The sequence below is a fragment of the Glutamicibacter protophormiae genome (genome assembly GCF_016894325.1).
In the GTDB taxonomy this organism is placed as follows: Bacteria; Actinomycetota; Actinomycetes; order Actinomycetales; family Micrococcaceae; genus Glutamicibacter; species Glutamicibacter protophormiae.
The window spans coordinates 1-44941 of sequence record NZ_CP069808.1 but is presented as its reverse complement, the minus strand read 5'-3'; the positions used below and the strand labels follow the sequence as shown (position 1 = coordinate 44941).

Genomic DNA, 44941 nt, shown 5'->3' with positions numbered 1-44941 from the left:
GGACCTGACCCCCGTTAGGTAGACACCTCTGATTCCAGCCAGTGTGGTTGGGAAGGAAGGTAATCTACCACCATGCCCCGCAAGGTTTACACGGAACAGTTCAAGCGCGACGCCGTCGCGATGTTCGAGTCGAACCCGGATACCTCAATGCGCAAGGTCGCAGAAGAACTCGGAATCAATCGCTCGACTTTGGGATGCTGGTACAAGCAATTCGGCACTAACGTCGCCAAGGATGAAGATGCAGCGTCACCCGTAGAAAAGCTTGCTGATGCGGAAAGAATCCGCCAGCTAGAACGCGAAAACAAAAGGCTTCGTGAAGAGCGCGATATTCTGCGTAAGGCCGCGAAGTATTTTGCGGAAGAGACGACCTGGTGATCCGCTTCCAGTTCGTTGACGACAATCTCGCCGACTACTCGGTCAAGCGGATGTGCACAGTCCTGGGGCTAAATCGGTCTTCGTATTACAAGTGGAAGAACTCGGCTCCACGGCGCCGTGCGCGCCTTGTAGATGACGCTGTGGTGGCCGCGGAGATCCAGGCAATTTTCGACGCTGAAAACGGCGTCTGGGGCGCTCGTCGCATCACTGCTGAACTCAACGACCGCAAGCGCGACAACGGCACTACACCTCCGGCTAAGCGCATCAATCGCAAGAGAGTGGCTCGTTTGATGCGGGCCCAGAACCTGTTCGGATTTCAAAAGAAGCGCAGGGTCAAGACCACTGCGCGTGACAAAGGCCGGCGCGTGTTCGCAGACTTGGTGAACCGTGATTTCACAGCCTGTGCTGCCAATCGTGTGTTGGTTGGCGATATTACGTATCTGCCGATCGCAGACGGGGCGAACATGTACTTAGCAACAGTGATTGATTGCTTTTCTCGCAAGCTTGTCGGCTTTGCTATCGCAAATCACATGCGTACCGAACTGGTAGAAGAGGCCCTCGAAAACGCTTCCCACCTGCGAGGAGGTCTTGATGGTGCGATTTTCCACTCGGATCATGGAAGCGTGTATACCTCGTCGCAGTTCCAGGCAACATGCAAGCGCTTGGGCGTTGCCCAGTCGATGGGCGCGGTGGGAACCAGCGCGGATAATTCGCTCGCCGAGTCGTTCAACGCAGCTTTAAAGCGGGAGGTCCTCAAAGATGCGAAGACCTTCGCCAATCAACTGATCTGCCGCAGAGACGTCTTCCGGTGGTGCGTGCGCTACAACACGTGCCGTCGGCACACTTGGTGCGGGTACCAAACTCCCGATGAGTTCGAGTCCCAAGCCGCTTAAGGTCTGATAGGCTTACACCTACTTTTGTTCACCCCACGGTGTCTACTTTCCGGGGGTCGGGCCCGATTGAGGGTGTGAATCCCACTGTCGTGGGTTTGATGGGGTAGTCGATGTTGCGGAAGCCTTGGCATCGGCGTGGGTTGTGCTCTGTGCGTTGTTTCAAAAACGGGTTTCATCAAACGGAACAAAACCTGGGGCACTTCAGACTTGTTCGGCGAGATACGCCAACCTGCCACAGATTATGTAGTTACTCCTCGCCACGTTAGTGAAACCCGCAAATACTGGACTGCTCAAACCAACTCTCCCTCAGTAATCCGCGGCGATGCCAACATGCTGGTATCTGACCCCAGACGGGCGACAATTCGGCTTCATTTCTTCATCGATGTTCATCATTTGGCAAAGAACTCTAGGCGGAAGAATCAAATCGGATTATCGTTTCTCCAGCATCCTGATGTGGAACACCTTCCCCGTCCCAGAACTCGATGAAGCTACTCAGAAGCGCATCATCAAGGCTGGGCAGAAAGTTCCTCGACGTTCGCGCGCTGCACCCGGAGCGATCTCTTGCCGAGCACTACAACCCGCTGGCCATGGCACCAGAACTGGTGAAGGCGCATGACGCGCTCGATCGGGAAGTGGATAAAGCAATGGGGGCGGCGCGCAAGCTCACTTCGGAGCGTCAGTGCCAGAAGCTGCTGTTTGCCGATTACGCGAAACTCACCAACAATTAACCCAACGCTTGTTCGAACATGCCGCGCCCATGTTTTGGGATGTGGTCCATGGTCGCGAACATGATTTTCCTCAACGAGTACAACGAACCCCGCGAGCTGTCCGTGATCGATACGTCTACGGCCAGACTTCGCTCACTTTTTAGTACTACTGGTGGATTTCGGTTTTGGTGGGGGATTAACGCCGCCGGATTCGGTTTTTCCGTTGAGGAGGTCGTTGACTACTTCCCGATGGTGAAATGGGTCGATGGTGCGGTGAAGAGGAACCAGTCACCTGGAAGAGATCGATCCAGTCGCTGGTGCACAATCTGGGAGGTAGGGTCGCGGGGTCGATTCCTCGCGAGCGCAACCATGATTGTGTTTCTGAACGTGATGAAAACATCCCTGCCCTTCGGAGAATTTCCCCTATCCCGCGGCCCCGGGCGGTGAAAACGGTGTGCACCATCGCTTGAAAGGCTTTGCGCTGCTTTATCGGAATCTTCGGGTCATCCACCCGGCGGATCACTAAGATCCCCCCGTCAACGTTTGGCTGTGGCCGCAAAGCAGACCTCGGTACCCGGGAACCAAGGTGAAATGTGAACCATGGGGACCACTGAGCCGTCATCATCGTGCTTGCGCCTACTCCGGCCCGGCGGCGAGCGACTTCCCACTGCATGAGGAGTACAGCGTCAGTCCATGCCGGCGCATGCAGCAACTTTCGAAGAATGGCAGTGGTGAGGTGAAAGGGAATGTTTCCCACAATGACGCAGGGAGTGGCGGGTAACCGGAAGTTAAGGAAATCATCATGGACCACTTCGACCGTCGCCGAGGAGGTTTCTTGTGTGAGTTTGGCAGCTAGTTTTGCGTCCACTTCAACTGCCGTTATCGCCCTCCCCAAGTGGGCCATCGGGTGAGTGAGGGCACCGCTTCCTGGTCCTATCTCAATGATGGGGCCGGAGGTTTGTTTTACAAGATCGATGATGGAGTTGATGAACTTGTGGTCGGTGAGAAAATTTTGGCCATGTTCGTGACGGCCGTGTCCGTATGCAGACATCAGGTGTGCTCCTTGGAGTTGAAAGGAGCCGGGCATGGCAAATGGCCGCCCGGCTAAAGGACCGGAGTGGTTTTTAACCTACGGGTAGGAAACCGCCTTAGCGGTTGGTGCGCAACCGCAGGAAAGCGGTACCTGAAATCAACATGGGGCTATTATATCCGAGCGGGTCAAGTTGTTTGTGTGGGGTTTGGTTTATAGGTATTTGTCGAAGCGGTCCGGGTAGGCGACGGCCATTTGGTTGATGGCTTGTTTCCATCCGGAAACGTTCCCGCCTTGGACCTGACCCCCGTTAGGTAGACACCTCTGATTCCAGCCAGTGTGGTTGGGAAGGAAGGTAATCTACCACCATGCCCCGCAAGGTTTACACGGAACAGTTCAAGCGCGACGCCGTCGCGATGTTCGAGTCGAACCCGGATACCTCAATGCGCAAGGTCGCAGAAGAACTCGGAATCAATCGCTCGACTTTGGGATGCTGGTACAAGCAATTCGGCACTAACGTCGCCAAGGATGAAGATGCAGCGTCACCCGTAGAAAAGCTTGCTGATGCGGAAAGAATCCGCCAGCTAGAACGCGAAAACAAAAGGCTTCGTGAAGAGCGCGATATTCTGCGTAAGGCCGCGAAGTATTTTGCGGAAGAGACGACCTGGTGATCCGCTTCCAGTTCGTTGACGACAATCTCGCCGACTACTCGGTCAAGCGGATGTGCACAGTCCTGGGGCTAAATCGGTCTTCGTATTACAAGTGGAAGAACTCGGCTCCACGGCGCCGTGCGCGCCTTGTAGATGACGCTGTGGTGGCCGCGGAGATCCAGGCAATTTTCGACGCTGAAAACGGCGTCTGGGGCGCTCGTCGCATCACTGCTGAACTCAACGACCGCAAGCGCGACAACGGCACTACACCTCCGGCTAAGCGCATCAATCGCAAGAGAGTGGCTCGTTTGATGCGGGCCCAGAACCTGTTCGGATTTCAAAAGAAGCGCAGGGTCAAGACCACTGCGCGTGACAAAGGCCGGCGCGTGTTCGCAGACTTGGTGAACCGTGATTTCACAGCCTGTGCTGCCAATCGTGTGTTGGTTGGCGATATTACGTATCTGCCGATCGCAGACGGGGCGAACATGTACTTAGCAACAGTGATTGATTGCTTTTCTCGCAAGCTTGTCGGCTTTGCTATCGCAAATCACATGCGTACCGAACTGGTAGAAGAGGCCCTCGAAAACGCTTCCCACCTGCGAGGAGGTCTTGATGGTGCGATTTTCCACTCGGATCATGGAAGCGTGTATACCTCGTCGCAGTTCCAGGCAACATGCAAGCGCTTGGGCGTTGCCCAGTCGATGGGCGCGGTGGGAACCAGCGCGGATAATTCGCTCGCCGAGTCGTTCAACGCAGCTTTAAAGCGGGAGGTCCTCAAAGATGCGAAGACCTTCGCCAATCAACTGATCTGCCGCAGAGACGTCTTCCGGTGGTGCGTGCGCTACAACACGTGCCGTCGGCACACTTGGTGCGGGTACCAAACTCCCGATGAGTTCGAGTCCCAAGCCGCTTAAGGTCTGATAGGCTTACACCTACTTTTGTTCACCCCACGGTGTCTACTTTCCGGGGGTCGGGCCCCTGGATATGCTCTCTGGTGGTCATTGCTGACCATCAGCCTCATGGCGCTATGGTGCTTGGGCCGCAATACCTTCAAGCACGTCATGCCTTCTGAAAACGTTCTGTCGGGCTCTGCCAAGGCCTTGGTGGCCAGCTTGCCCGCTGCCGTCGTGGCTCTGGCCATCATCAGCACTCCCTCCATCCTGATTTCTGCGATGTACCCACACGCACAGACGAGTGCCTGGCTGTGGCTCTGGGCTGTGCCTGCTGGCCTTGGAGCGCTGTTTATCGGCTTCCTGGTCTTGGGCTTGCTGGTGAAGCTCGTACGCCGGTTGGAACCGATGCCATCGCCTGCAACGTAGCAAGCAACGCAAAGGAGGGACCGCACCTGGTAGGTGCGGTCCCTCTCTGTGTTGTGGGTCGTGGGTTCGGTTCTCACCGATCCAGGCCCGCTCGTTGGACTTGGGTGCCGTGGCCGCGGGTCTTGCGGGCCTTGGGTGCTTTGGCCTTCCCGGCGCCCTTGACAGCCTCGGTGGCGGGCTTGCCCTGGCTGACGTCAGCCCGCATGCGCGTGGCCACCACCTCGCGGTCGATGCCCTGGGCTTCGAGACTCTGAGCGGTGCCTACGCGACGCTCGGCACTGTCGTAGACGGTGCGCCCGTCCTCTCGGGCACGGTCGGCCTGTGCCTCGCGCTGTTCAGCTTCGGCGGCAGCACGCACGCGTTCCTCGGGGTCCGGCTCATGCTCGGCAGCCGCCCGGGATTCCTCGGCCCGGCGCTCGTCCTGGTCTGCCATCGTCATCAGCCGTTGCGCTTCGGCTCGTTCCAGCTCGGAGCGTGACTGTTCGGCGGCCGCAGCCGCCCGCTCATGCTCCGACCTGGCCAGCTCGCGTTGGACAGCCTGGCGTACTGCCTCGGGGTCCGCTCCCGCATTCTCGACGTCTACCGAGTAGCGGGTGCGCAGCTCATCACGCATTCTCTGTTCAGCTCGAACCGCTTCGGGTTCCTCCTTGGACCAGGCTCGGGCCACCTGGTAGGTGTGGCCGATCTGCTCCGGGGTGGCCCGGTCCCACCACTCGGCGCGATGAACGTTGCTCATCTCCGCCCGGGCGGCGCGCTGTTCTGCGGCGAACCGGGATTGCAGCTCGCGGGCATCCTGCTCGCTGGCCGCTTGCGCTCGGCGCAAGGCGTCCTCGCGGGCTCTGGCCATCCGTTCGGCAATTTGCCCGGCAGCGGTGACCAGGACCCTCAATTGGCCTTCGAAGGCTTCCTCAATTCCATCTGTTTCCTCGGCCATGATCGGCCCCCTTTTCTATCGTTCCGGGCCGCGGTCCATACCCGGCTTGGTGGTCTGATGGGTCTTGGCTGGTTCGATCTTGTTGGGGATGGGTGAAGCCGCCGCGGTGGCGGGCTTACCCTGCCCGGCGTGCAGCCGGTCAAGCATGGCCTGCGCCTCGGGATCAAGCGTGCACGGGCGTTCAATGGTTGCCGTGGCGGTGCCATTGGCGCTGGCTGCGGTAGGCACCTGAGGCATGGCATCACGAACGCGGACCAGCCGCGCGCGGGTCTCCTCGGCCAGCAGCTTCGCTTGCCGTGCCTGCTGTCCTGCCACGGAAGCGTCATACACTGCCTGGGTCAGACGCAAGAGCTGGCGCACCATTGCCGCCTGGGCGACAGTGCCCTGTCCCCCATGGGCAGCGCTGGCCAAGAGCATGGCTGCACCGGACAGGGCCACCGTGCCGGCCTTTTCAGGGCTCACGGTACGCTCATACGTTTGCGCCGAACGGGACAGCGCTTCGGCCGCGGCAGCGAGGTCTCCGGGCGTGCTCTCGGTCGCGTTGGACCAGGCGGCCAAGGCCCCGGAGGTTTGACGCGCCACGGTCGCCCAGGTGTCACGGTCATCGACTGGGACAGCACGCAGCCGGTCCACCAGCTCACGCAGTTCAGCGTTGCGCTGATCCCACAATTCCGGATTGGGCTCGTGCGCTTCGCGGCCCGGCGCGACAATGCGGCGGCCGCGCTTAGCGGCATTCCATTCGGCGGCGGCCTCGGTCGCTCCGGTGGGAGTATCGGGCCAGCCATCACGTAGCCTCGGCAGCGTCAGATCACGGCCAAGGTGTCCCCCGCCGTACCAGATCGGCCGTTCTCCGGCTTCGGGACGTTCGGCCACGGAATAGCCGGTCACAACATCAGTTCGTCCGTCGGCAAACCGGGCGCGGACCAACAGCCCGTCACGGCGCATCCGGCGCACGAACTCCGCTTCGCTACTACTTGCCGTCGATGCAGCTCGCACCTTCAAGGAAAGCAGGAAACGGGGTTGGTCGGCGCGCAGCTCGGCAGCGATGTGTGCCTTGCGCTCCGACCCGGAAAGGCTCTCCCAGGATGGGGCCTTCTTGCCCTGCTTGGTCCGGGTACGTTCGTACTTTGCTCGGGCGCGGGAACGTGCCTGGGCTTCGCGTTCGGCAGGATCGTAACCGCGGGTAGCGCGTTGGGCCTGGGCAGATTCCAGGGGTTCCAAACCATGCTCTACTTCAAGAGCACGCGCGGCGGCCTGCGCGCGGCGGAAGTCGTTATGGACGGAGGCCTTGGTGCCATCCTCACGAACCAGGTTCACCGCCAGGTGTATGTGGTCGTTGCCGTTCTTCGAGACTCCGTGGTGCACGGCAACCCAACGGCACGGGGCCTTAGTCCCCTCGTTGTCGTCGAATCCCATGGCCTTCACGAAATCGTTGGCGATCGCGTTCCACTTTTCATCGGACAGCGCCCCTTCATCGGCACGCAGCGACAGGGAGCAGTGCCAGACATGGCCGCCGTTGACCTCCACTTCGTAGGCCTTGCGCGGACGGTCGAGGTGTCGGGCAATGGCCAGCGCAGCATCACGGCTCAGTTCGGCGTCATCGTGCCAGGCCATCATGGCCGCGTCACCGGCTACAAGGTGCGGTTCAGTGTGTTCATTGGAGCGGCCGGGGCCAGCCAGGTAAGTCATCAATCCGGCCATGCGATCACCGCGCACGATGTTCGGCATCATGACAAGCTCAACCCATCAATTGCCGCATCAATGCGTTCGGCAACTTCACGAACCTTGGCCAGTGTCGAGACGGTGGCAGGCTCCACCTCACCAGTGGCGTTCGCATGTCGGGCGATCTGGTTCACGTTGTTGGAAATGGCCGCCAGCAACCGATGCAACGCGAACAGTTCCGCCATCGCTTGCTTTCGCTGCGTGGGTGTTTCGGAGGACTCCGAAGCCAGAGCCGATTCCACCAGGAGGCGAGGAATTGTGACGTGCTGGGCCTCGGCCAGCCGAAGCAACATGCCTTCTTCTTCCGGCGTCACCTTCACCTTGTGATGGTGCTGCCGACCGCCTTCGACGTTGGCACGACGTCGGCGCGCGAACAAGCGACCTGTGGGAGTCTGCTCGTCACCCAACGGGATCACCTTCTTTCGGCCCAGCGCAGCGACCCCGCCTAATGCGGGGACCACACTTCTAGTGTGCCCCATCCTCGACACGAAGTCGAGGACAAAGCGACTTAGGGGACCTAAGTCTATAGCTTGCTCCGTCTGGGACACCGATCCGGTTTTCTCGCGTTGGCAGACGCGAGCGGTTGCGGCTCCGCCGCGACTTCTCTTTTAAGTCGATGAAACATCGACGCGCCCGTGCATCTTCCGTACGATGGACGTATGGCTAAGGAACCGAGTATTGAAGAAGCAGTGGAGCGCGCCCGGCGTGCACAGGAAGATCGAATTAGCGCCATCCGCTTGGTCGGAGAAGCGCGCCAGAATCTCGCAGATGTGCGCGAGGAGACGGCCCGAGAACTTGCCGAACTGCAAGCCCAGATTGCGAAACGAATTGCCGATGCTGAGCGTGAGGACGTCAAGGCGTTCAACGCTGCAATGACGGCCGGGTGGTCAGTCGAGGAGCTGCGCAAAATCGGCTACGCCGAGCCGGACAAGAAGGTGCGCGCCCGTCGGCGCTCCACGCGTAAAACCGGCCCGAAGTCTGCTGCGCAGTCCGATCCAGGTTCCGACAAAAAAGACGCCCCTCAGGGCGTCGAAGAATCGTCGTCGCGATCGTGATCCAGCCCCCTGACCACCTGTGGACGGCACAAGATATTTCCTTCGGTCTTGTCCCGCCCACAGGTGGACAGCGGGACCCTGGCTGACCGCCCGCACACCGGCCGCAAGTCACCTTTGCATCGATACGTTGCAGTAAGAATATCGCGGCCCGTGCACGGCCTCGGTGGTGGTGGTTCCCCTCCCCCCGATGCCCAAATGATTACACACCACAGACCCCCGTCAAGGGCGCTTCGCGTCACTGCGTGATGCGGCTACGCCGCACCCTGGACGGGGGTCTGTGGTGTGCAGGGCGGCATTTATCGGGGGGTGTCCCTATGTTTTTCGTCAAGGCTTTGGAGGGATTTTCTTCAAAGTTTTTTGGGCCACTGTTTTTGGGCAGAGGTAGGTGGCTGGCGGTGCGTGTCCGCCAGCTGACAGCTCGGAACGGTCAGGCGGTTTTCGGGGTTGGGGCTTCGTAGAATGTGCCGTCCCGGAGCATCGCGAAGAGAACGTCGCAACGCCTGCGCGCGAGGGCGATGAGGGCTTGGTTGTGTCGTTTGCCTTCGGCGCGTTTCCGGTCGTAGTAGGCCCGTGAGAGAGGGTCTTTCAGAGCCGCGAACGCGGAGAGAAAGAAAGCCCGCTTGAGGGACTTGTTCCCTTTCTTGGAGGGGTGATCGCCTCGGATCGAGGTTCCGGAGCGCCACGTCACCGGGGCCAGCCCAGCGTAGGAGGCGAGGTGGCCGGAGGTCTGGAATTCCTTACCCGCAACTTCGGTGATGATGCGGGCTTCCGTCCTGACCCCGACCGCCGGCATAGAGGTCAGGACGGCATGAAGAGGGTGATCCTCCACGAGGGTTTCAACCTGAACGAGGAGCTCGTCACGGGCCGTGCGTAGCTGCTTGAGCATGGCAGCGAGCTGCGGCAATACGATGCTCGCGGCACCAGTTCCAGCGACTACCACGGTCTGCTCATCTAGGGCGGTGAAGATCTCGGTAGCCCAGCGTTTCCCAGCCCGCGGCGCATACTTCAAAAGCAAGGCCGTGACTCGGTTCTGGCCGGCCTTGCGGAGCTTATCCGGAGACGGATATTTGATCAGCAATTCGGCCATGGCGGGGTGATCGAGGTGCTTTCCCACCACCCGCTCCAGTGCCGGGTGGATCTGGGTCAACAACCCCCGAATCCGGTTCGAGGTTGCCGTTGCCTGCTTCGCCAGATCGTCATCGAAACCGCAGAGCATCGATAGTTCGGCGGCTTGCTCATCGGCGACGACGATGGAACGCAGGGTGTGTGGCAGGCTTCGGGCGGCTTCAGCAATGATGGCAGCGTCTCGAGCATCTGTCTTGGCTTCTCCGGGATGTAAATCCGCGATGCGGCGCATCGCCAGCCCGGGAATGTAGCCGACCAGTATTCCCTCGGCCTGGGCCACAGCAACGGGCAGGGCGCCGATGGTCGAGGGCTGATCAACGACCAACAACACGGTGCCTTTGCCGGCCACGGCCTTGATGATGGCACGGAGTTTGGCCTCGTCTTGGGGCAGTGCACGGTCGAGGATTTTCTTGCCCGTACGGTCGATCGCGACCGCATGGTGATTGCTCTTACCGACATCGACGCCGATGAAGATATCGACGTCCTCGTGGTTCTTGATCAACGCAAACCTCCCAGAAATAGTGTCATTCATTTCGGTGTTGGCTTGTCCTACGGCGGCAAGGCTCGGCATCCACGTTACGGCTGACCTGCACGGCGGTTCATTGTGCTGGTCCGGTCCCCATTAGCGATCCCCTGGCGCCTATCGAATCCCGGTGACAACACCCCCCGGATCATTGATGACTGGGGGACTTAATCATGCCGGGACCGACAGGCCAACCACCCCAAATCCTACTTATTTATGGGGCTACTAAAAAGGTAACGGGGAGCCGAAGGCTGAGATGGGCATTGATCGGTTCCCTCAGAATGCGGGAAAGGCGTGCTCCAAACCTCCGTGAAGAGTCCGTGCGTCCAAGTGGCGTTTCACTGACTTCCTGAAGATGAGCGCGCCTGCGCCCAAGCCCAAAGAGACGAGGAGGCCGAAGAGAGTGGCGGGACTGCCAAGGGTGGTGAAGAAGCAGGCATGCGCAAAGATACCCACCATGACAATGGCTGTGAAAACCAGGCTGGCTGTTATGAATTCAATCCGTCCCATTGCTGAACTGGTGAGGCTTCCCTCTTGCTTCGCGATCGCGAGTATTTTCCACCCTGCCAACAGGGCTAGCTCAACGCCCACAACCGCAACAATGAATGCAACCATGTAGGGAATGGCCAAGGACGCAGCCTCGGGATAGACGGACGCGTAGCTCACGGCCGTTAAAGGGATGACGAAGAGTTGGGCCATCAGGGCACCAAGAGCGAGTATGCCGATCACGATACGCAAGCTTGGAATCTGCTGGATGTTCATGAGCTAACCCTCGTGGCACGTTCAGTAATAGTCAATGGTGTCCCAGACCAAAGGGGGCTCAACACCAGTGCCGAAGCCGCGGCTTCCCTCTCATGCGCGAGGTAGCCGCGGCGGTAGCCAGCGTCAGGTGGGGGAGTCGCCGTCGTACTCTGAATACTCGGGGCTGGGATCGCCCAGGCCACGGGCGGCCAGTGCCTCACCCGTGGCCCGGGCGTACCCCACGGTGGCGATGACCACGGGCAGCGAACGGGCCAGCAAGTTGCGTTCCAGACCCCGGGCGCGGGCTGCGTCCCGAACATCGGCAAACGCACCAATCACAAACGGGATGCTGCGCAGCATCAGGGCAACCGTGAGTGAGAACCGGTCCGGGTCCGCACCGAAGCGCTCTAGCGGCCGGACCAGTGCGGCCAACCCATCCAAGAGTTCGTCCACAGGAGTGGAAGCAGTCAGAACATTGGAAGCTAGTACCGTGGCCACGATGGCGGCAATGACCTGCCATGCCGTCCACGGACCGTGCTGCCACCACTGATAGGTGGCAATGAGCGCCAAGAAGATCAGCATCATCCGGACAGCTCGCCACATCCGCTGCCAAGACAAGCCAGTAACAAAATGGGCAGCTATCACCAGCACCATGGTTGCCGTGGTGGTAACAGCGCCCACGAGGACTGAAATTAGTGGAGATGCCAGGCACAGCACGGCAACGGCGAACAATAGGGCGGCCTTGAGCGCAAGCGGCGTACGGTGAATGAGCGAGTCGCCGGGAACGTACCCGGCAACCATGAAAGCGTGACCGCGCACTAGCCCGCCATCTCCTGGTAAGCGGCAATGGCCTGGTGAGGATCGCCGTCGAACGCTACCTGGCCTTGATCGATCACCAAAGCACGGTCAAAAGTGGCGGCCAGAGAGAGATCGTGGGTGGACATGATGACCTGTTGTGGCAGGCCATTCAGGCGCTGCATGAGCTGGCGAGTGTTACGCAGATCCAGCAGCGTGGAGGGCTCATCCAACACCAAAATGTCCGGATCAACGGCCAAGACAGTTGCTAGTGCGGTCAGCTGCCGCTCGCCACCAGAGAGCTCGTAAATACTGCTCTGTGCAAGATGTTCCAGCCCGTAACTCGCCAAGATGGCCAGCGCCTTGTCCCGGCGCTCCTTTTTACCCAACTTCTGACGGCGCAAGGACAGCTCGAGGTCCTCCTGCGGCGTGGGCATGACCAGTTGCGAGAGGGGATCGGTGAAGACAAACCCCACGCTGCGCCGAACGGCCGCCACATCACTATGAGTGCTGCGGCCGTTCACGGTGACCGTGCCAGTGGTGGGCAGGAGCAGCCCGTTCAGGAGCCGCAACAGGGTTGATTTGCCGGAGCCGTTGGCGCCAATGATGGCGACTCGCTGCTCGGTCAACGTCAGGGAAACGGGGGCCAGGATTTGCTTTGCTTGCTGCGTGCGGGGATCTGCTGGCGGCACGGTGACTCCAGCCTGAGCCAGAACAATGCCGCGGTTTGAGGAATCAGTCACCGTTGGCGGCGCACCAAAAGATCAGGGAAGGCCCGGTGCAGGCTCAGCGCAATGACGACGGCAAGCACGTTCTTGATGATGTCGCCGGGGAGGTAAATGGCATCGGCACCCACGGCCGTGGCCCAATTCATGCCCTTCATAACAAAGCCCACAATGCCAAAGACGTGGATTACGACGGTTCCGGCCATTGCTGCCCCGAACAAGGCCGCGGCGCGCCACCGGCTACGAACGGCCAACGTTGCCAGCAAACCAATAACCGCTGCGCCGAAGATGAAGCCCACAATGTAGCCAGCTGACGGGCTGGCGAGGACGGCCGGTCCTGCGCGGAAGCCGCTAAAGATGGGCAGGCCAATGAGCCCCAACAGTACGTACAGGCCAACGGCGGCGGTGCCGCGGGCAAAGCCCAGAACTAGTTGTGATGTCCAGGGACGTTGTTCTGGCCCCCGCCCGTAATGACACCGTGCCGATTCAAGAAGTATCTGTCCAGACCGCTCGCCATTGAAGGCATGGTAGAGTTTGGGGCATGTCGAGTCCCGAATCAGACAGGTCAGGGGTTGTCGGTCACACCGCCAGCCCCTTGAACCACTAGTTACGACGCCCACGATCTGTGTGGGCGTATGTCTGGCGTACCCGGGGCGCTGGCCGTGGTGACAAGAAGAACCATTTCTTGATCTCACACCTCGGAGTACTCGATGCCTTTTGCCCTCTACATGCTTGCCCTGGCGGTCTTCGTCATGGGCACTTCAGAATTCATGCTCGCGGGATTGCTCCCCGCGATCGCGACCGAACTTGACGTCTCGGTCGGCACTGCGGGCCTGCTGACCTCCGCATTCGCAGTCGGTATGGTCGTCGGCGCGCCAGTGATGGCGGCATTCGCTCGCCGTTGGCCACCGCGGCTCACATTGATCGTTTGCCTTCTCGTGTTCGCGGGAAGCCACGTCATCGGAGCGATGACACCAGTGTTCTCTCTCCTGCTCATCACCCGGGTGCTCAGCGCTCTCGCAAACGCAGGACTCCTCGCCGTAGCACTGAGCATGGCCACTACCCTCGTGCCAGCGAACCAGAAGGGGCGTGCACTGTCGATCCTGCTCTCCGGCACGACGATCGCAACCGTCGTGGGCGTCCCCGCCGGGGCACTGCTCGGCACAGCGCTGGGCTGGCGAACGACGTTCTGGGCGATCGCCATCCTCTGTATTCCTGCGGCCGTTGGAGTCATTCGTGGCGTCACGAACAATGTTGGTCGGAGCGAGACTAGCGCGACCTCACCAAGGCTCCGTGTCGAGCTCAGCCAGTTGGCGACGCCGCGGCTCATCCTGGCCATGGTACTCGGAGCGCTGATCAACGGAGGGACCTTTGCGGCATTCACCTTCCTGGCACCCATCGTGACCGAGACCGCGGGCTTGGCCGAAGCGTGGGTGTCCGTCGCGCTGGTGATGTTCGGCATCGGATCGTTCCTTGGCGTCACGATCGCAGGACGACTATCAGATCAACGACCTGGCCTCGTGCTCGCAGTCGGCGGACCGCTATTGCTGACAGGCTGGATCGTGTTGGCAGTGGTCGCATCTCATCCCGTCGCGCTTATCGTCCTCGTCCTCGTTCAGGGATTCCTGTCGTTCGGCGTCGGCAGTACTCTGATCACGCGTGTGCTGTATGCAGCATCGGGTGCGCCAACGATGGGCGGTTCGTACGCAACCGCAGCATTGAATATCGGAGCTGCAGCGGGGCCCGTGCTTGGTGCGCTCGGGCTCGCGACCGGGCTGGGGCTGCTCGCGCCGGTTTGGGTCGCTTCGGTGCTGACAGCGATCGCTCTCGTCATCATGCTTCTCACCAGACGCGCGCTTACGAAGACCGCGGCGGAGGCCAATTGATGACCCATCCGAACGCTCTTCTCACTCCTCGTGCCCGTCTCCGGTTAGCCCGGCTGATTGTCGAAGACGGCTATCCGGCCACGATCGCCGCAAAGATGTTCATGGTCTCCCCGATCACTGCCCGGAAATGGGCAGGCCGCTACCGGGAAGAGGGTGAGTTTGGGATGCAGGATCGCTCCAGCAAGCCGCACCGGATCCCAGGCAGGACGCCCGAGCATGTCAAGAAGAAGATCATCAACCTGCGCTGGCGGCTTCGACTGGGGCCAGCCCAGATCGCTGCGCGACTTGGTCTCTCGACGTCGACTGTTCACGCGGTCCTCGTCCGTTGCCGCGTGAACCGCCTCTCGCATATCGATCGTGTCACTGGCGAGCCATTGCGGCGATATGAGCATCCTCATCCGGGATCGTTGATTCATGTCGATGTCACGAAGTTCGGCAACATCCCCGACGGCGGTGGACATCGTTACGTAGGTCGGCAGCAAGGCGCACGGAACAAGCTCGCGACTCCGGGATTACCACGAGGAAAAGATCACAAGCCGCGCACCGGGACGGCGTTCGTTCACACAGTCATCGACGACCACTCCCGCGTCGCATACGCAGAAATCTGGTCGGATGAGCAGGCGAGCACAGCGGTGGGAGTTCTCGAACGCGCCGTGGCCTGGTTCGCCGAACGAGGCGTGACCGTCGAGCGAGTCCTATCCGACAACGGGTCGGCATACAGATCCCACGCATGGAGGGACTTCTGCGCTCGGCTCGGCATCCGACACAAGCGGACACGCCCCTACCGGCCGCAGACGAACGGGAAGATCGAGCGATTCCACCGCACGCTCGGGGACGGCTGGGCCTATGCCAGGTTTTACGGTTCAGAGGCCGAACGACGCCTGGCGCTGCCCGGCTGGCTCCACTTCTACAACCACCACCGACACCACTCTGCGATTGGCGGCGTACCCTTCGACCGACTCAACAACGTCCCTGGACATCACAACTAGTCCACACATTGCAACGACCAAGGTTTGCAAGGTGATGGCCACGCCGAAGGGGCCCACATTGATGCCGGGAACGGCAATCGAGGCGGCCAGGAGTGCGGCGAAAACGGCAATGAGGGAAAGGTCCATGGCGCCCCAGCGCTGGCGGCGGCGGCCCGGATTGGCGGTGTGCCCAATCTGTGAGGCGGACTCAGACGTCTTTGTCTGGCGTGATGTTCGATTCATTCTTAGTACTTTCTTCGCGGGGGATTCTCGTTGTGCCGGAACGTCGTTAGACTAAGGAGGTTGTCCAACGCCCTTGGCAAGCACTTGCTGGTTGCGGCTGGCGTGTTCGGCACCTACCCATTCTTTGAAAGGTTACTACGTTGATTACGGTCCAAGACCTTGAGTTACGCGCCGGAGCGCGGTTGCTCATGGACGAAGTGTCATTCCGCATCGACAAAGGTGACAAGGTTGGGCTGGTGGGGCGCAACGGTGCCGGCAAGACCACGTTGACCCGTGTCCTCGCCGGAGAAGGTCTTCCAGCCGGTGGCAAGGTCACCCGTTCCGGTGAAATTGGCTACCTCCCGCAGGACCCCCGCACCCCTGACATGGAGCAGTTGGCCAAGGACCGGATCCTTTCGGCTCGTGACCTGGACAAGGTCATTACCAAACTGCGCAAGGCCGAGACTGACATGGCCAGCGACGACACCAACATTCGTGACAAGGCCATGCGTCGCTACGATCGCTTGGAGCAGGAGTTCCTCGCAGGTGGCGGTTACGCTGCCGAGGCCGAGGCTGCCGCGATCTCTTCCAACCTTGCCTTGCCCGAACGAATCCTGAACCAGCCGTTGAAGACTCTTTCCGGTGGTCAGCGCCGCCGCGTTGAGCTGGCGCGAATCCTCTTCTCCGGCGCACAGACCATGCTGCTCGATGAGCCCACCAACCACTTGGACGCCGATTCCATCTCCTGGTTGCGTGACTTCCTCAAGAGCCACCAGGGCGGGCTGATTGTGATCAGTCACGATACTGAACTGCTTGAAGCCACCGTCAACAAGGTCTACCACCTGGACGCGAACCGGGCCACGATTGACCAGTACAACCTGGGCTGGAAGAAGTACCTGGCCCAGCGTGAAACCGATGAACGTGCCCGACGCCGGGAACGCGCCAACGCGGAAAAGAAGGCTGGCGTCCTGATGGACCAAGCCAACAAGATGCGCGCCAAGGCCACCAAGGCCGTGGCAGCGCAGAACATGGCCAAGCGTGCCGAGCGTCTGCTGGCCGGACTGGAAGAGGTGCGCGCCCAGGACAAGGTGGCAGCGCTGCGCTTCCCCGATCCTTCGCCGTGTGGCAAGACCCCGCTCATGGCTGAAGGTTTGAGCAAGTCCTATGGCTCGCTGGAAATCTTCACCGATGTCAGCCTGGCCATTGACCGTGGTTCCAAGGTGGTCATCTTGGGCCTCAACGGTGCTGGAAAGACCACGCTGCTGCGCATGCTTGCGGGCGTGGCTAAGCCGGACACTGGTGAGATCATTGCCGGTCACGGCCTGAAGGTGGGCTACTACGCCCAGGAGCATGACACCCTGGACGTCACCCGCACGGTTCTGGAAAACATGCGCTCCGCAGCCGGTGACATGAACGACGCCGAAGTTCGCGGCATCCTCGGCTCCTTCCTGTTCTCCGGTGACGATGTCAACAAGCCGGCCGGGGTACTCTCTGGCGGCGAGAAGACACGCCTGGCCTTGGCGACGATCGTGGCGTCCAGCGCCAATGTGTTGCTGCTGGATGAGCCCACGAACAACTTGGACCCCGCCAGCCGCGCCGAAATTCTTGGTGCCCTAAAGAACTACACCGGCGCCGTAGTGCTTGTCAGCCACGATGAAGGCGCCGTGGAGGCCCTGGATCCCGAGCGTGTGGTGCTCCTGCCCGACGGTGACGAGGACCTCTGGAACCCGGACTACCTGGACCTAATCACCCTGGCCTAGTTTCACCGCTCACAAGAAGTACGACGGCGGGTGGTTCCCTTGGAAATCAAGGGAACCACCCGCCGTCGTTGGTTGGGCACAGTGGTGGGCCGGGTGGTGTCCCTATGTTTTTCGTCAAGGCTTTGGAGGGATTTTCTTCAAAGTTTTTTGGGCCACTGTTTTTGGGCAGAGGTAGGTGGCTGGCGGTGCGTGTCCGCCAGCTGACAGCTCGGAACGGTCAGGCGGTTTTCGGGGTTGGGGCTTCGTAGAATGTGCCGTCCCGGAGCATCGCGAAGAGAACGTCGCAACGCCTGCGCGCGAGGGCGATGAGGGCTTGGTTGTGTCGTTTGCCTTCGGCGCGTTTCCGGTCGTAGTAGGCCCGTGAGAGAGGGTCTTTCAGAGCCGCGAACGCGGAGAGAAAGAAAGCCCGCTTGAGGGACTTGTTCCCTTTCTTGGAGGGGTGATCGCCTCGGATCGAGGTTCCGGAGCGCCACGTCACCGGGGCCAGCCCAGCGTAGGAGGCGAGGTGGCCGGAGGTCTGGAATTCCTTACCCGCAACTTCGGTGATGATGCGGGCTTCCGTCCTGACCCCGACCGCCGGCATAGAGGTCAGGACGGCATGAAGAGGGTGATCCTCCACGAGGGTTTCAACCTGAACGAGGAGCTCGTCACGGGCCGTGCGTAGCTGCTTGAGCATGGCAGCGAGCTGCGGCAATACGATGCTCGCGGCACCAGTTCCAGCGACTACCACGGTCTGCTCATCTAGGGCGGTGAAGATCTCGGTAGCCCAGCGTTTCCCAGCCCGCGGCGCATACTTCAAAAGCAAGGCCGTGACTCGGTTCTGGCCGGCCTTGCGGAGCTTATCCGGAGACGGATATTTGATCAGCAATTCGGCCATGGCGGGGTGATCGAGGTGCTTTCCCACCACCCGCTCCAGTGCCGGGTGGATCTGGGTCAACAACCCCCGAATCCGGTTCGAGGTTGCCGTTGCCTGCTTCGCCAGATCGTCATCGAAACCGCAGAGCATCGATAGTTCGGCGGCTTGCTCATCGGCGACGACGATGGAACGCAGGGTGTGTGGCAGGCTTCGGGCGGCTTCAGCAATGATGGCAGCGTCTCGAGCATCTGTCTTGGCTTCTCCGGGATGTAAATCCGCGATGCGGCGCATCGCCAGCCCGGGAATGTAGCCGACCAGTATTCCCTCGGCCTGGGCCACAGCAACGGGCAGGGCGCCGATGGTCGAGGGCTGATCAACGACCAACAACACGGTGCCTTTGCCGGCCACGGCCTTGATGATGGCACGGAGTTTGGCCTCGTCTTGGGGCAGTGCACGGTCGAGGATTTTCTTGCCCGTACGGTCGATCGCGACCGCATGGTGATTGCTCTTACCGACATCGACGCCGATGAAGATATCGACGTCCTCGTGGTTCTTGATCAACGCAAACCTCCCAGAAATAGTGTCATTCATTTCGGTGTTGGCTTGTCCTACGGCGGCAAGGCTCGGCATCCACGTTACGGCTGACCTGCACGGCGGTTCATTGTGCTGGTCCGGTCCCCATTAGCGATCCCCTGGCGCCTATCGAATCCCGGTGACAACACCCCCCGGATCATTGATGACTGGGGGACTTAATCATGCCGGGACCGACAGGCCAACCACCCCAAATCCTACTTATTTATGGGGCTACTAAAAAGGTAACGAGGGGGAAGAATGGTCTGAACCGTCAAGCGGTGCCTCATCGGGCACATGCTCGGACAGGACTCCATCAACAATCGAAGTGAACGCTGCGCGCTCCTCCTCGACGCGGGCCAGCGCCCTGGACACGGACGATGACCCGACTCCCAGCACCTTCGCGATGTGCGCGATGCTCTGCCCCTCGGCGCGCATCTTCGCCGCCGCTTCGGTCCGTTCCGCCGTCATCACCGAGGGTCGACCGCCGACACGTCCCTGGGCTCGCGCGTGAGCCAAGCCGCGGCGGGTATTCTCCCGAATCGTCGAGATACGAAGCTGGGCCAGCACGGCCATGATGCCCACGATGGCCTCACCCATGGGCGTGGACGTATCAACATCCAGGAAGGGCTCGGTGAGGCTCTTAATGCGCACGCCGCGGCGGCCCAAGTCTCGGATGATTTCAATCGCCATCAGCTCGCTGCCTGCGATGCGATCCAGGGCGCGGATCACGAGGGTATCGCCTGCCATGAGATGGTCCAGGCAGGCGATCCACTGCGGCCGGTCCTCGAACCGGCTGGACTCGCCACGATCCACATATACGCGGGCTGCCCCGGCCGCGCGCAGCTCGGCCTCCTGGGCCTCGGGGTTCTGTTCCCGGGTGCTCACTCGGGCATATCCAATAACGTGGCTCATCGTCCTATTCCTGGTCCGTTGGTGCCATAGCCGCGGCCAGGCCTAGCGGGGCCACGGGGCGGGGACTGCTGCCCTGTGGGAGCACTCCGGCCCGGTGCCTTGGGATAACTGGCGCTCAGTGGTGAGCGGGCCAGTGCCGCCGGGTCGACACCTGGCGTTGTCGTCGAGGTCCGCTCGACTGCGATGTGCCGGAACACCGGCACCAGCGAGTCCGGAACCACGTCGTACCGGCCAATATCCGGGCGGCTGAACTCCGATGCCTGGTTCCACACTTGCGGGCTCACTCGCGCATAGTCCAACGTAAAGCGGGACTGTTGGGCCACATGTTCCATGAACACTTTTGAGGAGCGCCCGTTGCCTTCCCGGAACGGATGGGCCTGGTTCACATGAGCAAAAACATTGGCTGCCGCGGCACCGAACTGGTCACGGTCCAACCGGCCCCAATCGGTCTGCTGTACCAGGCGCTTGGCATAGGCCAGGTAGCTGTCTATCTCGCCGGTATTCACATCAGCAAAGCCGCGCATCGTTCCGCTCTTAAGCATGTTCTGGGTGCGGTACTCCCCCGCCCACTCGTAGACGTCCTGGAACAAGTGCCGATGGATCGCGCGCAGGTGCTCGGCGTCGTACGTGTGGGCAACCAGGGAGGGGTCAGCGTTGAGCTGGCGCTGTCTTAGCGCGGTGGCGCTGTACTCGAATGAATGCAACGCGTTGGGGTCGCGAATGTCCGCGACATTGCGCATCGTCGAGTTGTCCGGTGGAGGATAGAAATACGACTCCCAGGTATCGAACCGAGCCACGCGCTTACCGTGCGGCTACAGCCGGTGCAGCACGCAGTGCAGCCTCATGGGCACGGCGCAGATACTCGGCCTCGTCGATCGCGCCGCGGGCCTCGTCGGTCAGGTTCTCGACGTCCTCGCGATTCGGGACCCAGCCCTCATGCCAGGCCGCGGCCAGCGACTGCCGAACGGCATTGCGTTGGTTGGCGTCGAGCTGCGCAAACAGTTCTGGCCAGCGTTCCTCAATATCAAACTTCTCGGCCATGGCCTGGCTCCTTCCAAGAAAATCGTCCTACTTCATTCTACCAAATCACCCGAAAACGGTATATAGATAGTTTCGGTTGGTTTTGGTTTCGGGCATAAGTTTCGGGCCGCCTCACCGCGGCGTGTCACTGGAAATAGTGAGTGCCAGGCAAGACGGCCCGAAAACGATCGTTTCCGGTCGCAACTTAGCTCCCGCGCGGGGTGGTTGCCACAAGGAGCGCCCGAAACGTAGATACAGCGCCTATCGGCGGGTGCTTCGACGATTCGCCTCTCCGCCGGTGATGTGGGTTAGTGCGCGGCGCCGAGTTCGATAAGTAGGACTCCACCGATGATGAGCATGATGCCGATACTCATCACCCAAGTGAGTGGTTCCTTGAAGAAGATCCGACTGAGGATCGCAGTGATCGCGACGCCGGCGGCCGCCCAGATCCCGTAGGCGATTCCGAGCGCGACGCCCTGGGCGAGCACCACGGAGAGCATCGTGAAGGCAAAGACGTATCCGACGGCAACGCCGATCCACCAAGGCTTCTTGCCGTCGCTGGCGAGTCGGAGTGAGACGGTGCCGGTAACCTCGCCGACGATGGCGCCGATGAGGGAGAGGAGTGCGAGAGCGGTCACGGAGTGATCTCCTGTGCCTTCTGGGCTGCTTGAGAGCCGAGTTCGACGAGCAGTACGCCACCCATGATCGCGGCGATGCCGATGCCCATGAGGAGAGTGAACGGCTCACCAAAGATGACGAGCGACATGATCGCAGTGAGCGCAACGCCGCTGGCACCCCAGATGCCGTAGCCGACGCCGAGGCCCATCCCCTTGCGCAGCGACATGAACAGCGCAAGGAACGCGCCAACGTAGCCGACGGCGACCACGGCATAGAAACCTGGTGCATCGAGCGCTGCCTTGAGGGAGAGAGAACCGCTCACCTCTAGGAATACGGCGAGGACAAGAAAGGACCATTTATTCATTCGGCCACCTCCTCTGCCAGTAGCTTTGTGGCCAGCGCAAGTACTTTGTTGCGGCCCTCGGCGGGAAGCTGGAGCATGCCGAGCGAACGGTTCAGCCATGCACCGTCGGCCATCAGTCGTACCGCCACCACACGCGGGTCGGTGGGGTCACCGAACCACGGAGACATGCGCTCTTCCCACAGGGCAGTGAGCTTGCCGCGGAGCCGGGGCTCGATGAGCACCGCCAGATCCGCAGCATCGAGCGCGCCGGTGAGAGCCCAGTCGACATACGCGCGCGTACGAGCGGTAGGCGAGTCTTCAGCAAGACGGAGACGTAGATCATGCTCCCATCTGTCAAGGAGATGATCGACGACAGCTACGGTGAGGACTTCCTTTGTGCGAAAGTGGTGCACGAGACCGGCCTTCGTCAGTCCAGCAGCACGCGCTACGGAGTCGAGGGTGAGAGGCTCGCCATGCCGGAGAACGTCGAGTGACGCGTCCAGAATCTCTATCTTAGAAAGCATGAGGAAAAACCTACCATACGTATGGTAGGTCGCGCAAGAGTGCATGCCCGTCGACATTCAAACGGCAGTGACTCGCTACCGGAAACGATCGTTAGTGGACAGGCCCCTACAGGGCGGCGCTAAGAAGAATCCAAATGTTCAAGACGGCAACTCCCCAGGACAGCAACGCCACGCCTTCGGGCAGCGTGAGGAACTGGGTGCTTCTGCTGTGTTCAGGGATGCCGCACCGTCGCAGGCCGTAGCAAGCTCTGGCGCATCGCCCTTCCGCGGTTCCGTTCCATGCGGTGCAGGTGCGCGTCAACCAAACTCCCAAGCCGAGGGGAAGCAGCACAAGCAAGACGGCGAACAGAATTGTCCCGGTGCTGATGGCGTCGGGGTTGCCATCCCAGACCGCGGCCAGGATGAACGCTGCCAGGACGTCGAGGCCGTCGACTCCTGTTGATACCGCTGCCGTCCGATAACGTCGCGTCTGCATCGATCCTCCTGAGGCTCGGCCAGAGCTTCCGGGGGAAGGAGTGGCCGTGCGGTACGGGGTAGGCATGAGATAGTTTCGGTCGAGCCGCGTCGAACTAGCGTACGGACATTTGGTTCCGGGCCGATGCTGGCCGACCTTGCATCGGTTGCTGTACTGGCACATGGTTACTCCCTACGTCGATGTTTCGTACACATAGACACATGCGTAGACGTCTACGATTCGGGTGATTCTCCGAAGTGTGCCCGCACTGCTTCGGCAATCAAGGCCCCGCGGCCTTTGCCTGTAGCGATGGCCAAACGATCCAGATACTCGGCTGTTTCCGGTGGGATTGGCGTTTTGGTCCAGGGTGGGTCGATGGGGTCGCGGCCTTCGTCCTGGGCTGGAATAATCTCTACGCCTCGGTTCGCCATTAGATGGCGTCCTGCGCGCGGGCGGTGTAGGTCATACCGGCCCGGCGCAGCGCGTCAGCCGGTGTACCCTCGGTCCAGTCCGGGGCTTCTCCGGTCATCGGCAAGGGCGTGTTTTTTCGTGCGAGCTCGTGCAGCTCGTCGGTGAACGGCTCCCAGGTGAGGGCGTCGGCGGGCTCGTCGATGGCTTCCACCTCGACGGTGAGCCCGCGCCTGGTCAGTTCTTGACGGATCGAAGCCAGGTAGGCCTCGCGGTAGGCTGCCTGGTCCTGTTCCCAGAGCCGGTCGATTTGCGCGGCGATGGCATCGGCGCGGGCAGCTTGTTCCTCGGTAAGGCTGTCGTCCTGCTCGTGCTTGATGGCCTGTCCGGATTCCTCGTCCCACAGTTGTTCCAGACCGAAGTCATAGAACACGCCCTCAACATCGAGGTGCAGGCGCACCGGCTCGGTCCGCCAGGTCAACAGCTCTTCCTCAGGGGTGGTGCTGCGGACGATCTGCCGCACATAGTCAGCTTCCCAGGAGCCGGGACGACCGGCCAGCAGCGTGTCAACGTCGCCAAGGTTTGCCGCCACGCTCGTGATGACGTGACAGGCGATCTCTCCAAAGTCGGCCGGTTCGGTGTGCTCATTGTCGGTTCCCGCACCGATGGTGCGTGTCGTACGTGCTGCCGCCGTGAGGGCGGCGATGGCCTGGGCGATGTAGTCGGCCCTGGTATCGGGCTGCGCTGGGGTGTCTGCGGGGTCGGTGGCGCTCATGGGGTTTCCTCTCGGATGGTCACGACGGTTCCGGCGTCGATGCCCGCGAGGGCACCGGCCCGGACTTCTAACAGTGCGTCGACGTCGTTAGGAGACGTCCAGCGCGGACAGCGATCTTGGTCGGCCTCAATGCAGGGTTCCAGGGTTTGCACAGCGATCACGCGGTGATCCGCGATCCAGGCGACGTCGATCGGGAATTTCATTCCGGCCATCCACACTTGGCGTTCTGATTGGCTGGCGAATGAAAACAGCATGCCCTGGCCCTCCGACAGCTCGGACCGGCCAGCCAGGCCCGTGCGCTGCTCGTCGGCAGTGCGGGCATGATCTACCTGGAATTCCAGGGCCGGGCCGAGAGTGACGAGGGCGGTCGCGGATTCCGGAGGCGTCGAAGCGCATCCGGCCAGCAGGGCAGACAAAGCCACTGCGGCGGCCGCGTGCGCCCGCATGGCCTTAGTCCTCGGACCCTGCGGCCGCCGCGCCGCCCTGGGGCATCTCGCGGGCTCCCACCGATGGGAAGGGCTCGCCGTTGTTGTATTTAGTTTCCAGGCGCTCAACCTCGGCCATCACGGCGCGGTTGACGAACTGGGACAGGTTGCGGTTTCCCTCGGTGGTCATCGTGTAAAGAATCGCACCACGCACCCGGGCGGTGTCCTCGGGGTCTTGGTAAAACGAAACCTTGTGCGGGTACTTCTTTTTGCCCTCGGCCGGCTTCGGCGCCACTGCCCGCGTTGCGGTAGCTGGAGCGGCCGGCACGCTGGCCGCGGGCACTGGGTCCGCCTGTGCAGCCGGTTGAGGCGGGGTGACGGGGCTTGAACCGGCAAGGGATGACTTGCGCGGGGTGGGGCGGGTCATGGCTTTACTCCTTCGATGGTGGCCAGGTGTTCGCTGTAAAGGGCGCTGAGCGTGGTCGCTTCGGCGCTCCCCCATTCATCGAGGCCGCGCGCGGCTTCGACCGCGTCTGCAATAACAACGCGCTTGGGGATTGGCGGGGTCAACACGCGCAGGTCGCGGGCTTCTGCTGCGGTGTGCAGCTCATCAAGCCACGTTTGACCGCTGACGGTTCGTTCCTCGTGCTGGTTGACGAGGACGCCCGCCACCGTCAACGACGGGTTGTAGTAGGCCCGTACGCTCTCGACGGTGTTAAGGAGCTGGGACAGGCCGCTGAGGCTCCACTGCTTCGAGTGTGTGACAACCATGACCCCTTGGGCCGCGGTCAGCCCATTGATGGTGAGCTGGTCCAGACTCGGGGCGCAGTCGATCAGGATTAGGTCGTAGTCCTCCGCAACGGGGGCCAGGGCTTCCCTCAGGCGTCCCTCACGGCCTGCCCCGGCAATCACCAGTTCATCGCGCACGCTTGCCAGAGCGTCATACAGCGGCGTGGGTACAACGTCGAGGCCGGGCCAGAGGCCCGGCACGATGACGTCACGCACGGTCTCGGATGCGCGGGAGCTGAGCGCGTCGGCTAGTCCTGCCTGGTCCTCGGTTACTGGTTCGGCTGTGACTACGGCGGTGAGGTTGCCCTGGGGGTCGTTGTCGACCACGAGCACCCGTAGGCCGCGGAGCACACCGGAACGTGCCAGGTGGAAGGTGGTCGTCGATTTACCGACGCCGCCCTTCTGATTGCAGAGGGCGAAAATTTGAGCGGTCACTGTATTACCTCCAATAGTGCTAATAGTACTGTCAGGGGTGCGAAGCTTGCCAGCCGCGCACCCCTGACAGGTTAGGCGTCAACCTGCCCTAGTCGCTGCTGCGGCCATTCCGGGCGGTGGTGACCGTCTGGCCGCGCAAGCTCACGGCCACCTCGTCGGCGTTCACTTCGTGCTTGATCCTGGTTCCCTGCTGGCCCTTGTATTCGGTGACGCGATAGCGCCCCGAAAACATCACGCGGATATTGCCGGACTCCTGCGCGGCGGCGACAAGGTTCGTTGCCTGGTCGCCGCTCACGGCGACCTCGTAGGCGATGGCTGGGCCGTCGGCGTAGCTGCCATCCTCCTGGCGCAGCCTGTCGGTGACGATGACGCGGGCGTAGGTGTATGCGCCGCGCTCCCCCTGGCGCAGCTCGGGGGTGGCGGCCAGGTTGCCGGTTCGGGTGATGTGACTCATGGTTCTCTCCTTCGTTGCGTAACTCTAATAGTACTATCAGAGTTACTTGATTGGCAAGGGTTAATGACGCTCGATTTCCATCGGACGTCCGTCCATCTGCGAGGGGTACAGGACCCACTCGATGCCGCTGGACGGGTTGGGGTTTTCGACCCGCACGCCCCGAACAGGCGAACCGAACTCAATAGGCCCCAGGGGGCTGGTCACGCGCAGCGGCGTGCGATACGCGCGGCCCCCGTGACTCAAGATGCGATCCCCGACGCGCAGGTCCGCCAAGCGGTGAATGGTGATGCTCTGCATTGCGACTCCTTTCGATGCATTTCTAACGGTGATAGTACTATCAGGGTCGATGGGAAATTACTCCGCGGCGGCGATGGTCACGGTAACGGGCTCCGTCGCGTTCTCGATATGCACGGCGTAGCCTGTCGGCGTCCGCTCGACATAGGCGGTGAGCACGGTGCGCCCCTCGTCGTCGTCGAAGTCCACGCGCCCATAGCGCTCCGCTTCCTCCTCGCTCGGGAGGTTCCGGGGCTGTACATGCCAGGCCTTCGGCTCCAACCGCTCCCCCGTGTCGTAGGGGGTAATGATCTGCTGTTTCATGACTCCACTCCTCCTGTTCTTCCTAACTCTAATAGTACTATCAGAGTTACCTAAGGTCAACCCTCCCAGGGTCACTCTCCGCCGTTAGCCAGGGCGGCCAATCGACTGATGTTGTCGGGTCGGAAGCCGGACCAGTGGTCCTCGCCCGTGCCGTCCTCCACGACGCACACCGGGGCCTCGGAATACCCCAGCTCCTCGGTGACATACTCGCGAGCTGCGTCATTCTGCCGAATATCCACCTCGACGAAATCGACCCCCTTCGCGGTCATGACGTCCTTGGTCATCTTGCATCGAATGCAGCCCGGCCCTGTGGTGTACACCGTGACCATGCGACTCGCCTCCTGGTTAGTGCTCCTGGTTGCTTCCTCTAACTCTAATAGTACTATCAGTGCGCCCAAAGCAACGGTAATAGTACTATCGTTCATGCTTTTCTGCCGTCGGATAGTGACGCGCCGCTGCTATGTTCTGCATGAGGTCGACAACCTGCCCGGCGCTTCGCCCCTGGCAGCTGTCCAGGGTTTCGCGGACTAGGGCGGCGTGGTATTCCTCGCTGATGCCTGCGATGGTGTCGGCAGCTATCTCCCGTAGATCGCTTTCGGTGGTTTCGCTGCGCCCTGTTGTTTGCGTTTCCATACCTCTAATAGTACTATCACCGCTACTAAAAAGCAACGGTGATAGTACTATTCGGTTAGTGCCAGTAGCGCGGGTTTAGTGCCGTGGGGCCGTCGTAGTCGATGGCCAGCGCCGCCCTGGCGAGCTGGTCGATGTAGATTCCTTCGATGTGTGCGTGCTTGGTTGTTCGCGCAATTTCCCGCACCTCAACGTCGATTTCATCGGCGGGGGTGAGGCTGACCATGACGGCCATCTTGCGCGGCTGCGTACCGCGCGCGCCGCTCTTGGTGAGCGGGAGAACTCGGGCGGTGAACATCAGGCCGCCGCACTGGTGACTGCCTGGCACGGTGGCAAGGTCTGTAGCGCCGAGCGAACCCAGCACGCCCGGGCCGATGGCCCGGCGCAGGTCGCTGGCGGTGCGGCGATGCTCTTCGGTGGCACCGAATACTGCTTTTTCGGGATAGGTGAAAAGTGCCTTGTTCATGGGTTTCCTTTCTCACGGTTTGCATTTACCTCTAATAGTACTATTGCCGCTAACTTTGCTTAGCGGCAATAGTACTATCCGCTAGTCATAGTCAGGCCACCCTCGGTTGGGCCCGTCCTCCACCTCTTCGGGGAACATTTCTTTCCAGGACTTCTCTGCCGCGCGATTGATGCGGTTTTCCTCGTCGGCCCTTGCCTGCCACTCGGAGCTATCAGACATGACACTTTCCTTTCTCTTGCTTGTTCCTTATAACTCTAATAGTACTATCACCGTTACTGAAAAGCAAGGGTGATAGTACTATTCGGGAGAGTTTTTAGGCGGCTTCGGTTTCTTCTTCGCTCTCGGTGATTGCCTCGGCTAGGGTGTGCGCGGTGCGCAGTACGTGGGCGGCGGTTTCCTTGATAGTCTCGGCGTTTCCCTGGCTCCATCCGGCCACGTAGCCGATGCTGTAGGCGCTGGTGTCGAGTCCGAGAATTCCGGCAACTACGTAGGCCACGCTCTCGGCCTCGGTCTCCTTGATGCCTCGGTGCTCGACGTATTCGGCGGGGTCCTCCTCGGCGTGCAGGATGACATGTGCGGCCTCGTGCAGTGCGGTTTTGGCGGCTTGCGCGGGGGAGAGGTCCGAATCCACGACGACGCGGCGGCTCCCGTCGGTGGTGGTGTAGCCGTTGGCCGTGCCGGGGATGGGTTCGCGCGTGACGGTCCAGCCCTGGCCGGTGAGGTAGTCGGTTACGGCGTCAACGATGCCGCTGGGGTCCTCCCCGGTGAGCTTGTGGGCGATGGTGCTCGGGTCCTGTGCCTCGGGGTCGATGGGGTCGGTCTGGCTCATGTCGAATACCGAGACGGGGAAGAATCGGCGGGTGCGCTGTTCCTTCTCCTCGCCTGTGCGCTCGTCTTCCTGGGTGGTTACGACGTCGCGGCCGCCGAAAATGCGGATTCCCTTCTCTCCCTTGCGGACCTGGCGTCCCAGCTTCTGCCAGGTGCGGTATCCGGCAACGTGGGTTGCTTCGGGCTGCTGGGAGAGGATCAACAACAGGTTGTTGATGCTGTAGCGGTGGAAGGACTGCGCGAAGTCCAGGAAGCGCGTCCAGGCTTCGGATTCGCGCAGCTCCTCGACCTGCTGGGCAATTGAGGCTTGCAGGGCTTCGGCTTCGGCGCGGCGCTGCTCGGGGCTCTTGCTGTTCTTGACCTTGCGGACCATGATAAAAACCTCCGGTAATAGTACTAACAGGATGGGGTGGTGAGGCGTTCGCTTGGTGGCCTCGTTCCTGATAAGCGGAGCAGTGCCGGCGCAAGGAGTGAAGTGCAACCCGTAGGGCGGCGGGGGAGAAAGTTTTTTGGCCGAATAAGGAGCTTGCGACGCGGCCAAAAAAGTTTCGGAGGAGCCGGGGCGCAGCCCTTGCGCGTAACGACGGCCGGCAATGATGGAGCGTCAGGAACGAGGTACGAGGGTGTGGCAAAGGTGCTCGGCCGCGCAGCGGCCGTCGGTGTCGTGTCGGCCCGCAGGGGCCGGGGAGCGCGAGGGCGTCAGCCTTCGCAGGGGAGGCCTCTTGGCCGACGGGTGGTGCAGTTTCCGTTCCGTCCCCACTGTGTGCAGGCCAGCCCTGGCGCTAGCTGGGCTGTGCACATTGGGAGTCGGGGGATTCCGGGTGTCGTCGTCCCCAGGTGGGAGGGTGCCTTGGCAGCCATCCACGTGTGGGCGCACGACGTTTCTAGGCGATACGTTCGGCTCCCAGAATGTCGAAGAAAATGCGTTCAATATCCGTCGCGGTGCTGGCGTCCTCTTTTGTCGGGGCGGCTTGTTCAGGCTGCCGACGGGCGGCAACTCCGTTGCGTTCCTCGACAAGCTCGCGTCGGGCCGCTTCGTAGTCGGCTCGGCCGTCGGCTCGACGCGGATACGGGCCATATGCGTGGGTCCCGTCATCGGGAAGAAGCGAAAGCTGTCCCTTGCCTGGGCGGCGGTGCGGCGCGGTGCGGCGCGGTTCATTCATCCAGGATTCCTCCGCTTGCCACCAGGCCCACAATTCCCGTTCGATAGCGTAGCGGTTGGCCCGGTCAACCAGGCGCCCATTGATGCCAAGACGTACTGCGGCGGCCTGGCGGCGGTCGGGTGTGGGCCTGTGCCAGCCATTGCCGTTATTGACCAGGACACCAGCCGCGGTGAGACGGGTAAGGATTCGGAGCATCTGACCAGGTGTAGCACCAAGAGCACGAGCGAAGTCATCGGTTCGTTGAGGATCAGAAGTGGTGTGAGCGTAGGTGTTCCCTGCCAGGTGTCCAAGGCCGGGACCCAGCGTGAATAGGTCGTGCGCGGCGTCCGTCGTGCGGGCGGTGAGCGAGGCGAGGAGGGTAGTTCTTTCTGCGGCCCCGGCCCCTGCGGGGCGCGGGTCCGCTTGTGACCGATCTATATCCAGAGAGCTGTGGATAGTGTCCTGCGGTCCGATTTTCCAGGCAGCTCCATGGGGTCCCTCGGCCGTCCGTTCCTGGTTGATCCAGTCATCGGCGGAGAGGCGCAGGAGGGCCGTGCGGGCCGTTTCCCGGCCGATGCCAGCCATGAGGGCTATGCGGCGGGTATCGGCTTCCACAACGGCGTCCAGGGCCTGTAAGGCAAGGACGCACAGCACGTCGAGCACACGGCGGTCTGCGGGGCCTCCGCCGCGGCTCCATCGGCCGGTGGCCGCGTCGGCGCGGGTTTGGATGTGTCGTACGTGTGCGGCGATGGCGTCGGCGCGCGCGTCGAAAGTGGGATCGTCACCGATCTGGCGATCGCTGCTGGCCACGTACTTGACGGCCTTGTCCCACTGTCGGCGCAGCACGCGCGCAGCGTCGATGTGGCCGCGGGGCTTGCGCTCGTTACGGTCCCGGTAGGTGCGTATGTGTTCCAGGCCGGGGCTGGTGGGCACGAGGGCGGCCACATCGGCGTGCCTCCACCGTGCGGCGGCCGCACCGATCAGGACGCGCCAGAGGACCGCTGAGGCATCGCCCGAGGCGGCATCCTCGCGGAGCGCGGCGGCACTGACGGCAGGCAGCTCGCGCCGAGGGCCAGCCAGGTACAGGCGGGCGTGGTCATCAAGTGGAAGCGGTTTGCGTGGGTCGATGGTGCGAGCCGGTTCGGCGTCGTCGACGAGGACCGCCAGGCGCTCAACGAGGGTTCGCACGGCGGCCGCGGTGCCCGTGGGGTGCGTGAGAATGCTCAGTGAGCCGCTAAGCACGGTGGAATGCCCGCCATTGCGGTGGGGGGAACCTGGCGGGCGTACGCAGCCGGTGACGGCGTTGGCTAGGGGGGAGAGGTCGAGAGTAGGGCAGATGTGGCGGGCCAGGCGCGCCATCGTGGCCACGGTCTCGGCGTCGATGCCTTCCGCCAGGGCGGTCCAGACGTGGCGGCCACCGGCAGGACCGGATTGGCACACAAGGGCGTTCAGCCCTACGTCATTGAGCAAGCCAGAGATGACCTCGGCATCGCGAGCTGCTGCGTTGGCTGCGCCGGGCGTCTTGGCGTCGAGGTCGAAGCAGAGGAGCTTGAACCGTCGATCGGGGTCCGCCAGATAGACCGCCCAGGGACGGTCTGGCTCGTGGGCGTTGACACGGCGATGGCTGGTGTATTCGTTGAGCACTTGGCCATAGGCGTCTACCGTTGCCAGGCGCACGCTGGGGCGTGGGCTGATGGCAGCGGTAAGTTCCCATGGCGCGCCAGTCGTGGCGGCATGGAACTCTGTAGATGTAGACGCTATGATGGGATCAGCCTTTCGGTTAGGTCCGATAGGTACAACGAAGGTCCCGGCTTCGCCAGCCGGTTCTTCATATCGCCAGATCTGATCTGTCTTGCAAACTTCAACAGATCCGGCGCTACGCTTCTGAATCCCCGCCCGGCCAAGGGCGGGGATTCTTTTTTATTTGCGGTCTAGGGGCAGTTCCCCCTCACGAGGATGCGCGGCTGCCCAGCCTGCAGGGCGGCCTTCGGTGTCCTTTTCGGCAGTTTCAACAAGCCACTGCGCGAGGGCTGACCTGGAGGTGCCAGCAGCAGCCGCCATGTCAGTGAGGCGCGCGTCAGCATTGGCCTCAAACCAGAGACCTATCTTTTTCGCTTCTTTGAGCGAACCGCGTTCGCGGCCACGTGCGTTCATAACAACCACCCTAGCGGTGACGGAACCATTAAGTGTAACGACACGCGAATTTTTTCATTTCGAGTCGTCAAATTCAGTACTCGGCGGATCAACCGTGATCCTATGAGGGTCGGTGATGCCACACTGCCCGCAGTTTGCAGCGGTGACGCTCTGTAGGCGGCGGCACTTGCGGCAGCGGCCTTCGTGCACACCGAGGGTATCGGCCGCCGGGATCATGCCCTGTTCGTCGACGAGCTGCACGATTCCCTGGGGCCGGATACCCAGTACCCATGCTGAGGTGTCCTCGGTGACAGTGAGGCGTACGGGACGGCCCAGGCGTGCGGCGATCGCCGTGCAATGGGCAATCATGCCGGTGCGCAGCTCGTCGACTGAGAGAGCCTGGCAGGCGTGTTCGGTGCCATTGATAGTCAGGCTTCCGGTCCCGTCGGGGCGGACTGTCGCGGTGAGCCGCGGCCAGTCCGCTACCCGCTCGGGTTGGGGGAGAGCCTGGGAACGGATCATAGTCCGCGTGCGACCGCCGCACCGGCTGCCAGCCAGGCGCGCTGTGTCGCTGGTCGGAGGGAGCCGTATCGAAGTACCCCGTCGACCATCGCGGGGTCATGCGGGATGGTGATGGCTTCGCGGGCAAGGTCTCGGTATCCGGTGGCCACGCGGGTCAAGTCGGAGGCGTGCGCCTTGGGGTCGGCCTGGTTCACGATGACGACGGCTTGTTCTGCTAGGCGGGCCGAGCGTTCGTCTCGTTCGGCCAGTGCCTCTAGAAGAAGCGCTCCGGCTTCCGCATGGTCATCTCGGGTGGTGGTGGCCACCACGAGCTGGTCGGTGTGGTCGATCATTCGACGCCACATCGGGTCCGACTCATCGTTGCCGCTGTCGATGAAGATCAGGCGGTAGTACTTGCTGGCCACTTGGTGGATGGAGTCAACATCTTCGGCGTCGACTCGCTGGGCAGAAGCCAGTTCCATCGGTTTGGATCGCAGGACGTCGAACCGATCGCGGGTTTGGTGGTGCACGTAGTGGGCGAGGTCGGCAGACTGCGCACCAGTGCTGAGCAGGCGTTCGACCTGGGGCAGTAGTTCCAGCAGGGTTGCTTCGTGCGGTCCTTGCTCGGTGCGCCAGCCGAGTGTTCCACGGGTCTGGTTGTTGTCCCAGGTCAGTACCCCGGCTCCTCCGTAGCGCGCGAATACCGCCGCGAGAAGTGCCGTGGAAGGGGTTTTGCCGGCCCCGCCCTTGCCGTTGACGATGGCAATGGTTCGTGGCCCTGGCCAGTGCTGGCTCACGGCCTGCACATCTGCCCGTTCGGCGCGTTCCGCCTCGTTGGGGCTCATGCGGATGCCCATGCGTGTGAAGCTTCCGCGCCATCCCTTGGTTGCCGGTTCCTCGGCCTGTTCTTGGGTAAGGAAGGATTGGCGGCGTTCACGCCTGCTGGGGTAACTGGTGACCGTCGCGGCGGTCTCTGCTTGTTGTTCGGCGGAGCGGACCCATCCTGGGGCCTGCTGCGTGGCGTCTTGATCAACTGGTGACGCGCTGGCTTCTGTTTCCGCCTCGGGTGTTGACTCTTGGCTTGAGACTTCGCTGGCCGGTTTCTCCCCAGATTCTGGTTCGGTAGAAGCCTCAGGCCGCTGGCGCGGCTTGGCCTCTGCTGTGTCATCAGGCTCTACCGTGCCATCTGCGTGGATGATAAGTGGCCAGTCTCCATCAGGGTCACTCATGCTTGCACGGACGCGGCGGCCGAGTTTATCCGCTGTCTGTGCCACCAGGCTGATAACGGCGGTGCGTGCGTCGGGCAGGCTGTTGGTGCGGATTTGGTGGACAGTCCCGCCGATGCTGACTTCTCCGGTGCCGTCGTCCTTGATGACTGCTTCAACCCGTGGCCATGTGGCCGTTGTTTCCGTGCTCATGATGACTCCTTCGGTTAGTAAGTGATCCCGACTTCTGCCAGGAATGAGATGGGGTCTACCTTTTCGCCGTTCACTTGCACCTCGAAGTGCAGGTGGCATCCGGTGCTGAATCCCGAGCTTCCAGTGCGGGCGATCTGTTGTCCGGCTTTTACCTTGTCTCCCACGTCTACAAGAATTCCGTTCGCGTACATGTGGACGTACCAGGTGGTGACACCTCCGCCGTGATCAACTTCGATACGCCAGCCCCCGCCAGAGTCTTGGACGATCTGGCTGACGGTGCCTTTCTGTGCGGCCCAGATGGGTCCGTCGCAGCCACCGGCCTGGAAATCGGTGCCGAAGTGGAATGGGTAGGTCGGTCCACTAGGGGTCTGAATGACAGGACGGGGACCAAATGATGCGTTGATCGGTCCGTCGCCCGGCTTGGCCCACCCGTTTTGGTTGACTTCGCCGGACTCGGTTTCTCCGCTGGAACATTCTTCGCCTCCACCATTTTCGGCATTGAGCCCGGTGTCGACGCCGGACAATCCTTCGACGACTGCGACGGCTGCTGGCCAGTACTTTTCGTAGTGGTATGGGTCGGCGTTGATCTGCACCCGGTGGGCAACAATGGTGGGCGCCAGGGATTCGCGGTCCTCAATCTTGGCCAGGACTTTGAAGAAGCTGGTTGCGGAAATGTAGGGGTCCATCCGGTCCTCGTAGGACCCCCACGCCCCGTTATCACGCTGCTGGAACAGTCCGCGTGAGTCTGGTCCCGGCCCATCCCCATAATCAAGGACACGCAAGGTCGATTCGCCCATTGCGGTCATCACGCCGATGGTTTGGTCTCTTACGCCCAGGTCCAGGTCCTTACCGGCCTGGATGATGTGGGCGGCATTGACCAACTGCTCGTGTCCGTACCCTGAGATTTCGTTGTCAGGAACGGTATCCGGGTCGATGCTGAGGCTGTTGCCGGACCCATCGGGATTGCATGCTGCTGCTGCGTCGTCCGAGCCACCCAGGAGGACAATGCTGAACACCAGGCCCAGCACGAGTGCGGGGATGGCGAGGAGAGCGATGAGCCCTCCTGATTTGCGCTCGGACATGATTAGTTGGCCTCCTCCGGCGGGGTGAAACGGCTGACTTTCCATGGAGCATTGGCAGCACTGCGGTTCAGGATGAGGGTGTAAGTCCCTGCATTTGTCGGGACTTCCACGACTCCGACGTAGGCGCTGGAATCATCCACCAGCTTTCCGGCCCCGGTGACTTTGTTCGCCGGGATGGAAGCCGGTTGCACGTAGGAGTAATCCGCGCTGGCTTGTTGTGTGAGAAGCGGTTGGACGTCGGCCCACCAGGTTTTCTGGTCCAGGTTCGGACGTGCGAAGGCCTTCATTGCCGTTTCCGCTGCCTTGATGACGCTTGTTCGCGCGGCTTCATCCCAGGTTGGGACTTCAACGGGGGAGGCGGTTTCCTGGGTGTCCTCATCCAGCTGTCCAGTTGGTGCCGGGGTGAACTGGTCCAAATCGGGCATTGTGGGAGCGGTACTTGGCGGATTGCTCGGCGCAGGCTCGTTGGACTGCTGTCCACCGCCGCAAGCGCTCAGCATGAGGGCGGTGGCCAGGGCGCAGGCTCCTAGGGCTGTTCGTTGCATATCATTCCTCCTCCAAGTGTGCAGGTGTGTCTTTAACTCGCGGAGTGTTAGCCCCTTTGCGTAAAGTCTCCTTTAAATCATCACGAAGGATAAACCATGTTGTGCCTACTTTATAGCCGGGAATTACCCCGTCGCGCAGCCAGTGATAGACGCCCTGTTTCGTCATGCCCAGGATTTCCGCGACTTCGGGCGCAGTTAAGGTCGCTCGGCGACCTTCGAATAGTGCATCGAGGCCGTCGGTCATGATGCACCCCCGACATTGTGTCCGCATGAACCAATGTTATACGCAAACATACTGTATTACCATCCTTAATACTCAAAAATACTCTGTATAGCTCTATTGCCCTGGTTGCCTAAACTCGATAGAATAAAGATGTAGGAACCTATGTACACCATTATGATGCGGAGCGTGTCGTTGTGACAGATGCCAACAACCCGTGGCTCTCTCGGTCAACATCACCGGAGCCCGTGGACGTGAAAGCCCCCGAGGTGGAGGTGCCACCTGCGACCGGGCCTGTGAGCCCGCAGAGCGGCGTGCCCGCGCCTGACCGCGTGGATCAACTGCCGGTGCAGGATCGCCAGAATGACGCCGATCTATGGTGGCTAGGTGTACATGGTGGCGCTGGCGAATCCAGCCTTTCGACGCTGGTTCCCGACTGGCCCGCGGCCGACCATGGATGGCCACGAACACCAGGAAACGATGCTGTCCGTGTCGTTCTCGTCGCCCGGTCCAACATGCGCGGCCTGCGAGCCGCCCAGGTGGCCGCAACGCAGTGGGCTGCCGGAATGGTCCCACATATCGAAATTCTTGGCCTGGTGGTCGTCGCGGACGCGCCAGGTCGGCTCCCTCGCCCCCTGCGCGATTTTGCGCAGGTAGTCGGCGGGGGAGTTCCACGCACATGGACTGTGCCGTGGATCGAATCGTGGCGTTTGGATGAGCCTGTGGCTCTATCAGACGCCCCGCGTGGTGTCCGTCGACTCGTCGACGAGCTAAGCGCTCTTATCCAATCCGGTGCCGACGGCATCACCAATCGAAAGGAACAGCAATGAGCTTGCTTCTGACTGCTGCATCGACGATGGGCGACGTTGTCGCCGCGATGCCTCTCCAACTCCCTAACCCCGATCCGATCCAGCCCCCGGGAACCGGCGGTTTCAACCAGGTGATGGGCTGGGGCAAATGGGTTGCCCTCGCAGTCTGCATCCTGGGCCTGTTCGCCGCCGGTGCGTTGATGGCAATTAATTCCCGCCGCGGCGAAGGCGGCGAACACGTCGGCAAGATCGGCATGGCACTAGGCGGTGTGATCGTCATTTCGGCGGCTGCCGCCCTCGTTGGCTTCCTGGCCGGAGCCTGATCGGAGAAATCAAAATGACTACTGAGGACAACGAACAGAGCCCCTTCACCAAGCCAGGATTCATTATCGCGGCTGTGGTGGTGTTCCTGATCGTGGTGCTCGGGGTAGTTATCGGTTTCGTCAATGCGAACCGAAACGATCCTGAGACTGCGCCCTCGCCGTCATCGCCAACTAACACCAGCGCCGCCCCGACCACCGAACCTTCGGCGGTCGCGGGCGGCGCGAGTGTTTGCGGCCTTAGCGGCGAAGTACTGAGCGGTTCCCTAACCACCGCCCCGGAAGCGAAATGGGAATACCTAGGCACGACGGCCTACCCAACTTCATCGAAATTTGGGCCTGCTGAAAAAAGCGATAAGAAATATCGCTACTGCTTCCAGCATTCGCCGGAAGGTGCGGTATTCGCGGCCGGGAATGCCCTTGTGCAGGGTTCCTCCCCAGAAGTCTCGGGACCTTGGATTGAGTATTTCCTGTCCACAGAGACTCCAAACCGTAGTGACCTTCTCACCGAAGTGAGTTCCGGTACCTCGTCTGAAACGCGAATGGGCATCTCAGGATTTAAGATCCTCGAATATGACGGCGAGACGGCCCGCATTGATATAGCTGCCAAAGCCGTCGGCAACGGTAATTCCGTGTATGCATCCGCTGTCTATGACTTGGTTTGGGAAGACGGAGATTGGAAGTTACTGCCACAGAATCCAACCGATCCTCTGCGAATTGCGCAGATTCCTGATGTTTCAGGATATATAGCCTGGGGGGAGTAAACAGACATGGCAAAAGAATGTGGCCTCTTTGATGCTGGCTGCAAGCTCGATAACTGGGTTGAATCAACGGTTGGGGATGCTATCGAGAATATGGCCAACGCGATCATGGAGGCGTTTGGCAAAGCGATCGGATCGCTAGGTACGGTATGGGTTCACATCGGAACGCCAAACCTCACTGGAACTGGCGGCGGGTCCTCAATTGAGGCTGGCAGCTCGGCCCCAAATTCGACGAACATCAGCATAGTTATGGGCTATGTAACCTGGATCAGCCTTGCCGTCGCCATCATCTCCTTGTTCATCCTCGGCGCTCTTATCGCTACGCGCATGCGTGCGGGTGAAGGTGTTGCCGCGGTGGGCAAGATTGGCCTCATTCTGGCAGCCGTCGTATTCATTTCCGGTGCAAGTGCCATGGTGTCAGGCCTTATGCCTTCCGGCCCAAATAATGCCGGTGGCGCAGTGCTATTCATCCAATCTGGGCTGTGGTGGTACATGGGTGCAGCGGCGATAGTTTCCGTCATCATCGGTGGTGCACGGATGGTCTGGGAACAGCGAGCTGAACCTGGACGCGAAACAGTCAAGAGTCTGCTGACCCTGGTGGTTGTTGCAGGTGCAGGCGTGACCATTGTCGGGTTGCTGGTCGCGGCTGCCGATTCGTTCGCAGTCTGGATCATCGACGGTTCGCTGGATTGCAGTGTTACCGAAGGATCAGCTTGTTTCGGTGAAAACATGCTGACGCTGCTTGCCTTGACCACAAATCCATCAACTGGTGGGCTAGGCGCAATCCTCATCATCATTCTGGGGCTGATCGCTATTCTCGCGGCCGCGTTCCAGATTGTGCTCATGGTGGCACGCGGAGGAATGCTGGTCATCCTGGCCGGAATTCTTCCTCTGGCTGCTTCATTCACCAACACCGAAATGGGCAAAAGCTGGTTCAAGAAGTGCATCGGCTGGCTCGTCGCATTTATCCTCTATAAGCCCGCGGCAGCGATTGTTTATGCGGCGGCTTTCCAGCTCGTCGGAACCGACGTTTTTGCCGACGATGGAACTGGCTTGCTGGCTGTGCTTACGGGGCTGATGCTGATGATTATTGCCTTGTTTGCGATGCCTGCCTTGATGCGCTTCGTGACTCCCATGGTTGGGGCCATGGCGGGAGGTGCTGCCGGAGGCATGCTGGCGGCCGGTGCATTGGCGGCCTTGCCTAGCGGCGCGGCGGCCATTGGCCGCCTGGCGTCGAACAATGGTGGCGGGTCGGCGAATTCATCGGCTCCCAACGGCAATTCAGGTTCGAACGGGGAGCAAGGATCACAGGGGCCTTCGGGCGGCCGTGGTGGCGGGGATTCCGCTACACAGGCTGCTCAGACCTCCGGGCCTCAGCAAAGTGGTTCCGGTAGCGGTTCTGGGGCTGCGGCCTCATCCGGGGGAGGGTCCGGAGCTGCACCGTCGTCCGGCGGTGCAACACAAGGCCAGGGTGCTGCGGCTGCGTCTGCTGGTGCAGGCGGAGGAGCCGCTGCTGGTGGTGGAGCTGCTGCTGGTGCAGGAGGAGGAGCCGCTGCTGGTGGTGGAGCTGCTGCTGGTGCAGGAGGAGGAGCTGCCGCCGCGGGGGCTGCGGCTGGTCCGGTTGGTCTTGCCGCGGGTGCGGCATTAGAAGCAGGCAAGAAGGCTGGCCAAGCCGCTGCGGGAGCGGCGCAGAGTGTCGGCGAACAATCCACAGGTGAAGAAGGGGGCGGGCCAGATGGCAGCCGTTGATATGCAGAACAGAGGTCCACGGACCTATGGAAACTGGCGTCGTCCGACGTCGCCAGGCATCCTCGGACTGGGGTCCGTTGGCACGGTGCTGCTGCTGGGCGGATTGATCCTGGTTGTTGTCGTGGTCATGATCGCCGGCCTTCTAGAGGCGGTGATCCTTGGCGGCATTCTCGGGTTGGTGATGCTGGCAGTCCTGACGAAGGACTCACACGGCAAGAACATTCTTAGCCGCGGTGGTGCTCGCGTCGCTTGGTGGTCCTCCCGTTCCCGCGGTTCGAACATCTACCGTTCAGGTCCGTTGGGTCGGGCTTTGTGGGGTACTTTCCAACTCCCTGGATTGGCTGCCCCTACTCGGTTGACCGAGCACACTGATTCCTACGGGCGTAAGTTCGCGCTGCTCTACACTCCGGCAACGTCCTCGTTCTCGGTGGTCATTGGCACCGAGCCAGACGGAGCGGCCCTGGTTGACCAGGAACAGATTGATGTGTGGGTGGCCGATTGGGGTCACTGGCTCGCAAACCTGGGCGATGAACCGGGCATTGAGGCGGCCTCGGTAACTATCGAAGCCGCCCCCGATTCAGGAACGCGCTTGCGTCGTGAAATTGATATGAACATGGACGACGAGGCCCCGGCCTTTGCCAAGGCCATGCTGGGCGAAGTGCGCGTGACCTATCCTTCTGGTTCGTCAACGGTGAAGGCTTTCGCCTCCATTACGTTCAATGCGTCCCATCGCTCGGGTAGCAAGAAGCGCCAGGCGGAGGAAATGGCCCGCGAGCTGGCTGCGCGTTTGCCTGGCTTGACCGCTGGATTGCAGGCGACCGGGGCCGGTGCTGCTCACCCGCTTTCAGCGCAGGAACTGTGCGAGACAATCCGCATTGCCTACGATCCAGCCGCCGCCGTGCTGATCGACGAAGCCCACGCGGCAGGCGAGACGCCGGAACTGACCTGGCCAGATGTTGGCCCTTCGGCAGCTCAGGCCTCTTGGGGCGGATACCGCCACGATTCGGCCTACTCCTGCACTTGGGCGATGACCTCGGCACCGCGCGGTAACGTCCAAAGCGGCGTGCTGGCTCGTCTGCTCGCTCCGCACCGCGATATTGCTCGTAAGCGCGTCACCTTGCTGTATCGCCCGATCGACGCCGCGAAGGCTGCCGCCATGGTGGAGGCAGACCTGCGCGCCGCTGAGTTCCGGGTGACGTCGACCAACAAGCCAGCGGCCCGCGATAGCCTCGCGGTTCGCGCGGCGGCGGCAACGGCCAGTGAGGAAGCTTCCGGTGCTGGTTTGGTCCAGTTCGGAATGCTGGTGACGGCCACGGTGACCGACCTGGAAAAGGAAGCCGATGCACGAGCTGCCATCGACAACCTCTCCGCCACGGCCCGTCTGCGTATTCGCCCGGTGTATGGATCGCAGGACTCGGCATTTGCCGCTGCCCTCCCCTTGGGCCTGGTACTGCCAAAGCACATCAAGGTCCCGGCTGAATTGAGGGAGAAGCTATGAGCCAGAAAGTAGTCAAGGCGCAAAAGCGTGAGGCCCGGCGCGGTCTGTCGTTCTTCCCGAATCCGTGGAAGAACCTCTCCAAGGCCAATAAAAAGCGCGCACTGAAAGTCATGGCCGAGCCGGTAGAGGTAAAGCCGCAGCGACCTCCCATGCGTGGGTGGATTGGCCGCGGCCGCGGTCAGTCAGTTTATGTGCAGCAAGCCGATGAGTGGCGCGGCACCACAGTTCAGGTGTGCGGTATGTGGCCGTTTGCCATCGGCACCGGAACACCGATGGTCGGTGTCCCGCTTGGCCGCCACATCCACACCGGAGCCACTTTGTGCTGTGATCCCATTTCCTGGTTCCAACGAGCCAAGCTCATCAGCAATCCGAGTGCTTTCGTATTGGGAAAGCCTGGCCTGGGCAAGTCGACGCTGGTTCGACGGATGGCTACGGGGCTGGCTGGGTACGGCGTAATGCCCCTGGTTCTGGGGGATTTGAAGCCTGATTATGTTGACCTCATCGAGGCCATGGGCGGCCAGATCATCACCCTGGGCCGTGGGCGCGGGTACTTGAATGTGCTCGATCCTGGTGAAGCTACCGAAGCAGCCGAGCGGCTGCGCGCTTCCGGACATGAGAAGGAAGCCGCCCAGGTGATGGCCGATGCACACGGACGTCGGCACACGATGGTCTCGGCGCTCCTGACGATTTTGCGTTCAGCTCCGCCAACGGACCGCGAGGAAACGATCATTGACAGGTCCTTGAAGTGGCTCGACGCTCATCACGAGGGTGTGCCGGTACTGGGAGACCTGCTCCGGGTGATCCAGGACGGCCCGGAGGAGGTTCGGGCGGTGGCTCTGGACCGTGGCGATGATACCCGTTACAAGGCGATCACCGAGAGCCTGGAAGCCTCCCTCATCGGCCTGGTGGGTGGCGGGCGTCTTGGCGAGACGTTCTCCCGCCAGACAACGAATCCGATGCGTCGCGATGCCCCGGTGGTCTACGACGTGTCCGCCATCGACGATTCCGAAATGGACCTACAGGCTGCCACGTTGCTGGCCTGCTGGTCAGCCGGGTTCGGCACGGTCAACGTGGCCAACGCCTTGGCTGATGCTGGGCTGGAACCACGGCGGCACTATTTCGTCATCCTCGACGAGCTGTGGCGTGCCCTGCGCGCCGGACGCGGCATGGTCGATCGCGTCGACGCATTGACCCGTTTGAACCGCCAACGCGGTGTCGGCATGGCAATGATTTCGCACACCATGAGTGACCTGCTGGCCCTGGCCAGCGAAGAGGACCGGATGAAGGCTCGCGGTTTCGTCGAGCGTTCCGGCATGGTCATCTGCGGCGGATTGCCCTCGGCCGAGATGCCCCAGCTCACTGCCGCGGTGCCGTTCTCCGAAGCGGAACAAGGTTTGTTGATCGGTTGGCAGGACCCGCCTGCGTGGGACCCTGCTGCTGGGCAGGAAGCCGACCCTCCGGGACGCGGCAAGTTCCTGGTGAAGGTTGGCGGCCGTCCAGGCATTCCCGTCAATGTGCAGCTGACTGACGTTGAAAAATCTATCAATGACACCAACAAGCTTTGGCACGAACGGTCGCGCGTCGGCCGCCGTGCACTGCATGTCGTCGAGGAGGCAGAAGCATGAGCATCCAGAACAACCGCCGCCGGGATCCCGGCGGCATGGGCTCTGAGGCGGTCCTGGTCTGGATCGGTATTGTCGTGGTGGTGGTCGGTGTCGGCTCGATCTACGCCGCGATGTTCCTGGGCCACAAGATTGCAGGGACCGGCGAAGTTTTGCCCGCCGATCCGTTCTCCCTGGTGTTCGGTCTCTTCGGTGGCAAGCTGAGCTGGCCAGGTGCGCCAGGATGGTGGGTACTGGCCGGGATGGGCCTCGTTGTCATCGTCCTGGCGGTGCTATTCGGCTTGCTGCTTCGCCGTATGCGCAAGGGCCGTAGCCGCGTGGACCGGGCCGCCTCCTACATGGGTCGGGGCAAGGACATTGAATCGTTGACGTCCAAGGCAGCGCAGGCTTCGGCCAAGCGGCTGGGCGTCGAGAACTCCTGCGGTGTCCCGATTGGCCGAACCGTTGGAGGCGGGGCACCGCTGCATGGCTCCTGGGAGGACATGCACATTGATATTTGGGGGCCGCGTACAGGCAAGACGACAAGTCGCGCGGTTCCGGCCATCCTCGATGCTCCAGGCGGTGTCTTGGTGACTTCCAATAAACGCGACGTAGTGGACGCCACCAGGGACGTGCGGGCCAAGACTGGCCCGGTGTGGGTCTTTGATCCCCAGTCGATCGCCTTGGAAGAACCGAACTGGTGGTGGAATCCGCTCTCGTACGTCACTGACGAAGTGCGCGCGGCCAAGCTGGCCGAGCACTTCGCTTCTGGCTCTCGTGACCCCGGCGCTAAGACTGACGCCTATTTCGACCCGGCGGGCCAGGACCTCTTGGCCGGTCTGCTGCTGGCTGCGGCTTTGGATCACCGGGCCATTACCGACGTGTACACGTGGCTGACTCGTCCCACCGATGACACGGCGGTGGAGATTCTTCGCGAGCATGGTTTCGCGTTGACCGCCGATCAGGTGGCCGGTGTGATTGACGCTCCCGAAAAGCAGCGCGGCGGCGTGTATGGCACGGCACAGCAGATGGCCTCGTGCCTGACCAATCGCCAGGTCTCCACCTGGGTGACCCCACGCGGCGCGGCCGACACGCGGCCGCATTTTGACCCGGCGGGGTTCGTCCGTGATGGTGGCACGCTCTATTCCTTGTCCAAGGAAGGCCGTGGCACCGCGGGACCGTTGGTCACCGCACTGACAGTCGCCGTGGTGGAAGCCGCGGAGGAGCTGGCCGCCCGGTCTGCCGGGGGCCGGCTAAAGACTCCCCTGGTGGGAGTGCTCGACGAGGCCGCCAACGTCTGCCGGTGGCGTGATCTGCCGAACCTCTACAGCCACTATGGTTCCCGCGGAATCATTCTCATGACCATTCTGCAGAGCTGGTCCCAGGGCGTCGAGGTGTGGGGCGAATCCGGGATGAAGAAGCTGTGGAGCGCATCGAATATCCGCGTCTACGGCGGCGGTGGCACCACCCATGACGGCAGCTTCCTCGAGGACCTGGCCCGCATGATCGGTGACTATGACCGTCTGACGTCCTCCACCTCGTACGGGCGCGGACAGCGCACTGTATCGCAGCAACTCCACCGTGAGCGCATCCTGGACGTCGACGACCTGGCGGCCATGCCCAAGGGGCGCGCTGTGGTGCTGTCCTCAGGCAACCGGCCCACACTGATCCGCACGCAGCCATGGATGGCTGGCCCGCACGCTGACGCCGTGCGGGCGTCCATCCTGGCTCATGATCCCGAAGCCGAGAAAACGATTCTCGAAGCGGAAAAGGAACTCTCGGTGGTTGAATCCGCATTGAGTGCGGAGGGCGCATCGTGAGCGACTGGGGAGAGGACGAATACAGCGGAAACGCGGGGCAGCCTTCCGCTGCCACCGATACACCCCGCTCGCCTGGGCGGGTGTTTGGGCTCGACATTGGCGGGCTTGCCGGTGAATACGTTGATGCGGCGGTCAAGGCCTCGGTCCGCAAGCAGGTCAATAACGTGGCCACGGCCGCGGTCGACGAAGCCCTGACTGAGGAGCTGTTGGAATCCCTCAGGGAGAGAGCTGGCCAGGCGGCCGTGGCCGCCGTGACTGAACAGGTCGAGGCCAACGAGGCGGTCGACGAAGCCCAGGACGACAATGGCGAGGCTGAACCGGAGGAATCCCTCTACTACGGTTCCGTCGATGAGTTTGTTCGTGAGTACCTGCGCAATGTCTATCGACGGGCGATCAACGGCCGCGCGCGGGTCTGGGCTGCCCGGTGGTGGGAATATGACGAGGCAGTGATTCGTCTGGAAGCGCTATGGCGTTCCTGGGAACACCTGCGCATGGACCCCAGCACCGGCATGAGCGTGTGGTGGCGCGACCACGCGGACCACCATATGGCGGTCTTGCTGGACCCGGACGGGCCGTTTTCCTCGGCAGCGGACGCCGACGAAAACAAGTCCAAAAAAGGGCAGCCATTGCCCTATGCAGCTCCGCCGGAGGGCTTGTTCCCTGACCAACGTCAAGTCCACGAATCAAAGGATGACGTATCTCGGGAGGAGGAACCGGAACCACCCGCCGAAGAATGGCCGGGCTAGTTTTCAATGAATCATCTGAAAGTGAGGAAACACCATGAACGAAGCAGTACAAGTCGCTG

Annotated in this window: 54 protein-coding genes and 1 pseudogene; 18 read left to right on the top strand and 37 right to left on the bottom strand. The window is 61.6% G+C overall.

Features of this window, described 5'->3' with window-relative positions:
* Positions 1-72 precede the first annotated feature (72 nt).
* The 3 genes and pseudogenes from JQN66_RS18415 (at position 73) to JQN66_RS18410 (ending at position 1996) form a co-directional block, all read left to right on the top strand.
* Positions 73-1268, top strand: a protein-coding gene (locus tag JQN66_RS18415; RefSeq protein WP_226557223.1) for an IS3 family transposase whose coding sequence is annotated in 2 segments (ribosomal slippage) — positions 73-355 and positions 355-1268 — 1197 coding nt in all. Because the reading frame shifts where the segments join, the coding sequence is not laid out codon by codon here.
* A gap of 322 nt (positions 1269-1590) precedes the next feature.
* Positions 1591-1689 (top strand): annotated as a pseudogene (locus tag JQN66_RS18770) (hypothetical protein); the annotation flags it as partial.
* A 61-nt stretch (positions 1690-1750) separates the two neighbouring features.
* On the top strand, positions 1751-1996 hold the full coding sequence (locus JQN66_RS18410; protein WP_196600466.1) for a type IIL restriction-modification enzyme MmeI: 246 nt from the start codon (positions 1751-1753) through the stop codon (positions 1994-1996).
* Between the two features lie 175 nt (positions 1997-2171).
* Here JQN66_RS18410 and erm read toward each other — a convergent pair whose 3' ends face one another.
* Together erm and JQN66_RS18765 are read right to left on the bottom strand one after the other, a co-directional pair.
* Positions 2172-3026 (bottom strand): 23S ribosomal RNA methyltransferase Erm, encoded by an 855-nt coding sequence (gene erm / locus JQN66_RS18405; RefSeq protein WP_204677819.1) that lies wholly within the window; start codon positions 3024-3026, stop codon positions 2172-2174.
* A gap of 97 nt (positions 3027-3123) precedes the next feature.
* Positions 3124-3171 carry an erythromycin resistance leader peptide gene (locus JQN66_RS18765; RefSeq protein ID WP_011116968.1) on the bottom strand — a complete coding sequence of 16 codons (48 nt, stop codon included), beginning with the start codon at positions 3169-3171 and terminating at the stop codon, positions 3124-3126.
* A gap of 202 nt (positions 3172-3373) precedes the next feature.
* Here JQN66_RS18765 and JQN66_RS18395 point away from each other — a divergent pair.
* Together JQN66_RS18395 and JQN66_RS18390 are read left to right on the top strand one after the other, a co-directional pair.
* Positions 3374-4569, top strand: a protein-coding gene (locus tag JQN66_RS18395) for an IS3 family transposase (RefSeq protein WP_226557223.1) whose coding sequence is annotated in 2 segments (ribosomal slippage) — positions 3374-3656 and positions 3656-4569 — 1197 coding nt in all. Because the reading frame shifts where the segments join, the coding sequence is not laid out codon by codon here.
* An 87-nt stretch (positions 4570-4656) separates the two neighbouring features.
* Positions 4657-4974, top strand: a complete 318-nt coding sequence (locus JQN66_RS18390; protein ID WP_239464254.1) for a hypothetical protein — start codon at positions 4657-4659, stop codon at positions 4972-4974.
* A 73-nt stretch (positions 4975-5047) separates the two neighbouring features.
* On the opposite strand, the gene JQN66_RS18385 is transcribed toward JQN66_RS18390, so the two are convergent.
* From JQN66_RS18385 to JQN66_RS18375, 3 genes are read right to left on the bottom strand one after another with little or no spacing between them, the layout of a single operon-like run.
* A complete protein-coding gene (locus JQN66_RS18385) occupies positions 5048-5908 on the bottom strand; it encodes a hypothetical protein (RefSeq protein WP_204677815.1) in 861 nt (286 codons plus the stop codon).
* A gap of 15 nt (positions 5909-5923) precedes the next feature.
* The gene (locus tag JQN66_RS18380) at positions 5924-7639 is read right to left on the bottom strand and encodes a relaxase/mobilization nuclease domain-containing protein (protein ID WP_204677813.1); all 1716 of its coding nucleotides are present in this window, start codon (positions 7637-7639) and stop codon (positions 5924-5926) included.
* On the bottom strand, positions 7636-8046 hold the full coding sequence (locus tag JQN66_RS18375; protein ID WP_326965372.1) for a MobC family plasmid mobilization relaxosome protein: 411 nt from the start codon (positions 8044-8046) through the stop codon (positions 7636-7638). The genes JQN66_RS18380 and JQN66_RS18375 overlap by 4 nt, the downstream gene beginning before the upstream one ends.
* 243 nt (positions 8047-8289) lie before the next feature.
* Between JQN66_RS18375 and JQN66_RS18370 the strand changes: the two genes are divergently transcribed.
* Positions 8290-8685 (top strand): hypothetical protein, encoded by a 396-nt coding sequence (locus JQN66_RS18370; protein ID WP_204677809.1) that lies wholly within the window; start codon positions 8290-8292, stop codon positions 8683-8685.
* A 427-nt stretch (positions 8686-9112) separates the two neighbouring features.
* Here the strand turns inward: JQN66_RS18370 and JQN66_RS18365 are convergent, their stop codons facing one another.
* From JQN66_RS18365 to JQN66_RS18345, 5 genes are all read right to left on the bottom strand, one after another.
* The gene (locus JQN66_RS18365; RefSeq protein ID WP_183645216.1) at positions 9113-10342 is read right to left on the bottom strand and encodes an IS110 family RNA-guided transposase; all 1230 of its coding nucleotides are present in this window, start codon (positions 10340-10342) and stop codon (positions 9113-9115) included.
* A gap of 267 nt (positions 10343-10609) precedes the next feature.
* On the bottom strand, positions 10610-11095 hold the full coding sequence (locus JQN66_RS18360; RefSeq protein WP_204677807.1) for a DUF2975 domain-containing protein: 486 nt from the start codon (positions 11093-11095) through the stop codon (positions 10610-10612).
* Between the two features lie 123 nt (positions 11096-11218).
* A complete protein-coding gene (locus tag JQN66_RS18355; RefSeq protein WP_204677805.1) occupies positions 11219-11893 on the bottom strand; it encodes an energy-coupling factor transporter transmembrane component T family protein in 675 nt (224 codons plus the stop codon).
* Positions 11893-12612, bottom strand: coding sequence for an energy-coupling factor ABC transporter ATP-binding protein (locus JQN66_RS18350; RefSeq protein ID WP_420870955.1), 720 nt, complete (start codon positions 12610-12612; stop codon positions 11893-11895). The genes JQN66_RS18355 and JQN66_RS18350 overlap by 1 nt, the downstream gene beginning before the upstream one ends.
* Positions 12609-13214: a biotin transporter BioY gene (locus tag JQN66_RS18345; RefSeq protein WP_204677803.1), complete on the bottom strand. Its 606-nt coding sequence runs from the start codon at positions 13212-13214 to the stop codon at positions 12609-12611. The genes JQN66_RS18350 and JQN66_RS18345 overlap by 4 nt, the downstream gene beginning before the upstream one ends.
* Positions 13215-13229: 15 nt before the next feature.
* On the opposite strand from JQN66_RS18345, the gene JQN66_RS18760 reads away from it, so the two are divergent.
* The 4 genes from JQN66_RS18760 to JQN66_RS18325 all read left to right on the top strand — a co-directional run bounded on the left by JQN66_RS18760 (position 13230) and on the right by JQN66_RS18325 (position 17430).
* A complete protein-coding gene (locus JQN66_RS18760) occupies positions 13230-13283 on the top strand; it encodes a chloramphenicol resistance leader peptide (RefSeq protein ID WP_011113070.1) in 54 nt (17 codons plus the stop codon).
* A 21-nt stretch (positions 13284-13304) separates the two neighbouring features.
* Complete coding sequence (cmx, locus tag JQN66_RS18335; RefSeq protein WP_204677723.1) at positions 13305-14480, top strand: chloramphenicol efflux MFS transporter Cmx; 1176 nt, start codon at positions 13305-13307, stop codon at positions 14478-14480.
* A complete protein-coding gene (locus JQN66_RS18330; RefSeq protein ID WP_012359994.1) occupies positions 14480-15469 on the top strand; it encodes an IS481-like element IS5564 family transposase in 990 nt (329 codons plus the stop codon). Before cmx ends, JQN66_RS18330 begins: the two co-directional genes overlap by 1 nt.
* Positions 15470-15831: 362 nt before the next feature.
* Positions 15832-17430, top strand: coding sequence for an ABC-F family ATP-binding cassette domain-containing protein (locus JQN66_RS18325; RefSeq protein ID WP_204677801.1), 1599 nt, complete (start codon positions 15832-15834; stop codon positions 17428-17430).
* A gap of 217 nt (positions 17431-17647) precedes the next feature.
* Here the strand turns inward: JQN66_RS18325 and JQN66_RS18320 are convergent, their stop codons facing one another.
* From JQN66_RS18320 to JQN66_RS18185, 27 genes are all read right to left on the bottom strand, one after another.
* Positions 17648-18877, bottom strand: a complete 1230-nt coding sequence (locus tag JQN66_RS18320) for an IS110 family RNA-guided transposase (RefSeq protein ID WP_183645216.1) — start codon at positions 18875-18877, stop codon at positions 17648-17650.
* A gap of 216 nt (positions 18878-19093) precedes the next feature.
* Positions 19094-19771, bottom strand: a complete 678-nt coding sequence (locus JQN66_RS18315; RefSeq protein ID WP_204677799.1) for a recombinase family protein — start codon at positions 19769-19771, stop codon at positions 19094-19096.
* Complete coding sequence (locus JQN66_RS18310; protein WP_204677797.1) at positions 19768-20568, bottom strand: Fic/DOC family protein; 801 nt, start codon at positions 20566-20568, stop codon at positions 19768-19770. The genes JQN66_RS18315 and JQN66_RS18310 overlap by 4 nt, the downstream gene beginning before the upstream one ends.
* A 4-nt stretch (positions 20569-20572) precedes the next feature.
* Entirely contained in the window at positions 20573-20812 is a 240-nt protein-coding gene (locus JQN66_RS18305) for an antitoxin VbhA family protein (protein ID WP_204677795.1), read from the bottom strand.
* A gap of 287 nt (positions 20813-21099) precedes the next feature.
* The gene (locus JQN66_RS18300; protein ID WP_204677793.1) at positions 21100-21429 is read right to left on the bottom strand and encodes a DMT family transporter; all 330 of its coding nucleotides are present in this window, start codon (positions 21427-21429) and stop codon (positions 21100-21102) included.
* Positions 21426-21773 carry a DMT family transporter gene (locus tag JQN66_RS18295; protein ID WP_204677791.1) on the bottom strand — a complete coding sequence of 116 codons (348 nt, stop codon included), beginning with the start codon at positions 21771-21773 and terminating at the stop codon, positions 21426-21428. Before JQN66_RS18295 ends, JQN66_RS18300 begins: the two co-directional genes overlap by 4 nt.
* Positions 21770-22276: a TetR/AcrR family transcriptional regulator gene (locus tag JQN66_RS18290; RefSeq protein ID WP_204677789.1), complete on the bottom strand. Its 507-nt coding sequence runs from the start codon at positions 22274-22276 to the stop codon at positions 21770-21772. Before JQN66_RS18290 ends, JQN66_RS18295 begins: the two co-directional genes overlap by 4 nt.
* A gap of 106 nt (positions 22277-22382) precedes the next feature.
* A complete protein-coding gene (locus tag JQN66_RS18285) occupies positions 22383-22751 on the bottom strand; it encodes a hypothetical protein (protein ID WP_204677870.1) in 369 nt (122 codons plus the stop codon).
* Between the two features lie 409 nt (positions 22752-23160).
* A complete protein-coding gene (locus tag JQN66_RS18275) occupies positions 23161-23913 on the bottom strand; it encodes a hypothetical protein (RefSeq protein WP_204677868.1) in 753 nt (250 codons plus the stop codon).
* The gene (locus JQN66_RS18270) at positions 23910-24359 is read right to left on the bottom strand and encodes a DUF192 domain-containing protein (RefSeq protein WP_204677866.1); all 450 of its coding nucleotides are present in this window, start codon (positions 24357-24359) and stop codon (positions 23910-23912) included. The genes JQN66_RS18275 and JQN66_RS18270 overlap by 4 nt, the downstream gene beginning before the upstream one ends.
* A gap of 4 nt (positions 24360-24363) precedes the next feature.
* Positions 24364-24765, bottom strand: a complete 402-nt coding sequence (locus tag JQN66_RS18265; RefSeq protein WP_204677864.1) for a ParB family protein — start codon at positions 24763-24765, stop codon at positions 24364-24366.
* Positions 24762-25562 carry a ParA family protein gene (locus tag JQN66_RS18260; RefSeq protein WP_204677863.1) on the bottom strand — a complete coding sequence of 267 codons (801 nt, stop codon included), beginning with the start codon at positions 25560-25562 and terminating at the stop codon, positions 24762-24764. Before JQN66_RS18260 ends, JQN66_RS18265 begins: the two co-directional genes overlap by 4 nt.
* An 88-nt stretch (positions 25563-25650) precedes the next feature.
* Positions 25651-26016 (bottom strand): single-stranded DNA-binding protein, encoded by a 366-nt coding sequence (locus JQN66_RS18255; RefSeq protein ID WP_204677861.1) that lies wholly within the window; start codon positions 26014-26016, stop codon positions 25651-25653.
* 60 nt (positions 26017-26076) lie between these two features.
* Positions 26077-26313 (bottom strand): hypothetical protein, encoded by a 237-nt coding sequence (locus tag JQN66_RS18250; protein WP_204677859.1) that lies wholly within the window; start codon positions 26311-26313, stop codon positions 26077-26079.
* Between the two features lie 57 nt (positions 26314-26370).
* Positions 26371-26613 carry a hypothetical protein gene (locus JQN66_RS18245; protein ID WP_204677857.1) on the bottom strand — a complete coding sequence of 81 codons (243 nt, stop codon included), beginning with the start codon at positions 26611-26613 and terminating at the stop codon, positions 26371-26373.
* 71 nt (positions 26614-26684) lie between these two features.
* A complete protein-coding gene (locus JQN66_RS18240) occupies positions 26685-26942 on the bottom strand; it encodes a glutaredoxin family protein (RefSeq protein WP_204677855.1) in 258 nt (85 codons plus the stop codon).
* Positions 26943-27027: 85 nt separating this feature from the next.
* On the bottom strand, positions 27028-27246 hold the full coding sequence (locus JQN66_RS18235) for a hypothetical protein (RefSeq protein ID WP_204677853.1): 219 nt from the start codon (positions 27244-27246) through the stop codon (positions 27028-27030).
* Positions 27247-27301: 55 nt separating this feature from the next.
* Positions 27302-27709 (bottom strand): hypothetical protein, encoded by a 408-nt coding sequence (locus JQN66_RS18230; RefSeq protein ID WP_204677851.1) that lies wholly within the window; start codon positions 27707-27709, stop codon positions 27302-27304.
* Positions 27710-27790: 81 nt separating this feature from the next.
* Positions 27791-27928 (bottom strand): hypothetical protein, encoded by a 138-nt coding sequence (locus JQN66_RS18225; RefSeq protein ID WP_204677849.1) that lies wholly within the window; start codon positions 27926-27928, stop codon positions 27791-27793.
* A 94-nt stretch (positions 27929-28022) separates the two neighbouring features.
* A complete protein-coding gene (locus JQN66_RS18220; RefSeq protein ID WP_204677848.1) occupies positions 28023-28910 on the bottom strand; it encodes an ArdC-like ssDNA-binding domain-containing protein in 888 nt (295 codons plus the stop codon).
* 511 nt (positions 28911-29421) lie between these two features.
* Positions 29422-31323, bottom strand: coding sequence for a hypothetical protein (locus JQN66_RS18215; protein WP_239464257.1), 1902 nt, complete (start codon positions 31321-31323; stop codon positions 29422-29424).
* Positions 31324-31599: 276 nt separating this feature from the next.
* A complete protein-coding gene (locus JQN66_RS18210; RefSeq protein ID WP_204677844.1) occupies positions 31600-31833 on the bottom strand; it encodes a hypothetical protein in 234 nt (77 codons plus the stop codon).
* 54 nt (positions 31834-31887) lie between these two features.
* Positions 31888-32334, bottom strand: coding sequence for a hypothetical protein (locus JQN66_RS18205; RefSeq protein ID WP_204677842.1), 447 nt, complete (start codon positions 32332-32334; stop codon positions 31888-31890).
* Positions 32331-33731 (bottom strand): AAA family ATPase, encoded by a 1401-nt coding sequence (locus JQN66_RS18200; protein WP_204677840.1) that lies wholly within the window; start codon positions 33729-33731, stop codon positions 32331-32333. The genes JQN66_RS18205 and JQN66_RS18200 overlap by 4 nt, the downstream gene beginning before the upstream one ends.
* 14 nt (positions 33732-33745) lie before the next feature.
* Positions 33746-34813 carry a M23 family metallopeptidase gene (locus JQN66_RS18195; protein WP_204677838.1) on the bottom strand — a complete coding sequence of 356 codons (1068 nt, stop codon included), beginning with the start codon at positions 34811-34813 and terminating at the stop codon, positions 33746-33748.
* A 2-nt stretch (positions 34814-34815) separates the two neighbouring features.
* Entirely contained in the window at positions 34816-35358 is a 543-nt protein-coding gene (locus tag JQN66_RS18190) for a hypothetical protein (protein WP_204677836.1), read from the bottom strand.
* 1 nt (position 35359) lies between these two features.
* Positions 35360-35602 (bottom strand): helix-turn-helix domain-containing protein, encoded by a 243-nt coding sequence (locus tag JQN66_RS18185; RefSeq protein WP_239464256.1) that lies wholly within the window; start codon positions 35600-35602, stop codon positions 35360-35362.
* Between the two features lie 173 nt (positions 35603-35775).
* Between JQN66_RS18185 and JQN66_RS18675 the strand changes: the two genes are divergently transcribed.
* The 8 genes from JQN66_RS18675 (at position 35776) to JQN66_RS18145 (ending at position 44882) form a co-directional block, all read left to right on the top strand.
* Positions 35776-36408 (top strand): DUF6668 family protein, encoded by a 633-nt coding sequence (locus tag JQN66_RS18675; protein WP_338029226.1) that lies wholly within the window; start codon positions 35776-35778, stop codon positions 36406-36408.
* On the top strand, positions 36405-36710 hold the full coding sequence (locus tag JQN66_RS18175) for a hypothetical protein (protein ID WP_204677830.1): 306 nt from the start codon (positions 36405-36407) through the stop codon (positions 36708-36710). Before JQN66_RS18675 ends, JQN66_RS18175 begins: the two co-directional genes overlap by 4 nt.
* A gap of 14 nt (positions 36711-36724) precedes the next feature.
* The gene (locus JQN66_RS18170; protein WP_204677829.1) at positions 36725-37471 is read left to right on the top strand and encodes a DUF8175 domain-containg protein; all 747 of its coding nucleotides are present in this window, start codon (positions 36725-36727) and stop codon (positions 37469-37471) included.
* A 6-nt stretch (positions 37472-37477) separates the two neighbouring features.
* Positions 37478-39217, top strand: coding sequence for a TrbL/VirB6 family protein (locus JQN66_RS18165; protein ID WP_204677827.1), 1740 nt, complete (start codon positions 37478-37480; stop codon positions 39215-39217).
* Positions 39204-40715 carry an SCO6880 family protein gene (locus tag JQN66_RS18160; RefSeq protein ID WP_204677825.1) on the top strand — a complete coding sequence of 504 codons (1512 nt, stop codon included), beginning with the start codon at positions 39204-39206 and terminating at the stop codon, positions 40713-40715. The genes JQN66_RS18165 and JQN66_RS18160 overlap by 14 nt, the downstream gene beginning before the upstream one ends.
* A gap of 110 nt (positions 40716-40825) precedes the next feature.
* Positions 40826-42340, top strand: coding sequence for a type IV secretory system conjugative DNA transfer family protein (locus tag JQN66_RS18155; protein WP_239464259.1), 1515 nt, complete (start codon positions 40826-40828; stop codon positions 42338-42340).
* A complete protein-coding gene (locus tag JQN66_RS18150; RefSeq protein WP_204677821.1) occupies positions 42337-44136 on the top strand; it encodes a TraM recognition domain-containing protein in 1800 nt (599 codons plus the stop codon). The genes JQN66_RS18155 and JQN66_RS18150 overlap by 4 nt, the downstream gene beginning before the upstream one ends.
* Entirely contained in the window at positions 44133-44882 is a 750-nt protein-coding gene (locus JQN66_RS18145) for a DUF4913 domain-containing protein (RefSeq protein WP_239464255.1), read from the top strand. Before JQN66_RS18150 ends, JQN66_RS18145 begins: the two co-directional genes overlap by 4 nt.
* Positions 44883-44941 lie beyond the last annotated feature (59 nt).

Bases quoted from the DNA above. Each gene is read 5' to 3' on its own strand.
- JQN66_RS18410 (WP_196600466.1), top strand. From the start codon at position 1,751: ATGAAGCTACTCAGAAGCGCATCATCAAGGCTGGGCAGAAAGTTCCTC.
- erm (WP_204677819.1), bottom strand. From the start codon at position 3,026: ATGTCTGCATACGGACACGGCCGTCACGAACATGGCCAAAATTTTCTC.
- JQN66_RS18385 (WP_204677815.1), bottom strand. From the start codon at position 5,908: ATGGCCGAGGAAACAGATGGAATTGAGGAAGCCTTCGAAGGCCAATTG.
- JQN66_RS18380 (WP_204677813.1), bottom strand. From the start codon at position 7,639: ATGATGCCGAACATCGTGCGCGGTGATCGCATGGCCGGATTGATGACT.
- JQN66_RS18370 (WP_204677809.1), top strand. From the start codon at position 8,290: ATGGCTAAGGAACCGAGTATTGAAGAAGCAGTGGAGCGCGCCCGGCGT.
- JQN66_RS18365 (WP_183645216.1), bottom strand. From the start codon at position 10,342: ATGAATGACACTATTTCTGGGAGGTTTGCGTTGATCAAGAACCACGAG.
- JQN66_RS18360 (WP_204677807.1), bottom strand. From the start codon at position 11,095: ATGAACATCCAGCAGATTCCAAGCTTGCGTATCGTGATCGGCATACTC.
- cmx (WP_204677723.1), top strand. From the start codon at position 13,305: ATGCCTTTTGCCCTCTACATGCTTGCCCTGGCGGTCTTCGTCATGGGC.
- JQN66_RS18330 (WP_012359994.1), top strand. From the start codon at position 14,480: ATGACCCATCCGAACGCTCTTCTCACTCCTCGTGCCCGTCTCCGGTTA.
- JQN66_RS18320 (WP_183645216.1), bottom strand. From the start codon at position 18,877: ATGAATGACACTATTTCTGGGAGGTTTGCGTTGATCAAGAACCACGAG.
- JQN66_RS18315 (WP_204677799.1), bottom strand. From the start codon at position 19,771: ATGAGCCACGTTATTGGATATGCCCGAGTGAGCACCCGGGAACAGAAC.
- JQN66_RS18305 (WP_204677795.1), bottom strand. From the start codon at position 20,812: ATGGCCGAGAAGTTTGATATTGAGGAACGCTGGCCAGAACTGTTTGCG.
- JQN66_RS18295 (WP_204677791.1), bottom strand. From the start codon at position 21,773: ATGAATAAATGGTCCTTTCTTGTCCTCGCCGTATTCCTAGAGGTGAGC.
- JQN66_RS18290 (WP_204677789.1), bottom strand. From the start codon at position 22,276: ATGCTTTCTAAGATAGAGATTCTGGACGCGTCACTCGACGTTCTCCGG.
- JQN66_RS18285 (WP_204677870.1), bottom strand. From the start codon at position 22,751: ATGCAGACGCGACGTTATCGGACGGCAGCGGTATCAACAGGAGTCGAC.
- JQN66_RS18275 (WP_204677868.1), bottom strand. From the start codon at position 23,913: ATGAGCGCCACCGACCCCGCAGACACCCCAGCGCAGCCCGATACCAGG.
- JQN66_RS18270 (WP_204677866.1), bottom strand. From the start codon at position 24,359: ATGCGGGCGCACGCGGCCGCCGCAGTGGCTTTGTCTGCCCTGCTGGCC.
- JQN66_RS18265 (WP_204677864.1), bottom strand. From the start codon at position 24,765: ATGACCCGCCCCACCCCGCGCAAGTCATCCCTTGCCGGTTCAAGCCCC.
- JQN66_RS18255 (WP_204677861.1), bottom strand. From the start codon at position 26,016: ATGAGTCACATCACCCGAACCGGCAACCTGGCCGCCACCCCCGAGCTG.
- JQN66_RS18250 (WP_204677859.1), bottom strand. From the start codon at position 26,313: ATGCAGAGCATCACCATTCACCGCTTGGCGGACCTGCGCGTCGGGGAT.
- JQN66_RS18245 (WP_204677857.1), bottom strand. From the start codon at position 26,613: ATGAAACAGCAGATCATTACCCCCTACGACACGGGGGAGCGGTTGGAG.
- JQN66_RS18240 (WP_204677855.1), bottom strand. From the start codon at position 26,942: ATGGTCACGGTGTACACCACAGGGCCGGGCTGCATTCGATGCAAGATG.
- JQN66_RS18235 (WP_204677853.1), bottom strand. From the start codon at position 27,246: ATGGAAACGCAAACAACAGGGCGCAGCGAAACCACCGAAAGCGATCTA.
- JQN66_RS18230 (WP_204677851.1), bottom strand. From the start codon at position 27,709: ATGAACAAGGCACTTTTCACCTATCCCGAAAAAGCAGTATTCGGTGCC.
- JQN66_RS18225 (WP_204677849.1), bottom strand. From the start codon at position 27,928: ATGTCTGATAGCTCCGAGTGGCAGGCAAGGGCCGACGAGGAAAACCGC.
- JQN66_RS18220 (WP_204677848.1), bottom strand. From the start codon at position 28,910: ATGGTCCGCAAGGTCAAGAACAGCAAGAGCCCCGAGCAGCGCCGCGCC.
- JQN66_RS18210 (WP_204677844.1), bottom strand. From the start codon at position 31,833: ATGAACGCACGTGGCCGCGAACGCGGTTCGCTCAAAGAAGCGAAAAAG.
- JQN66_RS18205 (WP_204677842.1), bottom strand. From the start codon at position 32,334: ATGATCCGTTCCCAGGCTCTCCCCCAACCCGAGCGGGTAGCGGACTGG.
- JQN66_RS18200 (WP_204677840.1), bottom strand. From the start codon at position 33,731: ATGAGCACGGAAACAACGGCCACATGGCCACGGGTTGAAGCAGTCATC.
- JQN66_RS18195 (WP_204677838.1), bottom strand. From the start codon at position 34,813: ATGTCCGAGCGCAAATCAGGAGGGCTCATCGCTCTCCTCGCCATCCCC.
- JQN66_RS18190 (WP_204677836.1), bottom strand. From the start codon at position 35,358: ATGCAACGAACAGCCCTAGGAGCCTGCGCCCTGGCCACCGCCCTCATG.
- JQN66_RS18185 (WP_239464256.1), bottom strand. From the start codon at position 35,602: ATGACCGACGGCCTCGATGCACTATTCGAAGGTCGCCGAGCGACCTTA.
- JQN66_RS18175 (WP_204677830.1), top strand. From the start codon at position 36,405: ATGAGCTTGCTTCTGACTGCTGCATCGACGATGGGCGACGTTGTCGCC.
- JQN66_RS18170 (WP_204677829.1), top strand. From the start codon at position 36,725: ATGACTACTGAGGACAACGAACAGAGCCCCTTCACCAAGCCAGGATTC.
- JQN66_RS18165 (WP_204677827.1), top strand. From the start codon at position 37,478: ATGGCAAAAGAATGTGGCCTCTTTGATGCTGGCTGCAAGCTCGATAAC.
- JQN66_RS18160 (WP_204677825.1), top strand. From the start codon at position 39,204: ATGGCAGCCGTTGATATGCAGAACAGAGGTCCACGGACCTATGGAAAC.
- JQN66_RS18155 (WP_239464259.1), top strand. From the start codon at position 40,826: ATGGCCGAGCCGGTAGAGGTAAAGCCGCAGCGACCTCCCATGCGTGGG.
- JQN66_RS18150 (WP_204677821.1), top strand. From the start codon at position 42,337: ATGAGCATCCAGAACAACCGCCGCCGGGATCCCGGCGGCATGGGCTCT.